Below are 57470 nucleotides of genomic sequence, written 5' to 3'. Positions count from 1 at the left end.
GCTGAAGACGTCCTGGCAATTGGTGCGCCTCGCCACCAAGGCGGCCGCGAGCAAGAGCGCCGCCGACGTCGCCGCCACGCCCTATGCCTGTGTCGTTGACATGGTGCTCGACCGGCTCGACGACAAGCGGCTGGCGCTGCGCGTAGCGCTCCGCCACAACCGCGTGCTGATCGCCCGCGACCTGCTCGCCGAGATCTACGATATCGAATATGCGCTCAAGGTCCGCATCGACGGCCTCGAAACTTGCGAATGGGGCGTCCGCCTCCAGCACTTGATGGACGCGATCGCCGCGCTGGTGTCCGCCGAGGTGAGCCGCTTCCCCTCCAATGTCGGACACATTCTCGGCTCGCGACGGCTGCGCAGTCACGACACGCTCGGCGGCAAGCTCTCCTATCTGGCCTGGAAGGGACGCGATGCGGTGCACGACGGCGCGGCGGCGTTTCGCAAATTGATCGGGCAGACCTGATCTCGCAGCTAAAGCGCGATGCGATTGGGATGCATCGCCGTCGCGTCTTAGCTCTTCGTTTGAGCATGATCTTTTCGGAAAACCGCTGCACACTTTTCCGGATCATGCTTTAGCGCGGCAGGCACAGGAAGCGATCGAGAAATCGCCCTGACAGCACCAATCTGAACCACCAATAGATCATTCGCCGCATCGACATAGCTGTAATCCTCGACAGCCCACCACCGGCTGTGCGGAGCAATAGCGCAGCTGCAGCAATGCGCATGTGACGTGCTTCACATTCTCGCTGCCGCGGCCGGACCGCATTGTCGCAGAATCGTCACGAGCGAAGGCGGAACATGCGCGCATCGCGCGAAAATGAGTTCTTCGATCACGTCTGCCGCTCCTATCCTCCGATGCACCTGGAGAGCAACGGGAAGGAGATTGCGATGAGATCGGCCCGACTGACATTGACGATGACGGCGCTGCTGATGGGAGCGCTGGCGCTCACCTCGACGACGACGGCGCAGACCACCCCGCCGCAAGGCAATGCCGCACCGACCGCCGACAATGCGGTGCTGCTCACCGTGTTCTTCAAGCACGATCAGTCCCGTCCGTTGAACGAGCTCAATGCGCAGCTCGATAAGCAGGGCTTCCACAAGGCATTTCCGCCGTCCGGCGTCGAGGTCGTGAGCTGGTACGTGATGATGGGCATCGGCCAGGTGATCACGTTGCGCCTGCCGGCCTCTCGCTTGCGCGAGGTCAACCGCCTCATCGAGGACACCGCGTGGGGCGCCTACCGCACCGAGTTCTATCCGAACTACGATTACAAGGCGGTCGGCATGGCCCAACACGACAAGGCCACAGCCAATTGAGGGCGGCGTTATTCAATTAGGCGAAGCGCGCGCAGCTTCGTCCAATTGCAGGACAGGGGGAGCGCGCGCTGCCAAACCGGCCTTTGCGAAAATCCCGCATGATTGTCGCAACGCGCCTGCGCAACACGCCGGCAGACGTAAAAACTTCTCGAAGAAGATGCGGACAATTTTAGAAATGATGCAGGCTTTAACGTTACCCAGATAATTCAACAATCGGCTGAAGCCCTCCTTATTTGAAACCGCTCCCGTCGCTAACACCGGTCGCGGAACGGAGTGGTTTGCGATGAACGATGAAATTGTTGAGTTCGCCGGTCGGAGGCCGAGGACCTTCGGACGGCGAAAGGTGATGCCGCGCGCATGCGTCGCCGACGGCAAGCGCCATCTGCGCGCCTTCCTCGCCGAGGTGCTGGAGGATTTCGGCTTCGTCACCAGCCAATGCGCCAGCGCGGACGAGCTGCAGACCGTGCTCGCCGGCGAGCTGCCGGATCTGATCCTGTTCGGCGTCGCCGCCGACGGCATCGAGCCCGGCACGTTCCTGGAGACGCTGGTGCGCGAGGCCTTCGACGGCAAGGTCCTCACCGTCGGCGCCCGCGACTCGATCATCGTCAGGGCGGTGCAGCAGGTCGGCGAGGAATATGGCCTTGCGATGCTGCCGCCGCTGACCACGCCCTTTGCCGCGGAGACGCTGCGCGAGCGCGTCGCGATGCTGCTGCCGGAGGAGCCGGCGCCGAGCCCGGCCGTGCATGTCGGCGAGGCCCTGCACGCCGGCTGGCTCGAGCTCTGGTACCAGCCCAAGATCGACGCGCGCACGCTGATCCGCAGCGGCGCGGAAGCCTTGGTGCGGATGCGGCATCCAACCTGGGGCGTGGTACCGCCCGCCTATTTCATCTCCGAAGAGCACGACCCGCACTTTCGCGACCTCTCGGAATTCGTGATCGAGCGCGCCATGCAGGACTGGCACTATCTGCTGGAGCAGCAGAGCCCGGCCGATCTCTCGATCAACTTGCCGGCGTCCTATCTGAAGGAGCCGCAGGCGGTGCGCGATCTCTGCCGCCGCATGCCGACGCATCCGGCGTTCGGCGGACTGACGATCGGGATCGACGCCGAAGAGGCGATCCGCGACCTCGATCTCCTCGTCGAGGTCGCGCGCGAGGTGCGCCTGCACAATATCGGCCTGTCGATCGACAATCTCGGCGCCAACTGGCCCTCGCTGATGGATCTCGGCAAGATACCCTTCATCAAGCTGAAAGCGGACCCCCACTTCGTCACCGGCAGCGCCAACGACCGCCTCAAGCGCACGGTGTGCCGTCACATCGTCGAGCTCGCGCAGGGCTACGGCGCGCGCACCGTGGCCGAAGGCGTCGAGAGCCGCGCCGACCTCGTCGCCGCCAACGAGCTCGGCTTCGACCTCGTGCAGGGCTTTCTGTTCGGCAAGCCGATGCCGCTGAAGAAGTTTGCCAGGAGCGCGCTGACGCGGACGGTGCTGGAGCAGGTATGAGCGGCCGGGAGCATCGTCGAGTTCGCAGGGCTACGACGTGCGCGCCATTGCCGAAGGCAAGATGCCGCGTCAGGCAAACCGCCGCGCGAAGAACACGCAGGCGACGACGAGCGCGGTCGCGGCGATCATGCTCCAGGCGACCGGCTCGTGCAGCAGCAAGCCTGCGAGCGCGAGGCCGAAGAACGGCTGGAGCTGTTGCAGCTGGCCGACGCGCGCGATGCCTCCGGTTGCAAGGCCGCGGTACCAGAAGAGGAAGCCGATAAACATGCTGAAGATCGAGACGTAGGCAAGCCCGATCCAGGCCGGCACGCTGACGCCGCTCCATGCCGGCGGCGAGGTCAGGGCAGCAACGGGCAGCATCAACGGCAGCGCGAGCAGCAGCGCCCAGGAGATCACCTGCCAGCCGCCGAGGCGGCGCGACAGCGCAGCGCCCTCGGCATAGCCGAGCCCGCACAGCACGATCGCGGCGACCATCAGGAGATCGCCGGTGGTTGATGCCGAGCCGTCGCCGGAGAGGGCGAAGCCGGCCACCGTGGCGCTGCCGAGCACGGCGAACAGCCAGAACAGCGGCTGCGGCCGCTCGCCGCCGCGCAGCACGGCGAAGACCGCGGTCGACAGCGGCAACAGGCCGATGAAGACGATCGAATGCGCCGAGGTGATGTGCTGGAGCGCGAGCGCGGTCAGCAGCGGAAAGCCGATCACGACGCCGATCGACACAATGGTGAGCGAGGCGAGATCCTTCCGCTGCGGCCGCGCCTGATGCAACAGGCCGAGCACGGCGGCGCCGATCAGCGCCGCGATGACCGCACGTGCGGAGGTCAGGAACAGCGCGGAGAAGCCGCCGACCGCCACGCGCGTCGCCGGCAGCGAGCCGCTGAAGATGATGACGCCGAGAAGCCCGTTGCCCCAGCCACTGCCTGCAGATTGCATGTCCGTCCCATTGTTTTGAGACGCGACATTCGGCCCTCTGCGCTGGTGGGACCAGCGACAATCCAGTACAATCCCGCAAAACTGTATGGGTATGGAAGGTCATACACCTTGGGCGACGCGGCGCAAACGAAGGGACGCGGCGGAACGCGGACCCTGGATGTGATGAGCGCGATCCGCGCCAAGATCGCAGGCCGCGCGCTTCTTGCCGGCGACCGCCTGCCCTCGATCCGCAGCCTTGCGACGACGATCGGTGTTTCGCCGTCCACCGTCGTCGAGGCCTATGACCGGCTCGCCGCCGAAGGCCTGATCCGCGCCCGCCGCGGCTCGGGCTTCTACGTTTCACCGCTGGCTGCGCCGCCGCTGGCTCTTGCCGCGGCCGAGCCGCGTCGCGACCGCGCGGTCGACCCGTTCTGGGTCTCCAGGCAATCGCTCGATACGGATGCGGCCGTGCCAAAGCCGGGTTGCGGCTGGCTGCCGCCGGACTGGATGCCGGAACATGCCTTGCGACGCGCCACCCGCGCGCTGGCACGGGCCGAGGTAAGTGCGTTGACCAATTACGGCTCGACCTCGGGCTCTCTCGCCCTGCGCCGCCTGCTGCTCGCGCGCCTCGCCGAAGACGAGATCGAGGCCTCGATCAACCAGTTGATGTTGACCGGTTCGGGCACGCAGGCGACCGACCTGATCTGCCGCTTCCTGCTCCGGCCCGCCGACACCGTGCTGGTCGACGATCCCTGCTACTTCAATTTTCGCGCGCTGCTGCGGGCGCATCAGGTCAGGGTCGTGAGCGTGCCCTACACGCCGTCGGGCCCGGACGTTGCGCACTTCGAGCAGGTCCTCGCCGCCGAAAGGCCACGGCTCTACATCACCAATTCAGCGCTGCACAATCCCACAGGCGCGACGCTCTCGCTGCAGGCCGCGCACCGGCTCCTAACCGCGGCTGCCGCGCACGAGCTCACTATCGTCGAGGACGACATCTTTGGTGATTTCGAGCCGGAGCGCTCGCCGCGCCTGGCTGCGCTGGATGGCTTGAACCGCGTGATCCGCATCGGCAGCTTCTCCAAGACGCTATCGGCCTCGGTGCGCTGCGGCTACATCGCCGCGCGGCCCGACTGGATCGAGCATCTCGTCGATCTCCAGGTCGCAACCAGCTTTGGCGGCCCGAGCCCGGTTGCAACGGAGATCGTCGCCAAGGTGCTGGCCGGCGGCAGCTACCGCAAGCACATGGACGAGCTCAGGCAGCGACTCGCGCGCGCCCGCCGCGATGTGGCGCGCAAGCTTCAGGCTTTGGGACTGGAGCCCTGGCTGATGCCGCGCGGCGGGTTTTTTCTCTGGTGCCGCCTCGCGGGCGGGCAGGACGCCACAGCGGTTGCGCGAGCAGCGCTCGAGGAGGATATCGTGCTCGCGCCTGGCAATGTGTTCAGCGTGGCGCAGACGGCGCAAGACTTCCTGCGCTTCAACGTGGCCCACATGAACGATCCGCGGACGTGGGACGTGCTGCGGCGGGCGCTGAAGACGCGCCCGAATGACCGATAGCCGGGACCCGGCCATCGATAGACCGAGCCGCAGCGGCCACGCAGGCGGAAGACGGAACCGCCCTAATTCGCCTTGATGCCGGCCTCGCTGATGAGCTTGCCCCATTTCGCGCTTTCGTCCTGAATGAACCTGCCGAACTGCTCCGGCGAGGTGGGCGCGGGCTCCGCTCCGAGGGTCCGGATCTTCTCGACCACCGCCGGGTCCTTCAGGGCCTTCACGAAAGCTTCGTTCAACCTGCCGATGATCTCCGCAGGCGTGCCGGCGGGAGCAACGAGGCCGAACCAGCCGACGGATTCGAAACCGGCAATACCGCTCTCGGCAAGCGTCGGCACATCGGGCAAGGAGGGCAGACGGCGCGCCGAGGAGACGCCGATCGCGTTGAGCTTACCTTCCAGGATCAGCTGCCGCGATGCGGGAATGTCCAGCACCGCGAACGGGACATGGCCTGCGAGGACGTCGACCGTCGCCGGTGCGGTGCCGCGATAGGGAACGAGCTCCATGGCGATCCCGGTCTTCTGCATGAACAGCGCGGCGGTCAGATGCATGGCCGTCGAATTGCCGCCGTGCCCGATCGACAGCGCACCCGGCTTTGCCTTGGCGAGCGCGATCGTCTCGGCTGCATTGTGCGCCGGCACGTCTGCGGACGCGACGAGCACGAAGGGAATTTCCGCAAGCAGGGTGATGGGCGCGAGATCCCTGGGGTCGAACGGCATCGACGAATTGAGATGCTCCGGGTGCCCAGCGGCAGCACGGCGAAAATCGCGGTCGTCAGCATGGCCAGGATGCGGCGCCTTGCAACGTGAAACACGTTCTCCCTCCTCGATCCATTCTCGCTTTCGCCAGCGGCAGGCAGGCGGCAGCTCGATCTTCCTTTACACCGCCGCGCCGGTGAGACGCGCCAGCAGGCCTTGCGGATCGTCGGGTGCGGCCGGCCCGCGCCAGGCGATGTGCTGGTCGGGGCGTACCAGCACCAGCTTCTCGGCATAGGCACCGTTCGCCTCATCCGCCGCAATGTCGATCAGGGCAAGCGGCATGCCGCGCGCTTCGGCGGCGGACGTCAGCCGCGACACGTCCATCACAGGATCGAACCGCAGCAGATTGTAGCCCGGTCCGAACGCATCGTAGAGCGATCGGCCGTCGCGCAGGAACAGATGCGGCGCGCGGGCGCCCGGCACCGTGGAGGGCGTAAAGCTTCCCATCGCGTAGGCCGGCGGGGTCTCGCCGTCATAGGCGATGATCGGCGAGGCATCGTAATAGTAGCCGAAGTTGAGGCCGGCGCAGCAATATTGCTGCACGTTGAGATCGTAGGCTGCCCTTGCAAGCGCCGCGCGCGCCGCGTGGCCGCGCGGCGTGTCGTCCTCGATCTCCGCCGAGACGCCGCCGCGCTGCGCCATCATCTTCATGGCGTGGTCCATTGCAAAGCGCGACACCTGCTCGGTAATGGGCTGACGCTCGGCCTCGTAGGCATCGAGGATCGAGGCCGGCGCCCATCCGTTCAGATGCGCCGCCAATTGCCAGCAGAGGTCGACGGCGTCGGCTATGCCCGCATTCATCCCGTAGCCGGCATAGGGCATCCACAGATGCGCGGCGTCGCCGCAGATGAAGACCCTGCGGTCACGGAAGCGATCGGCCACGAGGCGACGCCCGACCCAGTCCTCCTTGCTCAGGACCCGATATTCGAAGCGCTCGTCGACGCCGAGGATGGCGCGGATGGCCCAGTCGCGATCGACCGAGTCGAACTCGGGCTCGTCGGGCTTCAGGTGATTGTGGATCAGCCAGCGGTCTTGGCCGTCGATGGCGACCGTGGTGCCGGAGCGACGCGGATTGAGCGAGAGCACCATCCACGCCGGCTTGTGCGCGCCCATCAGCTCCTTGAGTTGCGGAGCCTCGATATAGGTCGACTGTACGCGCTGGATCACCGGTGTCCCGGACAGGCTTGCACCGATCGATTTGCGGACCAGCGAACGGCTGCCGTCGCACCCGATGACAAAACTGGCTTCGATGCGGAGCGAGCTTCCGCTGTCGAGATCGCGCGCCAGCGCGACCACATCGCCGTCGCCCTGTTCGATCTCGGTGATCTCGGTGCGCGCCAGAATGGTGATCCGCGGCTGGGCCGCCGCATGACTGAACAGGATCGGCTCGAGGTAGATCTGGTTGATCCGGTGCGGTGGCTCGGGCGTCGGCCACCAGGTGTCGGGGCCGCCGGTCGCACTGTAGCGGCGCGCGCGGCAGGGGATGTCGATGCGGCACAGCTCGATGCCGGTCGCCGTGGTGCGATAGGAGCAATCGTTCGGGAAGTCGGCGGGCAGACCGGCCTCGCGCAGCTTCGCGGCGACGCCGAGCCTTCGGAAGATCTCCATCGAGCGCGCCGAGACGTGGTTGCATTTGACGCTCGGCGGATCACCGGCGTGGCGGATCTCCGCGACGACGACGTCGATTCCGCGCGAGGCCAGATCCATCGCCGCGGTCAACCCCACGGGCCCGGCGCCTACCACCAGCACCTGCGTTTTCATGCTCGTTTCCGTCCCTTGCAGCGCTGCGGATTTGCCGTCCGCGCGGGGTGCATTCTATTGCAGGCCCGGTTATGCGATAAGCCGGAAAGAAATCATCAATTCATCAGTTTTACCTATGAATGTCACTTTGCGGCAATTGCGGGCCTTCACCGCCGTGTACCGGACGCGCAGCATCACGCGCGCCGCGGGCGAGCTCGGCATCACGCAATCGGCGGCGAGCCTCCTGATCCAGCAGCTCGAGGACCAGCTCGGCGTCAAGCTATTCGATCGCTCGACCCGGTCGGTGCAGCCGACGCTGGCCGCCGATGAGGCGCTCCACGCCGCCGAACGGATGCTGGGCGATGCGCAGGGCTTGTCGCGGCGCATGCGCGATCTTGCGCAGGCGCGCGCCGGCCGCGTTGCCTTCGTGGCCTCGGCGGGCGCCGCTTCGGCGCTGCTGCCGCCGGTGCTCGCGAAATTCCGCGCAGGCTATCCCGAGATCGAGATCGACATGCGCGATGTTGCCGCCGACGATCTCGTTCCGCGCCTGATCGCAACCGATGCGGAGTTCGCGATCGGCAGCGTCGAGGGTGAATTCGCGGAGATGACGATCGAGACCCTGACACGCGGGCGCTTGAGCGCGATCGGCCGCCGCACCGCCGACTTCGCCGCACGGCGCTCATTGAGTTGGGACGAGCTGGCGCAACTGCCGACGATCGCGATGCGGCGGGAGACGCGGATCCGCATGCAGATCGATCAGGCGCTGGGCACGCAGGGCAAGCACCTCGCCCCGACCTATGAAGTGACGCTGATCAACACCGCGCTCGCGATGACGGCGCAGGGTCTCGGCCTTGCCATCCTTCCCGCGACGATGCTGCCGGCCGAGCAGTTTCCGACGTTGATTGCGAGGCCGCTGGTGCGCCCGGCCATCACCCGCCCGGTGTCGCTGCTGCAGCGACGAGGCCGAACGTTATCGCCGGCCGCGCAGGCGTTTGTGGCGATGGCGCGGATGGTGCTGGCAGGATGATCGGGCAATTATGGCGGAGAGGGAGGGATTCGAACCCCCGATAGGCTTGCACCTATGCCGCATTTCGAGTGCGGTGCATTCAACCACTCTGCCACCTCTCCTGAAGGTGCCGTGAGGGGCAGGAACCCCTGTGGTCGGGCCGTGTAATAGGCGAGGACGGCGGGCCAGACAAGGCGCGAAAGGCGAAAATCCGCAGCCTCGCTTGCCTCCATCCCTTTTTCACCTTCAGGGAACCGCCATGGAGCACCTCACGATCAAGGCCAACGGCGCCAATTTCCACCTGGTCCGCGCGGGCGAGGGAAAACCGCTGCTTTTGCTGCACGGGTGGCCGGAATTCTGGCTGACCTGGGAGCCGGTGATGGCGCGGCTCGCCGACCGATTCATGCTGATCGCGCCCGATCTGCGCGGCTTCGGCGACAGCGACAAGCCGGATGGGCCTTTCGGGCCGGACGGCCACACCGCAGACATGCTGGCGCTGATGGACGGACTCGGCATCGCGCGATTCGGAGTGGTCGGCCACGATGTCGGCGGCGCGGTGATGCAGCCGCTGGCCCGACAGGCGGGCGAGCGGCTCGCAGGGCTTTTCTTCTTCGATTTCGTCTATCCCGGCATCGGGCCGCGCATGGCCGCCCCTGATCGGCTCAACCACATCTGGTATCAGTCCTTCCACCAGATGGAGATGGCGCCGGCGCTGGTCGGCGCGAGCCGCGAGAGCTGCCGGCTCTATATCAGCCATTTCCTCAAAGGCTGGGCGCATCGCAAAGATGCCTTCGACGACGTGCTCGACGCGTTCGGCGACAATTTCTTCAAGGGCGGCAATCTCGCCGGCGGCTTTGCGCATTACCGCGCCTCGCATGCCGGGCGCGTCGCGATGATGAAAGGTGAAGCGAAACCGCTTCCGCCGATCGAGGTGCCGACCTGCGTGCGCTGGGCCGAGCACGATCCGCTGTTTCCCTATGCCTGGACCGACCGGCTGGGCGAGACCTTCAGCAATGTCGATCTTGCGATGTTCACCGGCGTCGGACACTTCCCCCATCGCGAGGATCCGGATCGCGCGGCCGCGGAGATCTCGGCCTTCTTTCAGCGCATCGGCTGGAGCTGAGAATGGGTGGGACCGCCAGACGCGGTAAACACTGGCGGTCCCGGTGCCGCTCATTGAAATACTGGCTGGGAAGGGCGGCTTCGCCGGCCAGAGTGGGCGACGCTTCGACCGTAGCGTGCAACCCGTGCGCCGCAACGCAAAGTGGTCCTTAACCTAACCAGTCAAGGTTACTCCTTGTCGTTCTTGTTGTTTTCCTTGCCCTTCTTCTTGCCGTTCTCCGTGGAATCACGGTCCTTGCCGTTGCCGTTCTTGCGGCGGTTGGTGAAGCGGGCATTGCCGAGCCCGGTGCCGATGGTGAGCACGCCCCAGCGCTCGACATGCTGCATGAACGGCACTTCCGAAAGGCCCTGAACCACGCCGTCATTGTGCATCAGGATCGCGGTGTCGTGCTCGCCGATCGTCGGGATGGCCTCGACGAGGCTCGCCGGCAGGTTGAACTTGCTGCTCTCCCAATTGCCCGGCAGGTTCTGCGCCCCCTTCTCGATCGAGCCGTCCGCGTTGATCACGCCGGGACAGGCGATGCCGATGAAGGGCGCGAGCTTGAAACCTTCGGCTTCGGCGTCCTCGATGAGGCCCTCGAGCATCTTGACCAGCCGCTTCACCGCAGTTTCGCGGCTCGGCTCGTCATCGGCGTGGCGCCACAGATCGGATTTGAAGACGACGGCCTTGGACAGGTCGGACGCCTTTTTCCAGCGGGTCTCGACGATCCCGCAGCGGATGTTGGTGCCGCCGATGTCGACCGCGAGAATGCTGTCATAGGCCTCGAAAATCCAGGTCGGTGCGAGATGCAGCGCGCCGATCAATCCGGCATCGTCCGGATCGAAGCGGATCGGCACCAGATCGACCTTGAAGCCCTCCGACTTGAGAATGATCTCGGCCCGGGCAATGGCAATTTCGCCGAGCCGGCTGGCGCGAAAGCCGCCGCCGACCACGATGCACTCGGTCTTGGCCCAGGCCTTGGTCTTGAGAAACCGGCGCGTGACGTAAGCCAGCTCCTGCGCGAACTCCTCGATCGCGCTGTGCACGACGGCCGTGGCCTCGGTATCGTCGCCGACCAGAACGGCATCGAGGGTCTTCTTGCTGATCTTGTCGGACGGCTCGTCGCCGAACGGATCCTCGCCGCTCTTGCGCAACGGCTTGCGCCACTCCTCGAGGATCTCGCGAAACGCTCCCTTGCTGGCGCGGTCGCCGAGAAAACCGTCCTCGTCCTTGATCTCGACGTTGAAGCTGTCGACGTCGACCGAGGGCAGGCGGCTCGCCCCGTGCTGGGCGATGCCCGTTGTCTTGACCAGTTCGTCCGTTGCCATCGGTGCCCTTGCCCGCTTACCTGTTCCGGCCTTGACAACGGCGCGGGAACTCGTTGGTTGCAAACCGGCCGCAGATTCGGAAAGGCGGCCTTGTTCGATAAGCGAGCTTTGCGGGCCGCCAAATCCTTCAAATCTGGCCGTTTTCGCCGGCTTTTCCTTGACTTGTCGGGACCAGCGGCTATAAGTCCCACAGCCGGCGCGGGGCGTTTCTCGCGCCGCTTGTTTTTGCGTGGGCTTTCAAAGGGATAACTCCCGCCCGCACAAAACGCGCTTAAACCCATAGCGACTGACAAAAAGCCGGCCCGGACGATGTTCGTCCCGAGGCCGGGATTGAACACGGAGAAAAAACGATGTTCGCAGTCATCAAAACCGGCGGCAAGCAATACCGCGTCGTGCCGGATGATGTTCTCGAAGTAGGCAAGATCGAAGGCGAAGTCGGCTCGATCGTGCAGTTGAACGAAGTCCTCGTGGTCGGCGGCGACACGCCGGTCCTCGGCGTTCCGACGGTGGCAGGCGCCTCCGTTGCGGTCGAGGTGCTCGACCACAAGCGGGGGCCGAAGGTCATCGCGTTCAAGAAGCGCCGCCGCAAGAATTCGCGCCGCAAGCGCGGCTACCGCGACGAAATCACGGTGCTGCGCGTCAGCGAGATCCTGACGGACAACGCCAAGCCCACCAAGGGCCCGCGTCCGAAGCGGGAGAAGGTGGCCAAGGAGCCGACAGCGGAAGCCGCCGAATAGATAGCTTTGATCACGCCAATTCACGAATTGATGCGTGAGACATCGTGAAATGATTCCGTCAAGGAATTGACCTAGACATACGCAGGATTTCGGAGACGAGCCATGGCTCACAAAAAGGCAGGCGGTTCATCGCGTAACGGACGCGATTCCAAGGGTAAGCGCCTCGGCATCAAGGCGTTCGGCGGGGAGATCGTCACTCCCGGCAACATCATTGCGCGTCAGCGCGGCACCACCTGGCACCCCGGCCTTAATGTCGGCATGGGCACGGACCACACTCTGTTCGCCAAGGTCGAGGGTCGTGTTGCGTTCCAGGCTAAAGCCAACGGCCGCACCTTCGTATCGGTACTCCCGATCGCAGAGGCGGCTGAATAGACGGTGGATCAAATTGGAGTCCGCCGGTCCTGACTGAACCGGCGGAGTCCCAGAGATCATAGCGATCGAAGGCTCCAGGGGAGGCGGGAAACCGGCCTCCCTTTTCGTTTGAACTGCTCACTTTTGATTTAGTGACTTTGACGGAGCCGGACATGTTGCAGGATTTCTCGGGCGTGACCTTGCGGGAGGCGAGGCCGAGCGTCGTTGCCACCGAGCGGCTGACCTTGCGGCGGCCGACCCTCGCCGATGTCAGGACCATCGCCCAGCTCGCCAACGACCGCCGTATCGCGGAGAACACCCGCCGCCTCCCCCATCCCTATTCGCAGGACGACGCCGTCGAATTCGTCCGCGCCACCGCCGCGCTCGGCAGCGAGACCGTGTTCCTGATCGAGCACGATAGCGGGCCGGTCGGCATGGTCGGCATCGACTGCTCCACGCCCGGCAATGCCGAGCTCGGCTACTGGCTCGGCGTCGAGCATTGGGGCCGGGGCTATGCCACCGAGGCCGCGCGCGGCGCCATCGACTTCTTTTTCGAGGAGTTCGAGGACGATCATCTCTATGCCGGCGCGCGCGTCACCAATCCGGCCTCGCGCAAGGTGCTGGAGAAGTGCGGCTTCCAGTGGAGCGGCGTGCAGTTGCACCGCTTCCTGGCGCTGGGCTCCTCGACGCCGGTCGATTGCTTCCGCCTCTCACGCGGGGTGTGGTCGTCGCTGAAGAGCTGGAGCAGCGCGCGAAGGATGAGGTGATTTACCCTCCCCTGGAGGGGCATGGGCGCTAGGTTATGCGTTTGTGTAGATAGTCGCATTGTTTTCTGCGCCGGCGTGGCGGTTCGCAGAAGTGCCGGCGGGCTCGGGTGAAGAGATTACAGAAAGCCTGCCAGAGAAGTGGTCCACGAATGGCGGCACGAACGGTCGCCAGGGCGATCTTCATGAGGCGCCAACGCGATGGGCTTGCTTGTGGTGGTTCCGAACTCAGAGGGGAAAGAGTCCGGGACTTGCCCGGCGATCTGTTCAGCGATGATGGCGACGATCAGTCTGGCGTAGATCCACGCCCGCGCAAGTTCAGGCTTCTTGGCTGGCAGCATGTCGAGCCCGGCTAAGCTCTTGAACCGCTTGAATGCCAGCTCGATCTGCCAGCGGAAGCGATAGAGGGCGAGGACATCGGCCGGTGGGAAGGTGGCGACTGGCAGCGAGGTAAGGAGAAGAATGTACTTCGCCGCCTCGAGACTGCGTGGATCGGGTTGCTTGCCGCGCTTCTTGGCATCCTTGAGCAGGCGCTTTCGCTCGGTTTCGGCCTGCTCCGGCGGCTTGCGTCGCACGACGAGGCGCAGGATCAGCGGCTCCGGCGGTGGAGTCTTTGTCTGGCCCTCGTGGACGCGAACTTGCAGCTCGCTTTCCTGTTCCGACTGAGCCGCGAGAGCGGCAAACAGATCAAAGGGCTCGCCATTGGCCTGCAACAGGCGCAACGAGTTCCAGCCAGTCCGCACGATGAAGTCTGCACCGGCTTCGATCACCGGCCGCAGATCGCGCGGCCTCGCATAATAGCGGTCGCCCAGCACGATATCGCCGTGTGCGTAGGTGAGGCGCTGAAGATTCTCCGCGCCATGCACGTCGGTTAGCTCAAGCTGATCAACCTGACCCGTTGCCAGATCGTAGCCGACGTGCAGCCGCCACGTCGTACGGTCAGCTCCCGGTTCGCAGATCGAGGTTCCGTCGAGTGCACGCAGGCGATACCCAACCCAGCTCCCCGCCGTCATTTTGGCCTGTTCGGCGATCAGCGCAGCCACAATGTCACCAAGCCAGGGCGCGGCTTTACACAGCCGATCGAGCAGTGATGGATCGGACAAACGGACGATGCCGCCGGCTTCCGCCCACACACACGTCTCACGCAGCGACATGCCCAAGCCGCCATAGGCAAGCGCCAACCGCAACAGCGTCTCGGCGTTCTTAATCTCCCGCGCCCGGGTAAAGGCTCCGCGTAACCGCGCCGTGGCTTCCAGGTCGAAGCCTCCCGGAAGTCGCGCACTCACCTCCGGCCAATGATCCAGAATCTCAGGACGAATCTTCATCCCAAGTTTGAATCATATCGAGATTCTTCGTGTCCAGAGCTAAACCTAGCGCCTATGCCCTGGAGGGGGAGGGTCGATCGCGCGAAGCGCGAGCGGGGTGGGGTGATCTCTCCACTCGGGCAGCGTTCAATGCGGAGAGACGGTCACCCCACCCCGCTGCGCATTGCGCTTCGCTGCATGCGTAGCGACCCTCCCCCTCCAGGGCAGGGTGGGCGTCACACCGGCGGATTCACTTCCGCGCTCTGCCGCCCCAAATCGCGCTCGCGCAAATAGATGTAGAATCCGGCGCCGATGATGATTGCAGCGCCGACGATGGTGGCGACCTCGGGCACGTCGCCGAACACGACGAAGCCGAAGATCACGGCCCAGACGATCATCGAATACTGGTACGGCACCACGACGCTGGCCGGCGCCAGCTTCAGCGAGCGGTTGACGCAGAACAGCGCGGTCACCGAAATGAGCCCGGCCGCAGCGAAAATCACGAGGCTGCCCGGGGTCGGCGGCACCCAGTGGAATGCCGAGAGCACGGCACCGAGCGAAAACGTGCCGATGAATTGCGAGGATGCCATCACGATATCGGGCGTCTTGCGCAGGCTGCGCGTGATCAGCATCAGGGTCGCGAAGGACAGGCTGCCGCCGAGCGCGATCAGCGCCGGCAGGCTCACCGTCTGCGCCGACGGCCGCAGCGCGATCAGCACGCCGCAGAAGCCGATCAGGATCGCCGTCCACCGCCGCCAGCCGACCTTCTCGCCCAGGAAGATCGCCGACATCGCGGTGACGAAGATGGGACCGGCCAGATAATAGGTGATGACGTCCGCGAGCGGCAGATAGACGGTCGCGAGGAAGAAGGCGGCGACTTCCAGCGTCGACAGGATGACGCGGAAGAGCTGCAGCAAAGGCCGCTCGAGCTGCAGGAACTGGTGACGCTGCTTCCAGATCATCGGCGACAACAGCAGCAGCGCCGCGCAGGCGCGCAGGAACAAGAGCTGCCCCACCGAATAGGTCCCGACCAGGAACTTGCCCATGGCATCGCCGAACGAGAACATGAAGATCGACAGCAGCATCAGCGCGATGCCGGCAAGGCGCGCGGAGCGATCGTCATAGGCCGAGAGAGTCTTGAAGAAGGGCATCGCTGCCGTTGTAATCGCGTGAACGCGCGGGACAAGCCCGCCTTGGACGAATTGAACGCATTGTCGCATTGCGCGCCGCGCGGTACGGATCAGGCTCCGAATTCGTCCCGATGGTGCAGCGCATGACCGATTTCGATCCAAGCCAGCATCGCATGATTCCTGGGCAGCGCTGGTTTGAGGATTTCGTGGTCGGCGAACGCTTCGTGCTGCCGAGCCGGACCCAGACCACCGCGGTGTTCGCGGCGTTCCAGACCGCGAGCGGCGACACCCATCCGGTGCACTACGATGTCGAATATTGCCGCAGCCGCGGCATGCCGCATCTCTTGGCGCACGGTTTTCAGACGCTGATCCACACCGCGCCCGGCGCCGGCCTGTTTCCGTTCATGGTTGAGGAGTCGCTGGTCGGCTTCCTCGAACAGTCGAGCCGGTTCCTCAAACCCGTATTCGCCGACGACACCATCTATCCGGCGCTTGAGGTCACCGAGCTCGTGCCAGGACGTTCGACCGGCGTGGTGACGCTTCGGAGCACCGTGTTCAACCAGCGCAAGGAATTGGTGCTGGAGGGGATGCAGAAATTTCTGATCCGCCGCCGGCCCGTTTGACGTCGTCCTGAGGTTAAGCAAAGGCCGGAATTCGCGGAAATTCGGCGGATTTGCGGGTCATGGCGGGTTGCCGCGCGGGACCGGCTGGCCTACCTATGACCCATGAAATTCCTTGACGAAGCAAAGGTCTATATCCGCTCCGGTGACGGCGGCAATGGCTGCGTGGCGTTCCGCCGCGAGAAGTTCATCGAATTCGGCGGTCCCTCCGGCGGCAATGGCGGCCGCGGCGGCAATGTCATCATCGAGGTCGCCGACGGTCTCAACACGCTGATCGACTACCGCTACCAGCAGCACTTCAAGGCCCAGAAGGGCGAGAACGGCTCGGGCTCGGACCGCCACGGCGCCAACGGCAAGAACATCGTTCTGAAGGTCCCCTTGGGCACGCAGATCTTCGACGAGGACCGCGAGACCCTGATCCATGACTTCACCAATGTCGGCGAGAAATTCGTGCTCGCCGAGGGCGGCAATGGCGGCTTCGGCAACGCGCATTTCAAAACCTCGACCAACCGCGCGCCGCGCAACGCCAATCCCGGCCAGCCCGGCGAGGAGCGCTGGATCTGGCTGCGCCTGAAGCTGATCGCGGATGCTGGCCTGGTCGGCATGCCCAACGCCGGCAAGTCGACCTTCCTGTCCAAGGTCAGCGCGGCGCGGCCGAAGATCGCCGACTATCCCTTCACCACGCTGCATCCGCAGCTCGGCGTCGTGAACGCCGACGGCCGCGAATTCGTGCTGGCCGACATTCCCGGCCTGATCGAAGGCGCGCATGAAGGCACCGGCCTCGGCGATCGCTTCCTCGGCCATGTCGAGCGCTGCCGCGTGCTGCTGCATCTGATCGACGCAACCTGTGAGCACGCCGGCAAGGCCTACAAGACGGTGCGGAAGGAGCTCGATGCCTATGGCGGGCTGCTCACCGACAAGATCGAGATCGTCGCGCTGAACAAGATCGACGCGGTCGCGCCGGACGAATTGAAGAAGCAGAAGGACCGCTTGAAGCGCGCCGCCAAGAAGACGCCGCTGCTGCTCTCAGGCATTACCGGCGATGGCGTCAAGGAAGCGCTCCGCGCGCTTGTCGAGGTGATCGGCGAGGCCCCGGTGTCTGCCAAGGCGAAGAGCGCAGCCGAAGCGGAGCCGTGGTCGGCGTAGCAGGGCGGCGCTCTCTCAACACCTCTCCCTTCGGGAGAGGTTTTCTTCGCACTATCAATAGCGCAATGTCCTGCAAACGAAGATGGAGCGATAGGCATGGCGCGCGCGAAGAACGTTCTCTGGATCATGTGCGACCAGCTTCGCTATGATTATCTCGGCTGCACCGGCCATCCGACGCTGAAGACGCCGAACATCGACGCCATGGCCAGGCGCGGCGTGCTCTTCACCAAGGCGTATGTGCAGTCGCCGATCTGCGGGCCGTCGCGGATGTCGTTCTATACCGGACGCTACATGCGCTCGCACGGTTCGCACTGGAATGGCTGGCCGCTGCGCGTCGGCGAGCCCACGCTCGGCGATCACCTGAAGAAGATTGGTGTGCGCAATGTGCTGGTCGGCAAAACCCACATGGCGCCCGATCTGGAAGGCATGAAGGCGCTCGGTATCCCGCCGGAATCGATGATCGGCGTCCACGTCGCCGAATGCGGGTTTGAACCTTACGAGCGCGACGACGGGCTGCATCCGACCGGAAGGCCGCGGCCGAAATACGATGAGTATCTGCGAAAGCAGGGCTTTGACGCGCCGAACCCCTGGGAGCACTGGGCCAATTCAGGGGCCGCGGAGGACGGCAGCTTGCAGAACGGCTGGCTGCTGGTGCACGCCGACAAGGCCGCGCGCGTGCCGGAGGAGCATTCCGAAACGCCCTACATGACGCGGCGCGCGATGGACTTCATCACCGAGGCCGAGACCGACGGCCGCCCGTGGTGCCTGCATCTGTCCTACATCAAGCCGCACTGGCCCTATATCGCGCCAGAGCCTTATGCGAGCATGTATTCAACGGACGACATGATTCCGGTGATCCGCTCCGAGCGCGAGCGCTCGAGCCCGCATCCGGTGTTCGGCGCCTATATGGACATGCGCTACTCCCGCAACATGGCGCGCGACGACGCCCGCGAGAAGGTGATCCCGACCTATATGGGCCTGATCACCCAGATCGACGACCAGATGGGCGTGTTGATGAAATTCCTGGAGGCGCGCGGCCTCACGGACACCACCATGATCGTGTTCACCTCCGATCATGGCGACTATCTCGGCGATCACTGGATGGGCGAGAAGGACCTGTTCCACGAGCAATCCGCGAAGATCCCGCTGATCGTCATCGATCCGTCCAGGGAAGCCGATGCCACGCGCGGCACGCGCTGCGACGCCCTGGTGGAAGGTATCGATCTGGCGCCGACCTTCGTCGATTATTTCGGCGGCAAGGTGCCGGGCCACATCCTCGAAGGGCGCTCGCTGCTGCCGCTGCTGCGGGGACCGACGCCGCCGGACTGGCGCAAGGTGGCGTTCTCCGAATACGACTATGCGATGCAGGACGTGCGGCTGAAGCTGAATCAGCCGATCGAGCGCTGCCGCCTGTTCATGGTGTTCGACGGCCGCTGGAAATACATCCACGCCTCCGGCTTCCGCCCCATGCTGTACGACCTCGAAACCGATCCGCAGGAATATGTCGATCGCGGCGACGACCCCGAGTGCGCCGGCATCATCGCAAAGCTCCAGGCCGAGCTGTTCGACTGGGCGCTGCATCCGAACGACCACATCACCACGCCGCGCGAGAAGATCGCGAACTATGCCGACAACCAGCTGCAGGTGAAGGGTGGGATTTTGATCGGCATCTGGGACGAGAAAGAGCTCGCGGCGATCAAGGACGGCATCGCCCAGCGCGCGAAGATGTGAGTTGCTCTTTGCCTCTCCTCGCCTGCGGGGAGAGGCCGGAATTTGCGAGAGCAATTCCGGGTGAGGGGGGGGGACTCTCCGCGAGTCCAACTGTCAGTGTCTTTGCCGAGCCAGCCCCTCACCCCAACCCTCTCAGCGCGAGCGAAGCTCGTCGCGGCCCCGTAAGAACGGGGAGAGGGAGAACACCTCAATTCTCGATCTTGTATCCCGTCGCCTTCACGATCGGCTGCCAGAATGCCGTGTTGGCGGCGAGTTCCTTCGACAATCCGTCCGCGCTGCTCCCGATCGGGATCAGGCCGATTCCCGTGAGCTTCTCCTTCACCTCGGGCTTGGCGAGCGCAGCGCTCGCGGCGGCGCCCAGCTTGCTCGCGAATTCCGGCGGGCTGCCGGCCGGGAGCCACATCCCGTACCAGGCGTCCGCGACGAGATCGACGCCGCTCTCTTTCAGCGTCGGAACATCAGGGGCGAACGGCGACCGCGCCGCGCTCGCGACCGCGATGATCTTCACGCTCTTGGCGCGATGCTGCGGCAGCGCGTCCGCCAATGTCGTGATGCCGAACGAGGTATGGCCGCCGACGAGATCGTTGAGCATCGGCGCGCTGCCGCGATAAGGCACGCGGGTCAGCGGAATGCCGAGATCCTTCTCGAGCTTGGAGCCCATGAAGTGCGGGATGGTGCCGTTGCTTGGCACCCCGAACGACGTCGTGTCGGGATGCGCCTTCAGCCAGGCGACAAAGCCCTTGAAGTCGGCGGCATCCATCGCCGGTCCGACCACGAGCGCGAATTCGAAGCGCGCCAGCAGCGACACCGGCATGAAATCCTTGGCCGAGTCGAAGCTCGGCGTCGTCTCCACCATCGGCAGCAGATACATCGTCGGCCCGGTCGTCACCAGCACCATGCTGCCGTCGGCACTCGCCCCCTTCACCGCCTTGATGCCGATCAGACCGTCGCCGCCGGTGCGGTTTTCCACTACGATAGTCCGTTGCAGCACCGGGGCCATTTCCTGCGCGATTAGCCGGCACAGCGTGTCGCCGCCCGCTCCGGCCGCGAACGGAAAGATGATTTTTGTCAGCCCAGCCTGCGCTTGTGCTCGACCCGTTTCCGTCAAAAGCGGCAGCCCGAGACATCCGGCGATGAATTCGCGGCGATCCATTCGTTTCCTCCGGCCCATTATCGTGGGCGGCAATTAGAGCCAGGCGGCCGCGCGACACAAGCCGACATTGGTGCCGGTTTACCGTGCGGGCCGCCTTGCGCCGGCCATCGTCCTGCTGCAAAAGCTGCCCTCATCAGCGCCTGCCGCTCCGCCGTCTCCCGAGCAATTCGTCCCCTAGTATCATGGCCAGCCCCGAACTCAGTCAATTCCGCCGCATCGTCGTCAAAGTCGGCTCCGCGCTGCTGGTGGATTCCGACAAGGGCGAGGTGCGCGCGTCCTGGCTCGCCGCGCTCGCCGACGACATGGCCAAACTGCACAAGGAAGGCCGCGACGTCCTCGTCGTCTCCTCCGGCTCGATCGCGCTCGGCCGCAGCCGGCTCAAGCTGCCGCGCGGCCCGCTGAAGCTGGAGGAGAGCCAGGCTGCCGCCGCGGTCGGCCAGATCGCGCTGGCGCGGATCTGGTCGGAGGTGCTGGGCGCTCACGGCATCGGCGCGGGACAGATCCTGGTGACGCTCCAGGACACCGAGGAACGCCGCCGTTATCTCAACGCTCGCTCCACCATCGGCAAGTTGCTGGAATGGCGCGCGATCCCAGTGATCAACGAGAACGACACGGTCGCCACCAACGAGATCCGCTACGGCGACAATGACCGCCTCGCCGCGCGCGTCGCCACCATGGCGAGCGCCGATCTGCTGGTGCTGCTGTCCGACATCGACGGGCTCTACGACGCGCCGCCGAAGAACAACCCGAATGCCAAGCTGATCCCGGTGGTGGAGAGCATCTCGTCGGAGATCGAAGCGGTGGCGGGAGACGCCGAGTCCGAGTTGTCGCGCGGCGGCATGCGCACCAAGGTCGAGGCGGCCAAAATCGCGACGACAGGCGGCACGCATATGCTGATCGCCTCCGGCAAGATCGAGCATCCCTTGCAGGCGATCGCCGACGGCGGCCGCTGCACCTGGTTCCTGACCCCCGCCAATCCCGTCACCTCGCGAAAACGCTGGATCGCCGGCTCGCTGGAACCGAAGGGCACGCTGACGATCGATGCCGGCGCTGTAACGGCACTGCGCGCCGGCGCCAGCTTGCTGCCGGCAGGCGTGATCAAGGTCGAAGGCCAGTTCGCCCGCGGCGATGCGGTGATCGTGCGCGGTCCCGATACCAGCGAGGTCGGCCGCGGCCTGATCGCCTACGACGCGGACGACGCCGAACGGATCAAGGGTCGCTCCTCAAAGGACGTGGTGGCCATCCTCGGCATCAGCGGGCGATCCGAGATGATCCACCGCGACGATCTGGTGGTGGGCGGGTAAGGCTGGGCCGTCATGCCCGGGCTTGTCCCGGGCATCCACGTTCTTTCGACTCCGCGGCGAGGGCGTGGATAGCCGGGACAAGCCCGGCCATGCCCAACGGTCCTGGTGACCCCTATCGCGAAGCCCAGCCATACCCTGCCCGCCCTTCGCAAAAGCGGGATTTCCGTGCTAGGACACCGCCTTAGCAGAAGGTTTTGACCCCCATGGCCGCCCCCCTCAAAGCCGTTGACGGCAATGCCGATCTCCAGGCGCTGATGTCCGATCTCGCCGCCAAAGCCCGCGCGGCCGCGCGCGTGCTGGCGCTGGCGCCGCCGGAGCAGAAGAACCGGGCGCTGGAAGCCATGGAGCGGGCGATCCGCAGCAACGCTGCGGCGATCCTTGCCGCCAATGCCGAGGACGTCGCCGAGGCCCGCGCCTCCGGCAATGCCACCTCCTCCTTCATCGACCGCCTGACCCTGACCCCGGCGCGCGTCGAAGGCATGGCCGAGGGCATCGGCATCGTGCGCGGCATCGCTGATCCCATCGGCGTCGTCATCGAGAGCTGGCAGCGGCCGAACGGCATGACCATCGAGCGCGTGCGCGTGCCGCTCGGCGTGGTCGGCGTGATTTTCGAGAGCCGGCCCAATGTTGCGGCGGATGCCGGCGTGCTGTGCCTGAAGTCGGGCAATGCCGTGATCCTGCGCGGCGGCTCCGACAGTTTCCGGTCGTGCCGCGCCATCCATGAATGTCTCGTCCAGGGCTTGCGCGAAGCGGGCCTGCCCGAAGCGGCCATCACGCTGGTGCCAACGCGCGACCGCGCGGCGGTCGGCATGATGTTGTCCGGATTGAAGGGCGCGATCGACGTGATCGTGCCGCGCGGGGGAAAAAGCCTCGTCGCCCGCGTCGAGCAGGAGGCGCGCGTGCCGGTGTTCGCGCATCTCGAAGGCGTCAACCACGTCTATGTCGATGCAAGCGCCGACCTCGCCATGGCGAAGTCGATCGTGCTCAACGCAAAAATGCGCCGCACCGGCGTCTGCGGCGCGGCCGAGACGCTGCTGATCGATCGCGCCGCTGCCGGCAAGAACCTGAAGCCGCTGGTCGAGATGCTGTTGGATGCCGGCTGCGAGGTGCGCGGCGACGACGCCGTGCAGAACACCGACGCGCGCGTCAAGCCTGCCAGCGACGACGATTGGGACACTGAATATCTCGACGCGATCATCGCGGCGAAGGTCGTCGACGGCGTCGACGGCGCGATCGCGCATATCCAGGCCCACGGCTCGCATCACACCGATGCGATCGTGAGCGCGGATGAGGCGCCGGCAAAAAAGTTCCTCAGCGAGGTCGATTCCGCGATCGTGCTGCACAACGCCTCGACGCAGTTCGCCGATGGCGGCGAGTTCGGTTTCGGCGCCGAGATCGGCATCGCCACCGGCCGCTTCCATGCCCGCGGCCCTGTCGGCGCCGAGCAGTTGACGAGCTTCAAATATCGCGTTCACGGCACCGGGCAGACGCGGCCGTAAAGTCGCAGGGCGGGCATTGAGCAACAATTTCGTCGCGCCGCGCTTCTTAGCGCAAGCGGTCCCGCCCCACACGGAGGGCATGCGCATCGGCCTGCTCGGCGGCTCGTTCAATCCGCCGCATCAGGCGCACCGTGCGATCAGCCAGTTCGCCTTGAGGCGCTTGCAACTCGATCGCGTCTGGTGGCTGGTGACGCCCGGCAATCCGCTGAAGGAGAACGGGACCCTGCATGAACTCGGCGAGCGCATGCAGGCCGCGCGCGACGTTGCTAATGATCCTCGGATCGAGGTGAGCTGTCTCGAATCCGTCATTCGCACCCGCTATACTATCGACACGATCAACACCTTGCGCCGCCGCTTCTCGGGCTTGCGCTTTGTCTGGATTATGGGCGCCGACAATCTCGCTCAATTCCACCGTTGGCAGCACTGGCGGCGCATCGCTGGCCAGGTGCCGATTGCGGTCATCGATCGCCCACCGCAGAGTTTTCGTGCCCTCGCCTCTCCCGCCGCCAGGGCGCTCGCGCGCTATCGCCTGCCGGAGAACAAGGCAGCCCTACTTGCGGATCGGCCGGCCCCGGCCTGGGTTTTCCTCACCGGATTGAAGTTGAACCTCTCCTCGACGGGCCTGCGGAACCCGGACGGGAGCTGGAAAGGTACCAAGTGAGACGGACCTTGCACATGGGGTGTGGGCTCCGGGCTCTCTGGCATATTGAAACCCTTAACCCCACATGATGTAGTGTAACCAGTGGGCGCTGGATTCGGCGTTCGCGATACAGTGAAAGGAATGGTCCCTGACCACATCTGTATTGTCCAAGTCAGCTTCGACAAAGTCTGTTTTACCCAAGGTTGCCAAGCCTACGCGTAAAACATCGACCCAAGCGGCCTTGCAGGCGCAACCCGACGCCGACAAGACGCTGAGCCTGATCCTCTCCCGCCTCGAGGACATGAAGGCGGAAGAGACGGTCACAATCGACCTTCGCGGCAAATCGGCGTACTCCGACTACATGATCGTCACCACCGGCCGGGTGAACCGGCACGTCGGCGCGATCGCGGACAACGTCACGAAGAGCCTCAAGGAAAACGGCATCAAGAACATCCATGTCGAGGGCTTGCCCAATTGCGACTGGGTGCTGATTGATTCCGGCGATGTGATCGTGCACGTGTTCAGACCCGAAGTCCGCGAGTTCTACAACCTCGAGCGGTTGTACACGCAGGGCCCAGGGGCGGCGAAGGCGATCTAGGCTCACTGGAGCCGATTTCGAATCGGCTGACGCGCATGCTAGCGTCGTGCGCGCGCGAACTGCGCGCGGTCTCGAAAACACGACTCTGAACATCATGCGCGTTGCTGTCATTGCGGTGGGCCGGCTGAAGCAGGGCCCCGAACGGGAGCTTGCCGACCGCTATTTCGAGCGGTTCGACGAGGCCGGCCGCAAGCTCGGATTCCGCGAGCTCGCCATCCACGACATTCCCGAAAGCCGGGCGCGCGACGCCGCGACGCGGATGGCCGAGGAGGCTGCGGCGATCTCCGCGCATATTCCGGACAAGTCGATCCTGGTGGCGCTGGACGAGCGCGGGCAAAATCTCGACTCCACCGTATTCGCACGGCATCTCGGGCGCTGGCGCGACGAGGGGGCCGGTCATACTATCTTCGTGATCGGAGGGGCGGACGGACTTTCGCCCGAATTACGCCGTAAGGCCAAGCTCGCGATCGCGTTCGGCTCTGCGACCTGGCCGCACCAAATGGTCCGCGTCATGCTTCTGGAACAGCTTTACCGGGCCGCCACCATTCTGGCCGGCCACCCCTATCACCGCGCGTGATCCGCGCCACAACGAGCACCTTTGCCTAAAGCGATGCGAGCGCCGATTCTCAATTTGTTGCTGATCGCAAGCTGCGCCGGCGCAAGCCTCTTCGCCGAAGAAAGCTTCGCACAAGCCCAGACGGCAACGCCGGCGCCGCAGACCGCGGCGGTCTCGCCGGACGCCATCAAGCAGCGCGAGCAGGAGCTGGAGGCCGCGCGCGCAAGGCAGAAGAGCGCGGAAGAAGCTCAGGCCAAGCTCAAGGCCGAGATCACCTTGCTCGGCCAGGACCGCACCCAGCTCAATCAGCAGCTGATCGACACCGCCGCCAACGTGCGCGCCGTCGAGACCAAGATCGACGAGGCCGAAGCGCGGCTGAAGACGCTGAACGGCCGCGAGCAGCAGATGCGCGCCTCGCTCGATTCGCGCCGCGCCGACATCGTCGAGGTGCTGGCGGCCCTGCAGCGCGCCGGCAGGCGCACGCCGCCGGCGCTGCTGGTGCGGCCCGAGGATGCGCTGCAATCATTGCGCACCGCGATGCTGCTCGGCGCCGTGGTACCGGACTTGCGCGGCCGCGCGGAAAAGATCGCGGGCGAGCTCGGCGAGATCGTCGCCTTGCGCAAGAACATCGCGAGCGAACGTGACCAGCTCGCCTCCGACCGCGACAGAGTCAGGAGCGACCAGGCCCGCCTCACCGCCTTGGTCGACGAGCGGCAGCGCCAGCAGGCCGCGCGCGAAAAGGATCTGGACGCCGAGAGCTCGCGCGCCATCGCGCTCTCGAAACAGGTCGGCGATCTCCAGGGACTGATCACCAGGATGGAGCAGGACCTGCAGAGCGCAGCCAAGGCCGCCGAGAAGGCGGCCGAGGCTGCAAGGCAGGCCGAGGCCAAGGCGGCCGCCAGCGCCAACATCAATTCGGGCCCGGCCGCGTTCAAGGACCGCTCCCGGACCACCCCGGCGATTGCCTTTGCGGCCGCCAAGGGCCTCCTGCCGCTTCCGGTTAACGGTAACAAGATCAGAGACTTTGGCGGTTCCGACGGGGTCGGCGGGGTACAGAAGGGCATTTCCCTGGCCACCAAGCCCGGCTCCCAGGTCACAACGCCGTGTGACGGCTGGGTGGTCTATTCCGGCCCGTTCCGCAGCTATGGACAACTCTTGATCCTCAATGCCGGGGGCGGGTATCATGTCCTGATCGCCGGGATGGAGCGCATTTCGGTCAACATCGGACAGTTTGTGCTCACGGGGGAGCCGGTCGCGACCATGGGGTCGACCTCTCAAGTCGCCTCCATTCTCGCCACGAACGCGAGTCAACCTGTGCTGTATGTCGAGTTCCGCAAAGACGGCACTCCAATCGATCCAGGCCCATGGTGGGCCGCAAATGAAGGCGAGAAGGTTCGCGGATGATGCGCAAGACTTCAGTTATTCTCCTCAGCGCGGCCACCGGTGCGGCGCTGACGCTGTTCGTGACCCAGCCGCGCGCGGTGTTCATGGGCTCCAGCGCGCGAGCCGCGACCGCGGACACCTATCGCCAGCTCAATTTGTTCGGCGACGTCTTCGAGCGCGTGCGTTCCGACTATGTCGAGAAGCCCGACGACACCAAGCTGATCGAATCGGCCATCAGCGGCATGCTCACCGGCCTCGATCCGCATTCGAGCTACATGGACGCCAAGAGCTTCCGCGACATGCAGGTGCAGACCCGCGGTGAGTTCGGCGGTCTCGGCATCGAGGTCACGATGGAAGACGGCCTGATCAAGGTGGTCTCGCCGATCGACGACACCCCCGCCTCGCGCGCCGGCGTCATGGCCAACGACATCATCACCAATCTCGATGACGAGGCGGTGCAGGGCCTGACCCTGAACCAGGCGGTCGAGAAGATGCGCGGCCCGGTCAACACCAAGATCAAGCTCAAGATCATCCGCAAGGGTCAGGACAACCCGATCGATGTCACGCTGGTGCGCGACAACATCCGCGTCCGCTCGGTGCGCGCGCGCGTCGAGGCCGACGACATCGCCTATATCCGCATCACCACCTTCAACGAGCAGACCACCGAAGGCCTGAAGCGCGAGGTCGCCAACCTCTCTGGTCAGATCGGCGACAAGCTCAAGGGCTACATCATCGACCTGCGCAACAATCCGGGCGGCCTGCTCGAGGAAGCTGTGACGGTATCCGACTCGTTCCTGGAGAAGGGCGAGATCGTCTCGACCCGCGGCCGCAATGCCGAGGAGACCCAGCGCCGCACCGCGCATGCGGGCGACCTCACCAAGGGCAAGCCGGTCATCGTTCTGATCAACGGCGGCTCGGCCTCGGCGTCGGAGATCGTCGCCGGCGCGCTGCAGGACCACAAGCGCGCGACCATCGTCGGCACGCGCTCGTTCGGCAAGGGCTCGGTGCAGACCATCATCCCGCTCGGAAGCGGCAACGGCGCGCTGCGTCTAACCACGGCGCGCTACTACACGCCGTCGGGCAAGTCGATCCAGGCCAAGGGCATCGTTCCCGACATCGAAGTGCTGCAGGACGTGCCGGACGAGCTGAAGTCGCGCACCGACACCAAGGGCGAGGCGTCGCTGCGCGGTCACCTGAAGAACGACGGCGACGAGAAGACCGGCTCGCAGTCCTACGTTCCACCGGACGCCAAGGACGACAAGGCGCTCAAGCTCGCCGACGACCTGCTCCACGGCATCAAGAACAGCGCCTCCGCGGCACCGACGCCGGGCAACGACAACAAGGCGACCGCCGACAAGCCCAAAGCGGCGAACTAAGTCGGCGCATCAAGCGATCTAGTGAAGATCTAAAGAAAAGGGCGGCTCTTCGGGCCGCCCTTTTTGCTTGGAACTCGTCAGTCCCCGGCCTATCCCGGCCTGCCGCCACTTGACCCCGGCGTGGTATCGTCGGGGTGAGTGATTCGGGATCTCGCATGACAGAAACGGCCGATGATCTGAGCGCCCCGCTCGGACAGGACAAGCCGCGCCGGAAACGGCGGCTGCGGCTGCCGTTCACGGCCATGCAGCTGCTGGCCGTCATGCTCGGCCTGTTCCTCGTCACCTTTGCCGGCTTCGCCATCTTCAACAAAGATCCGCTCGGCGGCGAGCCGATGACGCGGATCGCGATCCGCCAGCCCAAGGACACCGTCAAGACGACAGACGAGAAGCCGGCCGCCTCCGGCCAGGAGCAGGGGCAGCCGAGCAAGCACGAGACCCAGGAGGCGCCGAAGCAGCCGGGCGAACAGAAAACCGTCACCATGATCGACGGCTCCACCGGCGCGCGCCACGACGTCGTGATCGGCGGCGGCGAGGCGGCAGGCAAGAGCGAGGCGGCCGCCGCGTCCGCACCGCCGCCCGTCATGGCCGGGATCGACCCCAAGCTGCTGGAGAAGTCGCGCTACGGCATGATCCCCGTGGCCGCCGGCGACCTAAAGCCCTTCAACGTCTACGCGGCGGAGGCCGACCGCGCCAAGGCCGCCAAGATGCCGGTGGTTGCGATCGTGATCGGCGGCCTCGGCGTCGGTGCGGCAAAAACCACCGACGCCATCATGAAGCTGCCGCCCGCGGTGACGCTGGCCTTCACGCCTTATGGCGCCGATCCCGGCAAGCTCGCCGAACGCGCCCGCGCCCAGCGCCACGAGATCTTCCTCCAGATCCCGATGGAGCCCTACGATTTCCCGGACAACGATCCCGGGCCGCAGACGCTGCTGACCTCGCTCACCATCGACCAGAACATGGACCGCCTGTACTGGCACCTCAGCCGGATGCAGGGCTATGCCGGCATCACCAATTTCATGGGTGCGCGATTCGTCGCAACCGAGCCGGCGATGCAGCCGATCATCCGCGAAGCCGCCAAGCGCGGCCTCGGCTTCTTCGACGACGGTTCCTCGCCGCGCAGCATCGCGCCCCAGGCCGCCGCGAGTCAGGCGATGCCGTTCGGCAAGGGCGACATCGCGATCGACGTGGTGCCGACCCCGACCGAGATCGACCGCGCCCTCAACAAGCTGGAAGCGACGGCGCGGGAGCGCGGCGCCGCAATCGGCACCGCCTCGGCCCTGCCCGTCTCGATCGAGCGCGTCAGTGCCTGGACCAGGACGTTGGGCGACCGGGGTATCCTTTTGGTGCCATTGACAACCGCGATGCTGAAATCAAAATCCAGCTAAATCAACGAATTGGTACGGCGCGAGTCCTGTGGGGGCCCGCTCAAGCCGGACCGACAGCATGCGAGAGGTCTGGCGGAATGGCGCGTTACGAGGATCTGCCCTACCGGACCTGCGTCGGCGTGATGCTGATCAACCCAAAGGGACTGGTGTTCATCGGCCGCCGCGCCGGCGGCATCGAGCATGTCGACGACAGCCATGTCTGGCAGATGCCACAAGGCGGCGTCGATCCCGGCGAGGACACCTGGCAAGCCGCCAAGCGCGAGCTCTATGAGGAAACCAGCGTGCGCTCGGTCGAGCGGCTCGGCGAAGTCGAGGACTGGCTGATCTACGACATCCCGCGCACGGTGGCGGGGCGCGCTTGGAAGGGCCGCTATCGCGGCCAGCGCCAGAAATGGTTCGCGGTGCGTTTCACCGGCAAGGACAGCGAGATCAATGTCGAGAAGCCCGGCGGCGGCGGCCACAAGGCCGAATTCGTCAGCTGGCGCTGGGAGCCGATGAAGAACCTGCCCGAGCTGATCATCCCGTTCAAGCGCCCGGTCTACGAGCGCGTGGTGCAGGAATTTTCCGCGCTGGCGGGATAGTAATCCCATTTCCTTCTTGTCGTCCCGGGACGATGCGCAGCATCAAACCCGGGACCTCGAGATTCCAGGTTCGATGCTTCGCATCGCCCCGGAATGACGACGTGAGACATTTGCAAGTGACTGACCACAAACCCTACCGTCCCAACGTCGGGATCGCCCTCTTCAATGCCGACGGCCGCGTGCTGATCGGCCACCGCTTCAAGGGCGACGGGCCCGAGATCATCCTGCCGGGCCTCGACTGGCAGATGCCGCAGGGCGGCGTCGACGCGGGCGAGAACCTGCGCGACGCAGCGATGCGCGAGCTCTGGGAGGAGACCAACGTCGTCAGTGCCGACTATCTCGGCGAGACCGACTGGTTCACCTACGAATTTCCGCCCTATGACGGACCGCAGACGCATCGCCTCGCAAAATTCCGCGGCCAGCGCCAAAAGTGGTTCGCGCTGCGCTTCACCGGCCGCGACGACGAGATCGATCCGCTGACGCCGCAAAATGGTCAGCCCGCGGAATTCGATGCCTGGCGCTGGGAGCGGCTCGATCGCGTCGACGACCTCGTGGTGCCGTTCCGCCGCGAGGTCTATCGCGCGGTGGCGCGAGAGTTTGCGGCGTTCGGAAATTAAACTCGCGAAAACAACCCCATGCACAGTAGAGCGGGGCTTGAAATCATTAGAAGATTTTCGGGCGGTGATTTACGCGTGAGAGGCGCACCGCTCTCTCATTCCCTCCCCCCTTGTGGGGGAGGGGCAGGAAGGGGGGTGCCACACGGGGATTCTATCCGAGCCCTCGCGCCTCAATCGACGGCCAATAGCCGGCGGTCTTTGCTGGGCTACCCCTCTCCCTAGCCCTCATAGGCGCTAGGTTAGTCGAGCGCGGAGATCGTCGTGTTGTTTTCGGCGCCGCCGCGGAGGCTCACAGAGGTGGCGGCGGGTTCGGCTGAAGAGATTACGAATGGCCTGCCACAGAAGTGGTCCACGGATGGCGGCGTGAATGCTCGCCAGGGCAATCTTCATAAGGCGCCAGCGCGAAGGGCTTGCCGGTGGTGTCGTCGCGTCCAGAGGGGGAAGAGTCCGGGACTTGCCCGGCGATCTGTTCAGCGATGATGGCCACGATCAGTCTGGCGTAAATCCATGCCCGTGCAAGTTCAGGCTTCTTGGCCGGCAGCATGTCGAGGCCGGCCAGGCTCTTGAACCGCTTGAACGCCAGCTCGATCTGCCAGCGGAAGCGATAGAGGGCGAGGATGTCGGCCGGCGGGAAGCTGCCGGCTGGCAGCGAGGTCAGAAGAAGGATGTACTTCGCAGCCTCCAGACTGCGCGGATCGGGCTGCTTGCCGCGCTTCTTGGCGTCCTTGAGCAGGCGCTTGCGCTCGGCTTCCGCCTGTTCCGGATCCTTGCGTCGGACAACCAGTCGCAAGATCAGCGGCTCTGGCGGCGGGCTCTCTGTCGTACCTTCATAGACACGGACTTGCAGTTCGCCTTCCTGTTCAGCCTGAGCCGCGAGCGCGGCAAACAGATCGAGGGGCTCGCCGTTGGCCTGCAACAGGCGCAACGAGTCCCAGCCGGTTCGCACGATGAAGTCTGCACCGGCTTCGATCACCGGCCGCAGATCGCGCGGCCTCGCATAATAGCGGTCGCCCAGTACGACATCGCCGGATGCGTAAGTAAGGCGCTGAAGATTCTCGGCACCACGCCCGTCGGTCAACTCGAGCTGATCAACCTGACCCGTTGCCAGGTCATAGCCGACATGCAGCCGCCATGTAGTGCGGTCTGCTCCCGGTTCGCAGATCGATGTCCCGTCGAGGGCGCGCAGACGATACCCGGCCCAGCGTCCTGCCGGAACTTTGGCTTGCTCGACAATCAGCGCTGCTACGATCTCGCCGAGCCAGGGGGCCGCTTTGCACAGCCGCTCAAGCAGGGATGGATCGGACAAGCTTGCGATCCCGCCAGCCTTGGCCCACGCACAGGTCTCGCGCAGCGACATGCCGAGACCGCCATAGGCAAGTGCCAGCCGCAACAGCGTCTCGGCGCTCTTGATCTCCCGTACCCGCGTGAGCGCCCCGCGCGACCGCGCGGTTGCTTCCAAGTCAAAGCCCACCGGAAGCTGCGCACTCACCTCCGGCCAATGATCCAAAATCTCTGGACGAATCTTCATCCCAACCTTGAATCATATCGAGATTCTTCGTGTCTAGAGCTAAACCTAGCGCAAATGTCCCTAGCCCTCCCCCACAAGGGGGGAGGGAACGCACTTTTGTCGGCGCGCTAGTCGGGCTCGATTCGGAGCAAAGGCTTAATTCGTCGGTCCCACCGTGAACGGGCCAATCGCGATGACGTGGCAGTCGCTGTCGCGTTTGGCGCACTCGGCGAGCGCGGAGTTGACCGCGGTCTGCTCGTCGGCGGCCTTGAGGCCGAGGCCCGGGCGGCCTGCGGCGCCGACGGCGACGGCGTTCCAGCCCATGGCATCGCCGAGCCTGCGCACGACCTCGTCGCGCGCATCGGCCACGATCGAGGCATTGCTCGCGGCGTGGAAGAAGCCGGTGATCCTGAGCAGGCTCGGGATCGGCACGACGAAATTGTCGTCGACCGCGACGATCATGCAGGCAACGCCGGCGACGGCGCCGCACGATTCCAGCGAACGCCGCGCCGATTCCTCGGCGGACGATGCGCCCAGCACCATGAAGTATTGTCCGCCCGGGCCGAGGGCGATGGTCCGGGATTTCGCCGCGGGCACGAACATGTTCTCGAGCCGGACCCTTTGCTGCTCGCGCACGATCGGAAAATCCTTCGATGCGAAGGCCCGTTCGGTCATGGGATCGTGCCGGAAATAGGGAGCCTGAGGCATCGGCGGCTTGCCGCGGGTGTAGACGATGGTGTCGCCGAGCGCATAGAGCTCGCAGTGCCGCGGCGATTGCGCGGCATCGGCGCGCTTCTGGCACTGCTCGAGCGCCATGTTGCGCGCGGCTTCCTCGTTCGGCTGATTCAGCGCAGAGCCGGTGAACCCGGCGATGTTGAGCGCGAAAGCCTTGTAGTCGCCGGCCGCGGCGTAGTCGCCGGCGAGGTAATTGCGGACGCGCTCATTGATGAAAGGCACGCTGTCGGCGGCGAGCTTGCCTGTCGCCGGCGCTGCGGATGGTGACGGCATCGGAGCCATCGCGGCATTCGCCGGAGCCATCGGCATCACCGGCATCTTTGCAGATTGCGACGGCCTTGGGCTCGGCGCGGCGGCCACCGCGGTCGGCGCAGCGCTTGGCGCGGCAGCCGGCGTCGCCGCGACGGTTGCGCCCTGCTTGAGCTTGGTGTTGTAGAGGAAGCCGCTGACGCCGATGGCGACGATCGAGACAATGGCAACGACCAGCGGCCACATCCACACCGGCGCGGCAGCGAGCTTGGAGGCCGGTTTCTTCAGCTGCGGCTTGGCGTAGGTGCCGTCCTCGCGCCGCATCGCCACCATGTAGGCGTGCACGGGCGTCGGGATGTTCTTGACCTCCTGCGCGCCGATATCGGCGAATTGCACCGAGAGCTTGTTGGCGACCTGCTCGTGCACGGCCCGGGAGACGCAGATGCCGCCGACCTCGGCCAGCCCTTCGAGCCGCGCCGCGATGTTGACGCCGTCCCCCAACAGATCGCCGTTGCGCTCGACCACATCGCCGATGGTGATGCCGATGCGGAACGACATCTGCCGGCTCGGCGGATAGGCCATGTTGCGGGTCCGCAAGGACTCCTGGATGTCGATCGCGCAGCGCACCGCGTCCACCGCGCTCGGAAATTCCGCGAGCACGGCATCGCCGGCCGTGTTGAAGATGCGCCCGTTCGCTTTCGCGATGAAATCGTCGATGACCTCGCGATAGGAGGCGAGACGCCGCAGCGTCTCCTCTTCGTCCTCCGCGACCAGTCTTGAGTAACCGGCAATATCGGCTGCGAAAATCGCTGCGATCTTGCGCTTCATCTGCGACCTGCCCTGGAACCTCGTTCGCGGCGGCAGAATGCCGCTATCTCCAGCGCGGTGCAACAAAGTTTCAGCGCCCGCCACTTCCGTGACGAGCGCTGAACTTGTTCAGGAATCTAGAGCGTCGGGCCCCGGCGCAGTGCACCGGGGCTTAGTGCATAGCCGTGGAGCTGAGCTGCTGCTGAATGCTCTTGAAGTGGTCGAGCCGCTCGATGGCTTGATCGAGCTCGCTGCCCTCGTGCTCCTTCAGGCCTTCTTCCATCTCCGAGATGGTCTCGGCGAACTGGGCACGGTCGAGTTCGGCCAGCGAGGTCGCGACGTCGGCGAGCACGGTCAGACCGCTTTCGGAGACTTCAGCGAGGCCGCCGAGCACGATGACCTTCTCGTGCCTGCCGGCGGTGGTGATGGTGAGGATGCCCGGGCGGATCGCAGCCACGACCGGTGCATGACCCGCCAGCACGCCGAAATCACCCTCGACGCCGGGAACGTCGACCTGATCGACCTCGCCCGAGAAGGCGAGCTTTTCCGGAGAGACGAGATCGAAATGGAAGGTGGCCATGGTGTACCTGCGAATAGCGAATAGCGAATGGCGAGTAGCGAACCGAGTGGGAGCAGCGCCTCTATTTCGCTACTCCCTATTCGCCATTCGCCCCTCAGGCAGCTTCCGCCGCCAGCTTCTTGCCCTTCTCGACCGCCTCTTCGATGGTGCCGACCATGTAGAAGGCGGCTTCCGGCAGGTGATCGTACTTGCCTTCCACCAGGCCCTTGAAGCCCTTGATGGTGTCGGCGAGGTCGACGAACTTGCCCGGCGAGCCCGTGAAGATTTCGGCGACGTGGAACGGCTGCGACATGAAGCGCTCGACCTTGCGGGCGCGGGCCACGGTCAGCTTGTCCTCTTCCGACAGCTCGTCCATGCCGAGAATGGCGATGATGTCCTGAAGCGCCTTGTAGCGCTGCAGCACCTGCTGGACCTGACGGGCGACGGCGTAATGCTCCTCGCCGACGACCAGCGGGGAGAGCATGCGCGAGGTCGAATCGAGCGGGTCCACCGCCGGATAGATGCCCTTTTCGGCGATCGAACGCGACAGCGTGGTAGTCGCGTCAAGATGCGCGAACGAGGTCGCGGGCGCCGGGTCGGTCAAGTCGTCGGCCGGAACGTAGATGGCCTGCACCGAGGTGATCGAGCCCTTCTGCGTGGTGGTGATGCGTTCCTGCAGCGCGCCCATGTCGGTGGCGAGCGTCGGCTGATAACCCACCGCCGAAGGAATACGACCCAAGAGCGCCGACACTTCCGAGCCGGCCTGGGTGAAGCGGAAGATGTTGTCGACGAAGAACAGCACGTCCTGGCCCTTGTCGCGGAAGTCTTCCGCGATGGTGAGACCAGTGAGCGCAACGCGGGCGCGGGCGCCGGGCGGCTCGTTCATCTGGCCGAACACCAGCGCGCACTTCGACTTCACGCTCGGATCCGGATTCTTCGGATCGGCATTGACCTTGGACTCGATGAACTCGTGATAGAGGTCGTTGCCCTCGCGGGTCCGCTCGCCGACGCCGGCGAACACGGAGTAACCGCCGTGCGCCTTCGCGACGTTGTTGATCAGCTCCTGGATCAGCACGGTCTTGCCGACGCCGGCGCCGCCGAACAGGCCGATCTTGCCGCCCTTGGCATAGGGCGCGAGCAGATCCACGACCTTGATGCCGGTGACGAGAATTTCGGCCTCGGTCGACTGGTCGGTGTAGGTCGGGGCTTCCTGGTGGATCGCGCGCAGGCCATCGGTCTTGACCGGACCGGCTTCGTCGATCGGCTCGCCGATGACGTTGATGATGCGGCCGAGCGTGCCTTCGCCGACGGGAACGCGGATCGGAGCGCCGGTGTCGGTGACTTCCTGGCCGCGGACCAGACCTTCGGTGGTGTCCATCGCGATGGTGCGGACGGTGGACTCGCCGAGATGCTGGGCGACTTCGAGCACCAGGCGGTTGCCGCCGTTCTTGGTCTCGAGCGAATTGAGAATGGCCGGGAGGTGGCCTTCGAACTGCACGTCGACGACGGCGCCGATGACCTGGGTGACGCGACCGACCTGGGCTGCCATTGAATGTCTCCTTCGATCCGAACTTCTAAACCACGGTCAGCGTGACCGGGATGTTGGGTGAGATGGGTACCGATGCGTCTTTGCTAGACGGCCTCGGCGCCCGAGATGATTTCGATCAGTTCCTTGGTGATCTGCGCCTGACGCGTGCGGTTGTAGACCAGCGTCTGCTTGCGGATCATTTCGCCGGCGTTGCGCGTCGCATTGTCCATCGCGCTCATCTGCGCGCCGTAGAACGAAGCGTTGTTCTCGAGCAGCGCGCGGAAGATCTGGACCGCGAGATTGCGCGGCAGAAGACGCGTGAGAATCTCGTCCTCTTCCGGCTCGTATTCGTAGGAGGTCGTGCTGGCGGCAGCGCCTTCCTCGACCACCAGCGGGATGACCTGCTGGGCGGTCGGGATCTGCGCGATGACCGACTTGAAGCGCGAGAAGAACAGCGTGCAGACGTCGAACTCGCCGGCATCGAAGCGCGCCAGAACCTTCTTGGCGATGTCCTCGGCGTTGACGAAACCGAGCTGGCGGACGCTGCGCAAATCGAGATGCTCGACGATCTGCTTGTCGAACTGGCGGCGGAGCTGCTCGTAGCCCTTGCGGCCGACGCAGAAGAATTTCACTTCCTTGCCCTGCGCGATCAGCGCCAGGGCGCGCTCGCGGGCCAGGCGCACGATCGAGGAGTTGAAGGCGCCTGATAGGCCGCGCTCGCCGGTGCAGACCAGCAGCAGGTGAACCTGATCGCGGCCGGTGCCGGCCAGCAGCGTCGGCGCGCCGGGCGAGCCCGCAGCGGCGCTGGCGATGTTGGAGATCACCGCGCTCATCTTGTCGGCATAGGGACGCGCAGCTTCCGCCGCGGTCTGCGCGCGGCGCAGCTTGGAGGCTGCGACCATCTGCATGGCCTTGGTGATCTTTTGCGTCGCCTTGGTGGAGGCGATGCGGACGCGCATGTCTTTAAGTGACGCCATTCTTCGTTCACCCCGGCGGTTCGACTGGTGCGTCGGACCGCTAGCCTGTCCCTATCGTCATGCCCGGGCTCGTCCCGGGCATCCACGTCTTTACCTTCCACGCAGCGATGCGTGGATGGCCGGGACATCAAATGCGAAGACGCGCTTCGCGCTTTAGCCCGGCCATGACGGCTCTTTCTTACGCGAAGCTCTTCGCGAAACCTTCGACCACCGACTTCAGCTTGGCGGCGGTGTCATCCGAGAGGTCACGGCTGTCGCGGATCGTGTTGAGGATGTCGACATGCTTGCCGCGCAGCAGCGACAGCAGGCCGTCCTCGAACCCACGCACCTTGTTGACCGGGAGCGGATCGAGATAGCCGTTGGTGCCGGCCCAGATCACGCAGACCTGCTCTTCCATCTTCAGCGGCGAGAACTGCGGCTGCTTCAGGAGCTCGGTCAGGCGCGAACCGCGGTTGAGCAGGCGCTGGGTCGAGGCGTCCAAGTCGGAGCCGAACTGCGCGAACGCCGCCATTTCGCGGTACTGCGCGAGCTCGCCCTTGATCTTGCCGGCGACCTTCTTGGTGGCCTTGGTCTGCGCCGAGGAGCCGACGCGCGACACCGACAGACCGACGTTCACCGCGGGACGGATGCCCTGGAAGAACAGGTCGGTTTCCAGGAAGATCTGACCGTCGGTAATCGAGATGACGTTGGTCGGGATGTAGGCCGACACGTCGTTGGCCTGGGTTTCGATAACAGGCAGCGCCGTCAGCGAGCCCGAGCCGTGGTCCTTGCTGAGCTTCGCCGCGCGCTCGAGCAGGCGGGAATGCAGATAGAACACGTCACCGGGATAGGCTTCGCGGCCCGGCGGGCGGCGCAGCAGCAGCGACATCTGGCGGTAGGCGACGGCCTGCTTGGACAGATCGTCATAGATGATGACGGCATGCATGCCGTTGTCGCGGAAAAATTCGCCCATGGTGCAGGCGGTGAACGGCGCGATGTACTGCATCGGCGCCGGATCCGACGCGGTGGCGGCGACGACGATCGAGTATTCGAGCGCGCCCTGCTCTTCCAGCACCTTCACGAACTGGGCGACGGTGGAGCGCTTCTGGCCGACCGCGACGTAGACGCAGTACAGCTTGATGTTCTCATCGGGCTGCGCGTTGAGCGGCTTCTGGTTCAGGATGGTGTCGAGCGCGATCGCGGTCTTGCCGGTCTGGCGGTCGCCGATGATCAACTCGCGCTGGCCGCGGCCGATCGGGATCAGGGCGTCGATCGCCTTGAGGCCGGTCGCCATCGGCTCGCTCACCGACTTGCGCGGAATGATGCCGGGTGCCTTGACGTCGACGCGCATGCGCTTGTCGGCCTGGATCGGGCCTTTGCCGTCGATCGGGTTGCCGAGCGCGTCGACGACGCGGCCGAGCAGGCCCTTGCCGACCGGCGCGTCCACGATGGCGCGGGTGCGCTTGACGGTCTGGCCTTCCTTGATCTCGCGGTCGGCACCGAAAATAACGACACCGACATTGTCGGTCTCGAGGTTCAGCGCCATGCCGCGGGTGCCGTTCTCGAACTCGACCATTTCACCGGCCTGGACGTTGTCCAGACCGTAGACGCGGGCGATGCCGTCGCCGACGGACAGCACCTGTCCGACTTCGGAGACTTCAGCTTCCTGGCCGAAATTCTTGATCTGGTCCTTGAGGATCGCGGAAATTTCCGCGGCGCGGATGTCCATCAGCCTGCCTCTTTCATCGCGTGCTTGATCGAATTGAGTTTGGTGCGAAGCGAACCATCGACCATGCGGCTGCCCAGCTTGACGACGAGGCCACCGATGATCGCGGGATCGACTTTCACGTTCAGCGCGACGTCCTTGCCGGTCACCGACTTCAGGGCAACCTTGAGGGCGTCGAGATTCTTGTCGGAGAGTGCTTCCGCCACCGTGACGTCGGCCGTCGTCTCGCCCTTGAACCTGGCGACGAGGGCGCGATAGGCGCGGAGGACGTCGGACACCGCGAAGAGGCGGCGGTTGGCGGTCAGCACTTTGAGAAAATTGGCGGAGATGCCGGCAATGCCGGCCTTGTCCAGCACCGCCGACAGGGCCCTGGACTGGGCGTCGGCCGCGAACACCGGGCTGCGGACGAGGCGCTTGAGATCGGCGCTCTCGTTCAGCAGGGCCTCGAATTTATCGAGATCGGCTTTGACCTCGTCGACCACTTTCTGGTCGCGGGCCAGTTCAAACAAGGCCGTTGCATAACGGCCCGACACACCGGAAACGGACGTATCTTCTGCAGCCACAGACGCGCTCTTTTTGCTGTCAAACTCGCAAGGGAAAAACCGTCGCCACGAAGCGGCGCCTAGCGATCCAAGCCCTTGGAATTCAAGCGGGACTTCGATTTTCGGCCGGCACGGGAGGCGCCGGGTCCGTAAAAATCGCGGCTTTGCTAACATAGCAGGCGCGCAGGTGCAACATGACGCCAAATTAAAGGCACGTGGTTCGCTCGCCAGTTCGTCGCAGCCAGATCGCGCATGAGAAGGCTTGCCAGACGACCGGCCAACGACCTCCCATGACACGGAATTGCCGCGAGCCTTACGGCGGCATCTCGCCCGTTCGTTCCTGCTCCCAGCGCATAGCGGCCATGAACACGGATCGCTGAGCCGTGAATCCTGGCTCGCTCGCCTCCACCACCGAATACTTATCGAATTCTAAACAATGGGAACGACAACTTCGTTCTACAGTATTCGCAAGTAATATGACGGTAAACGAATCGTTAAAAATCAAGGTTACGGAGCATCGGCTGCAATATCGATGCCAGTCACAAGATATTACAGCACGACATAGAACAGATTTACTGCCCAATTCATGCCTCATTGGGAATCGAAACGCCGTCCCGCTCACAAACTGATGGGGGCTCCACTTGCCACATTTGTGGCAATACTAGCTTAGGGACCACTAAATGCTATCTTTGAAGACGCTGGGCTCTGTGACCCGGCCGCGCACGGCGATTGCCTTTGTTGCCGCAACTCTCATCGTCGGTGGAACTGCCACCGAAGCTTCCGCGAAATCCCGGCCTCACCGCCACTCTCACCATCACCGCCACCACGCCCAGGCCGACACCAATTCCGGCCCGGATTGGCGCAACGCCAATGCGGCGATGACGCCGTCCTCCGGCACCGGCCGCAGCTTCTCGGGCATGGCTTCCTACTACGGCAACGAGTCCGGCAGCCGGACCGCGTCGGGCCAGCGCTTCAACCAGAACGCCTTGACCGCGGCGCACCGTTCGCTGCCGTTCGGCACCAAGCTGCGCGTCACCCATGGCGGCCAGAGCGTCATCGTTACCGTCAACGACCGTGGCCCGTTCGTGCGCGGCCGTGTCCTCGACCTCTCCACGGGCGCCGCGCGTGCCATCGGCCTCACCGGTGCTGGTGTCGGCCGCGTCACCGCGGAAGTCGTCTCCTAAGGCGTTCGACGCGCCTTACATCACACGCGCAGTTTTCATCAGTTTGATGCACGCGTGAAACAAGCCCGCGGTCTTGGGGGACCGCGGGCTTTTTGTTCTTCCGTTATTGCAATGAAGTGAGTGAAGCACACGGCTGCGTTCCCTCCCCCCTTGTGGGGGAGGGTTAGGGAGGTGTCCAGACCGGATAGATAGGTAACAGAGTAGACCGGATGGATGGGTGACAGTTCTCTGTCGGCTGGGAGGATCAGCCGATGCCTTGGCGGGAGAGCTGTACAATGGACGAACGAGTTCGCTTCATCTCGGATCAGCGAACCGGCTTGTGGACGATGACGGAGCTTTGCGAGCGCTACGAGATTAGCCGCAAGACCGGTTATAAGTGGCTGGAGCGCTACCGGTTGGAAGGACCTGCCGGGCTGGCGGATCGCTCCCATGCCGCGCGGGTTCATGGACGGGCGACACCACAGCACATCGTGGATGCGATTGTGGGGCTGCGGCTTGAGCGGCCGAGCTGGGGACCGCGCAAGATCGTCAGCAAACTTGAGGCTCGCCAAGGGGACGTCGATTGGCCGTCGGCCTCGACGGCGGGCGGGATTCTCAAACGGGCGGGACTGGTGAGCAACCGTCGGACCCGGCGGCGTGCGCCGCCGCGCATGGGGCAACTGACGGTGCCTCAGCATGCCAACCATGTATGGGCGCTCGATCACAAGGGCTGGATCCGCCTGGGCGACGGATCTCGCGTTGAACCGTTCACGGTGACCGATGGCTTCAGCCGCTATTTGATTAGCCTGGCGGCGACGGGCAGCACGCAACATGCCGAGTGCCAACCGCTGCTGGAGCGGGCGTTTCGCGAGTACGGCTTGCCGCAGATCATCCGCTCCGACAACGGCTCGCCGTTCGCCTCGACCGGAACCACGGGCCTGACGGCACTGTCGGTATGGTGGATCAAGCTTGGCATCCGCCATGAACGGATTGATCCCGGCCATCCACAGCAGAACGGCCGCCACGAGCGTTTTCACCTCACGCTTCTGGAGGCCATGCAGCCGCCGCCGCCGACCCAGGCCGCGCAGGCTCGTCGCTTCGCGGCATTCGTGCGCGACTACAACGAAGAACGACCGCACGAGTCACTTGGCCAGCGCCCACCTGCCAGCGTCTATCAGCCTTCGTCTCGTGCGATGCCGAGGCGGCTTCCGGAGCCGGATTATCCAGCCGAAGCCGCGGTGCGCCAGGTCCGCTCCAACGGCGAGATCAAGTGGCGCGGCGAACTCATTCACATCTCCAGCGCTCTCATTGGTGAGGCCGTTGCCGTCGAGGAGGCCGCCGATGGGCAATGGCAAGTGCGCTTCTTCCACATACCGATCGGCATCATCGACCAGAAAACACGCAGGCTGCGGCGCTGCGCTAGCGCAGCGCCGCAGCCGACCAAACCATGAACGATTGTTACCTATCCATCCGGTCTGTTTTGTTACCCATCCATCCGCTGGACAGAGGGGGGTGCCACACGGGGATTCCCTCGATTGCCTAAAAGCATCTTGTGGCTCTCACTCACACCTTTTCCGGGGCTACCCCCTCCCCTGCCCTCCCCCACAAGGGGGGAGGGAGCGCAGGGTGCCTCGCGGCGGCAGTCCTTACAAAAAGCTCTGCGGGTCGACGTCCACCTCTAGCTTTTGATTGCCAGTCGGCTTCGGGCAGACCGCGAGCCAGTTGCGCAAATAGTCCGAGAGATCGAAGCCGCGCGCCGATTTCACCAGGATGCGGAAGCGGTAGCGGCCCTTGATGACGGCGAGCGGGGCTTCCGCCGGGCCCAGCACCACCACGCGCTCGTCGCGCGGCGCGAGCGTCACGAGGCGGCGGCCAAAACCTTCGGCACTCGGGCGGTCGCCGGCGGAGATGATCAGGCTCGCGAGGCGTCCGAACGGCGGATAGAGCGTCTTCTCGCGCAGATCGATCTCGCTGTCGTAAAAGGCCTCGCGGTCGCAGGCGATCAGCGCTTTCATCACGGGATGATTGGGCTGGTGGGTCTGGAGATAGCCGACGCCGCGGCCCTGCTCGCGGCCGGCGCGGCCGATCACCTGGTTGAGCAATTGCCAGGTGCGTTCCGCCGCGCGCGGATCGCCGTTGGAGAGGCCGAGATCGGCGTCGACCACGCCGACCAGATTCAACCGCGGAAAATTGTGGCCCTTGGCCACGAGCTGCGTGCCGATGATGATGTCGACGCGGCCCTGCGCGATCTCGGCGAGCTCGCTCCGCATGGTCTCGATCGAGGTGATGAGATCGCTCGACAGCACCATGGTGCGCGCTTCGGGGAACAGCGCGGCGGCCTCTTCTTGCAAACGCTCGACGCCGGGACCGACTGCGACCAGCGATTCCTCGGCCGAGCAGTTCGGACAGATATGCGGGCGCGGCACCGAGAAGCCACAATGATGACAGACGAGGCGCTGGCGGAATCTGTGATCGACCAGCCAGGCATCGCAGATGGTGCAGGCGAAGCGATGGCCGCAGGCGCGGCACAGCGTCAGCGGTGCGTAGCCGCGGCGGTTGAGGAACAAGAGCGCCTGCTCGCGCCGCTCGATCGCGGTCCTGATTTCGCCAGCAAGCCGCGGCGAGATATAGCGGCCGCGCGCGGGCGGCTCGCGGCGCATGTCGATGGCTTCGATATGCGGCATGTGCTGGCCGCCGAAACGCGAGGGCAACGCAATGCGCTGATAGCGGTTCTTGCGCGCATTGACCTCGGATTCGACCGAGGGCGTCGCCGAGGCCAGCACGACCGGGATCTTTGCGATATGCGCGCGCACCACCGCCATGTCGCGGGCGTGGTAATGCACGCCCTCATCCTGCTTGTAGGCCTGATCGTGCTCCTCATCGACCACGATGAGACCGAGGTTGGCATAAGGCAGAAACAGCGCCGAGCGCGCGCCGACCACGACCGGCGCTGAGCCCTCGGAGATTGCTGCCCAATTGCGCGCGCGGGTGCGCGGCGTCAGCTCGGAGTGCCATTCGATCGGGCGCACGCCGAAGCGCTGCGCAAAGCGGTCGAGGAACTGGCCGGTGAGCGCGATCTCCGGCATCAGGATCAGCGACTGTTTTCCGCGGCGGATCGCTTCAGCGACCGCTTCGAAATAGACCTCGGTCTTGCCGGAGCCGGTGACGCCATCGAGCAGCGCGACGTGGAAGGTGCCGTTGGCCGCAAGGGCGCGCATCGTATCGACCGCGGCGCGCTGCAGCTGTGTGAAATCCGGCCGGCCAAAATCCGGATCGGGGCTAGGTGGCGGCGGAGGCGGCGGCATCGGCTCGACCGTCAGCGTGCCTTCGTCGACGAGGCCGTCGATCACGCCGGCGGAAACGCCGGCCTCCTTGACGACTTCCGACTTGCCGTGCAGCAGCCGGTCCGACAACAGCTCGATCACGCGCTGCCGCGCCGGCGTCAGCCGTTTTGGCGGATCACCAGTCAAGCGTACGCCGGCGCGGACCCGCTCGGGGCCGAGGTTCTCGCCCATGCGCAGGCACATGCGCAGCACCATCCCGCGCGGGCTCAGCGTGTAATTCGCGACCCAGTCGACGACCTGGCGCAGCTCTGGCTTGAGCGGCGGGACGTCGAGCTTCTCGCTGACCTCCTTGAGGCGGTTGTGCAGGCGCGGATCCGGATTGGCGTTTTCGGCCCAGACCACGGCGAGCACCTCGCGCGGCCCGAGCGGCACGCCGACGAGATCGCCGGCCTTCAGCTCCATCCCGCGCGGCACCTTGTAGGAATAGGTCTGGTCGAGCGCGACCGGCACCAGCACGTCGACCATGCGGGTCGCGGTGGCGGGGGCGGCGTTGCTGCGCGACGAATGATCCATCAATGGGCTTTGGAGGGAGAATCGGAACCTTGGGCGTTCAGGCTAGCGGCCCGAGGCGGCCTTAGCGAACGATAAACGGGTGTGATGCGATATACTGTGCGGAATCATTCCGTCCAGAGCGCATGAGCAAAGCGGCCGCCCCCCAAATCGAGCTCGCCAGCGCCGATCCCTCGATCGCGCAGGAGATGACGCGCTGGCTGGCGCATCTCGGCGCCGAGCGGCGGCTGTCGCCGAAGACGCTCGAGGCCTATGGCCGCGACTTGCGGCAGTGCCTGGATTTCCTTTGCAGCCATTGGGGCGAGCGCGTGACGCTGGCGCGCTTCGCCGCGCTCGAAGCCACCGACATCCGTGCCTTCATGGCGATGCGCCGCGCCGACGACATCGCCGGCCGCTCGCTGATGCGCGCGCTGGCGGGCCTGCGCTCGTTCGGCCGCTTCCTCGAGCGCGAGGGCAAGGGCAAGGTCGGCGCACTCACGGCCATCCGCGCGCCGAAGGTCGCCAAGAGCCTGCCAAAGCCGCTGCCGATGGCATCGGCCAAGCGCCTTGCCGATGCCGACGAGCGCGCCGGCGAGGACCGCGAGACCTGGATCCTGCTGCGCGACGCCGCCGTGATGGCGCTGCTCTATGGATCGGGCCTGCGCATCTCCGAGGCGCTGGGCCTGAAGCGCCGCGAGGTGCCGCGGCCCGGCGAAGGCGACGTGCTGATCGTGACGGGCAAGGGCAACAAGACCCGCATGGTGCCGGTGCTGCAAAACGTGCTGGCGCTGGTGCAGGACTACGTTGCGATGTGCCCGTATCCACTGCCCGCCGAGGGCCCGATCTTTGTCGGCGCGCGCGGCGGCCCCTTGAGCCCGCGCATCATCCAGCTCGCGATGGAGCGGCTGCGCGGCGCGCTCGGCCTGCCCGACAGCGCGACGCCGCACGCGCTGCGCCATTCCTTTGCCACGCATCTACTGTCACGCGGCGGCGATCTGCGCGCCATCCAGGAATTGCTCGGCCACTCCTCGCTCTCGACGACGCAGGTCTATACCGGCATCGATTCCGAGCGGCTGCTGGAAGTCTATGCCAGCGCGCATCCGCGGCGGTGAACGGACGCTGAACCGGCGCGCAATTGCCGCCGAATCCTGACATGAAGCTGTCACAGCCTGCGTGCCTCTTGCGCCGGTCGCACGGTTCGGTCAATCGTTGATAAACAGGCAGGAGGGATTGATGAGCGCACATGAAAGCATGGAGCATGCCGAGCACGCCGAACACGCGTCCGGCTCGAACAAGAAGATCGCCCTTCTGATTGCCGTGCTGGCGCTGTTCCTGGCGATCTCGGAGACGCTCGGCAAGGGCGCGCAGACCGAATCGATCAGCAAGAACGTCGAGGCCGCCAATCTCTGGGCGTTCTTCCAGGCCAAGAGCATCCGCCGCACCGTGGTCGCGACCGCGGCCGAACAGGGCAAGCTCACGCTGGCTGGTACGGCCGACGACGCCCAGAAGGCGGCACTGCAGAAGCAGATCGACGACTGGACCAAGACCGCGCAGCGCTACCGTTCCGAGCCCGAGACCGGCGAAGGCACCGAGCAGCTCGCCGAGAAGGCCAAGCACGCCGAGCACGAGCGCGACGAGGCGACCGCGAAATACCATCACTTCGAGCTGGCGTCCGCCGCTTTCCAGATCGGCATCGTGCTGGCCTCGGCCACCATCATCACCAGCATGATCGCGCTCGCCTATGTCAGCGGCGTCCTGACGCTCGCCGGCCTCGTCATGACCGCGCTTGGCCTGTGGTGGCCGCATCTGCTGCATTTGCATTGAGGGTTGAGGCGGTACACGCGCCGCCACACAAACAGTGTCATGCCCCGCGAAGGCGGGGCATCCAGGACGCCGCGGCCTATCGGCTCCATCACTGCCGTCACGGCGTACTGGGCGGATTCAATCGCTCGTCGCAACACGCTGTGTATCGCTCACTCGGAGCAATTGGTCGAGAGTTTCCGCTGGTGTTTTCCAGCCTAGGGTTTTCCTAGGCCTGGTATTGAGAGCAAGAGCGACGCCCTCAAGGTCATCGGCGTTGTGCATGCTGAGATCGGTCCCTTTGGGAAAGTACTGGCGCAGCAACCCATTGGTGTTCTCGTTGGTGCCGCGCTGCCATGGGCTATGAGGGTCGCAGAAGTAGACCTGCACGCCTGCGTCAATTCTCAGACGTGCATGCTGAGCCAACTCAGCTCCTTGATCCCAGGTCAGCGACCGGCGCAGTTGCTCGGGCATGGTGAAGATTGCGCGGGTGATGGCGTCGCGCACGGCTTCAGCGCCATGTCCGGCGAGTGCAGATCCTTTCACCCCAGCTTCCCGTTCCTGGTCCGTCATACGCGGCAGATGCAACAGGATGGTAAAACGGGTCGTACGCTCCACCAGGGTGCCGATCGCGGAGCTTCCCAGACCCATAATGAGGTCACCTTCCCAGTGGCCCGGCACCGCGCGATCAGCGGCCTCCGCCGGACGCTGACTGATCATGATCTCGGAAGGAATGAAGCTTCGGCCTTTACGGACGCGCGCTCTCGGCATCCGCAATGCCCGCCCGGTGCGCAAGCAGGCCGTCAGTTCGCGGCGCAAAGCTCCTCGACCCTGCACATAAAGCGCCTGATAGATCGCCTCGTGACTGATGCGCATCGCCTCATCCTCGGGAAAGTCGAGCCGAAGTCGCCGAGAAATCTGTTCGGGGCTCCATGCCCTCGCCCAGCGTCGGTTTTGCCGATGCACAGCCCGGCGTCCCTTCCACACGACCTTCGGGCCAACGAGGAGTTCCCCGTCCGGCTTGGCGATCATACCGGCAAGCCTGTCCTGCACATAATCCCGCAGGGCCGGATTGACGGCCAACTTCGCCAACTTGGGCCGTCGGGCAGACCGATCAGCGTGCCATTGTGCTGTGGTCGCTCGGTACTCTGGAGCACCGTGGCGGCGCGCCACATTGCGCCGGAGTTCACGAGAGATCGTGCATGGAGGCCGATCGAGCCGACGAGCGATCGCTCGCACCCCATGACCCTGTGCACGCAAGATGGCAATCTCCTCACGTTCCGCGAACGAGAGGTAGCGCTCCGATGCAGGCTTGGACGACCGCGATAAATGTGTTGGCGGCATACCGCCTGCCCTCCGGAACCAGCGTACTCCGATCGCCGGCGACACCCCGGCCTCAACCGCAGCATCCTCGCTCGATCGTCCCGAAGCAATCGCAGCCCAGAACGGTCTGTAATGCCTTCGTAGCGCCTCTCGGGGCCGACCTGATCGCACATAGTTCTCCATCGCAACCTCCTTTGCTGAAGTGTTGCGACGAGCGGTTGAAGCCGCCCTGGATCGCCCGGTCAAGCCGGGCGATGACGGCGAGTGTGTGGCGAAAGCGAGTCTGCGGCGGACGCTCAGCGCGCCTCGTGCACGCTCTTTCTGAAACGCTGGATCAAGCGCAGCGTGCGGGCGGACCAGCCTTCGCCATTACCGCTGATCAGCTCCCTGATCCGCTGCTTGACCGGGTCGACCAGCAGGTGCGCCTTTGCACGCAGCTTCAAGACGAGCTCATACAGCCGCTCGAACCAGCGCATCTCCAAGAGCTTGTCGCGGGTGACGTCGAACACGAAGGCGGTGACGCCGACGCCGAGCAGCTTTGCGAACAGGAACGTGGATACGCCGGTCAGCCAGTATTCATGGGTGAGCAAATACAGCCCGATCAGCTTGAGCGGAAACAGCGGGATGATCGGCACCACGAACACGATCAGCGTCATGGCCGGAGGCAGCGCATCGACGCGCTCCGTGAGCCATTGCTTGAAGCGCGCGAGCGGAATGGCTGCGACGACCTTTGCAACGATCGGCTCGAGATGGTCCCACAGCCAGGCTTCGATCAGGAAGATGATCGCCAGCAGGACCCAGACCGGTTGAAGAAGGCGGCGCAGCATATGTTTCCCGCCCGATTCGGCGCTGGGCGCGTAGCTACATATGGATGGCCCGCTTGCCCACCGCAAGCGCGGCTTCCTTAATGGCCTCGGAGCGGGTCGGATGCGCGTGGCAGGTGCGGGCGAGATCTTCTGCACTGCCGCCGAATTCCATGAGGACGCAGGCTTCGTGGATCATTTCGCCGGCCTCGATGCCGACAATGTGCACGCCGAGCACGCGATCGGTCTTCGCATCTGCGAGAATCTTCACAAAGCCATCAGTGGTCTGGTTGACCTTGGAACGGCCGTTGGCGGTAAAGGGAAACTTGCCGACGGTGTAGGCGACGCCCGCCTGCTTCAGCTCCTCCTCGGTCTTGCCGACGGAGGACACTTCCGGCGTGGTATACACGACGCCTGGGATAACGTCGTAGTTCACGTGGCCGGCCTGGCCCGCGATGATCTCCGCAACGGCCACGCCTTCATCCTCGGCCTTGTGCGCGAGCATGGGACCGGCGACGACGTCGCCGATGGCATAGACGCCCCTAAGGCTGGTGGCGAAATGCGGATCGATCTGGACGCGGCCGCGATTGTCGAGCGCGACACCGGCTTCCTTGAGGCCAAGACCGTCGGTGTACGGCACGCGGCCGATGCAGACGAGCACGACGTCGGCTTCCAGCGTCTCGGCAGTGCCACCGGCGGCAGGCTCGACCGTCGCCTTCAGCGTCTTGCCTGAGGTATCGACGGCCGTGACCTTGGCGCCGAGCTTGAACGAAAAGCCCTGCTTTTCCAGAATACGCTGGAACTGCCTGGCGATCTCGCCATCCATGCCGGGCAGGATACGGTCCAAAAATTCGACAACGACGACGTCGGCGCCCAAGCGATGCCAGACCGAGCCGAGCTCGAGGCCGATCACGCCGGCGCCGACGATGAGGAGCTTGCCGGGCACCTTGTCCAGCGACAGCGCGCCGGTCGAGGAGACGATGCGCTTTTCGTCGATCTCGATGCCCTTGAGACGCGCGATGTCCGAGCCCGTCGCGATCACGATGTTCCTGGTCTCGACGACCTGCGACTTGCCATCGGCGGAGACTTCGACCTTGCCGGTGCCCAAAATCTTGCCGGTACCCTTGAGCACGTCGATCTTGTTCTTCTTCATCAGGAACTCGACGCCCTTGACGTTGCCGTCGATGCCCTGCTGCTTGAAGTTCATCATCGCCGGCAGATCGAGCTTCGGCGCGGAAACGGAGACGCCCATCTTGGCGAACGAGTGCCCGGCTTCCTCGAACATCTCGGAGGCGTGCAGCAGCGCCTTGGACGGCATGCAGCCGACATTGAGGCAGGTGCCGCCGAGCGTGGCGTTCTTTTCGATCACGGCGACCTTCATGCCGAGCTGGCTGGCGCGCACCGCGCAGACATAACCGCCCGGTCCGGTGCCGATGACGACGAGATCGTAGGTAGCCATGAGAGAAGGTCCCGTGAGTTTAGCGTGATGAGGATGTGTCAGCGTCCGCGCGGCGCGTCAGCGTCCGCCGGACACATCGAGAATGGCTGCGGTGACATAGGACGCCTCGTCCGAGATCAGCCAGACGATGGCGTTGGCGATTTCATCTGCGCTACCGACGCGCTTCATCGGCACCAGATGGGCCAGACGATGGGCGCGGTCGGGCTCGCCACCGGCGGCGTGGATTTCGGTGTCGATCAGTCCGGGGCGAATGCCGGCGACGCGAATGCCTTCGCTGGCGACCTCGTAACCGAGGCCGATGGTGAAGGAATCGATCGCGCCCTTGGAGGCGGCATAATCGACATAGGTATTGGGCGCGCCGAGCTTGGCAGCGACCGATGACAAATTGACGATGACGCCACCCTTGCCGCCGTGCTTGGTCGACATGCGTTTGACGGCTTCGCGCGCGCACAGGATCGAGCCGGTGACGTTGACCGCCATCACGCGTTGGATGCGCTCGGCCGACATCTCGTCGACGCGCACGCCGCTCTTGCCGACGATGCCGCCATTGTTGACGAGGGCCGCTAACGTGCCGAACTTGTCGGCTTGCTTGAACAGCTCGAGGATGTCGCCTTCCTCGGCGACATCGCATTTCACCGCGATGGCCTTGCCGTTGCTGGCCTCGATCTGTGCGACCACTTCGTCGGCAGCCTGCTTGCTGCTGGCATAGCCCACGACGACCCGGTAGCCGCGCGCGGTCGCCGCAAGCGCGGTCGCACGGCCAATGCCGCGGCTGCCGCCGGTGATGACAACGACTTTATCCGTCACGCGCGCCTCCATGGTTCGACACGCGCCGCCGCGTCAGTCGCGACGGCGCTCGCAGAGCATCAGGAATCAGAGATCGAGCACCAGGCGCGCCGGATCTTCCAGGCTCTCCTTGACGCGAACCAGGAAGGTGACGGCTTCCTTGCCGTCGATGACGCGGTGATCGTAGGACAGCGCCAGATACATCATCGGGCGGACCTCGATCTTGCCGCCGACGACCATCGGGCGCTCCTGGATCTTGTGCATGCCGAGAATGCCGGACTGCGGCGCGTTCAGGATCGGGGTCGACATCAGCGAGCCGTAGATGCCGCCGTTGGTGATGGTGAAGGTGCCGCCCTGCATCTCGTCGATCTTGAGCTGGCCGTCACGGGCGCGGCGGCCGAAATCGGCGATGCCCTTCTCGATGTCGGCGATCGACTTGTGGTCGCAGTCGCGCACCACGGGCACGACGAGACCCTTGTCGGTGCCCACGGCGACGCCGATGTGATAATAATTCTTGTAGATCAGGTCGGTGCCGTCGATCTCGGCATTGACGGCCGGGATATCCTTCAGCGCCTGCACGACGGCCTTGGTGAAGAAGCCCATGAAGCCGAGCTTGGAGCCGTGCTTCTTCTCGAACGCGTCCTTGTAGTGCGCACGCAGCGCCATGACGTTGGTCATGTCGACCTCGTTGAAGGTCGTCAGCATGGCCGCGGTGTTCTGCACGTCCTTGAGGCGGCGCGCGATGGTCTGGCGCAGCCGTGTCATCTTGACGCGCTCCTCGCGGGCGGCGTCATCGGCCGGTGACGGCGCACGAACCTGCACGGCGGCGGCGGGCTGGTTGACCGGGGTCGGCGCCGAGGCCGCACGCTCGATCGCGGCGAGCATGTCGCCCTTGGTGACGCGGCCGTCCTTGCCCGAGCCCGGAACGGTCGAGGCATCGACGCCGCTCTCCGCGGAGAGCTTGCGGACGGACGGGGCGAGCGGCGCATCGGCCGGCGGTGCCTTCGGCACGGCGGGCGCAGCAGCCGGCGCCGCGGGCGCCGCAGCAGCAGCGGCAGGCTTGGCGGGAGCGGCCGCGGGCTTGGCAGCGCCGGCGCCTTCGGTGATCTGGCCGAGCAGCGCGCCCACAGCAACGGTTGTGCCATCGGCGGCGATGATCTCGCTCAGCGTGCCGGCGGAGGGTGCCGGGACCTCGATAGTGACCTTGTCGGTCTCGAGCTCCACCAGGGGCTCGTCGACGGCGACCGGGTCGCCGGCCTTCTTGAACCAGCGGCCGATGGTAGCCTCGGTGACGGATTCGCCGAGCGTCGGCACACGAATTTCAGTCATGGTCTTTTCCTCGATCGTTTTTGGCCGTCATCGTCCGCGCAGGCGGACGATCCAGTACTCCGTGACGATCTTGGATCGAACGAACGCCACGGCGTACTGGATGCCTCGCCTTCGCGGGGCATGACAATTGGAATTTCGATTAGCTCAGTGCTTCGTCCAGGAACGCCTTCAGCTGCGCCTGATGCTTGGACATCAGACCAGTCGCGGTCGCGGCGGAAGCGGCGCGGCCGACATAACGCGGACGCCGGCTCGCGCCGTTCACCTGGTTCAGCACCCATTCCAGATAGGGCTCGATGAAGTGCCAGGCGCCCATGTTGCGGGGCTCTTCCTGGCACCAGATCACTTCCGCCTTCTTGAAGCGGGACAGCTCGGCCACCAGCGCCTTCAGCGGCACCGGATAGAGCTGCTCGACCCGCATCAAATAGATGTCGTCGATGCCGCGCTTCTCGCGCTCCTCGTAGAGGTCGTAATAGACCTTGCCGGAGCACAGCACGATGCGGCGGATCTTCTCGTCAGGAACGAGCTTGACCGCCTCGTTCGGCAGCATCTGGGCGTCATCATAGAGGATGCGGTGGAAGGTCGTGCCCTTGGCGAGTTCTTCGAGCCGCGAGACCGCCCGCTTGTGACGCAGCAGCGACTTCGGCGTCATCACGATCAGCGGCTTGCGGATCTCGCGATGCAGCTGGCGGCGCAGCACGTGGAAGTAATTTGCCGGCGTGGTCGGATAGACCACCTGCATGTTGTCTTCCGCGCACATCTGCAAATAGCGCTCCAGGCGCGCCGAGGAGTGCTCCGGTCCCTGGCCCTCATAGCCGTGCGGCAACAGGCAGACGAGACCGGACATGCGCAGCCATTTGCGCTCGCCCGAGGAGATGAACTGGTCGAACACGACCTGTGCGCCGTTGGCGAAGTCGCCGAACTGGGCTTCCCACAGGGTCAGCGTGTTCGGCTCGGCAAGCGAATAGCCGTATTCGAAGCCGAGCACCGCCTCTTCCGACAGCAGCGAGTTGATGACCTCGTAATGGCCCTGCTCGTGGCCGAGATGGTTGAACGGCGTGTAGCGGCTCTCGTCTTCCTGGTCGATCAGGACCGAGTGGCGCTGCGAGAAGGTGCCGCGCTCCGAATCCTGTCCGGACAGGCGGACGTGATGGTTTTCGTTGAGCAGCGTGCAGAACGCCAGCGCCTCGCCAGTCGCCCAGTCGATGCCGGCACCGGTGTCGATCGCCTTGGCGCGGTTCTCGAGGAAACGCTGGATGGTGCGGTGGACGCGGAAACCGTCCGGCACCTTGGTGATCTTGCGGCCGATCTCCTTCAGCGCGGCGATGTCGACGCCGGTAACGCCGCGTCGCGCATCCTCTTCCTGGTCGGCGATCTTGAAGCCCGCCCACTTGCCGTCGAGCCAGTCGGCCTTGTTCGGCTTGTAGGAGGTGCCGGCCTCGAACTCGGCATCGAGCCGCGCGCGCCAGTCGGCCTTGGCCTTGTCGACCTCGCCTTGTGTCATCACGCCTTCGCTGATGAGGCGGCGGGCGTAGAGCTCGAGCGTCGATGGATGCGCCGCGATCCGCTTGTACATCACCGGCTGGGTGAACGCCGGCTCGTCGCCCTCGTTGTGGCCATGCCTGCGGTAGCAGAACATGTCGATGACGACGGGCTTGTGGAATTTCTGCCGGAATTCGGTGGCGACCTTCGCCGCGAACACCACGGCTTCCGGATCGTCGCCGTTGACGTGGAAGATCGGCGCGTCGATCATCTTCGCCACGTCAGACGGGTAGGGCGAGGAGCGCGAGTAGCGCGGATAGGTGGTGAAGCCGATCTGGTTGTTGACGATGAAGTGCACGGAGCCGCCGGTGCGGTAGCCCTTCAGGTCCGACAGGCTGAAGCATTCCGCAACCACGCCCTGGCCGGCGAACGCGGCGTCGCCGTGCATCAAGAGCGGCATCACGGAGATGCGCATGTCAGGGGGATCGCCGTGCTGGTCCTGCTTGGCGCGGACCTTGCCGAGCACCACGGGATCGACGATCTCGAGATGCGAGGGGTTGGCGGTCAGCGACAGATGGATGCGGTTGCCGTCGAATTCGCGGTCCGAGGAGGCGCCGAGGTGATATTTGACGTCGCCCGAGCCTTCGACCGCATCAGGGTTGGCCGAGCCGCCCTTGAACTCGTGGAACAGGGCGCGATGCGGCTTGCCCATCACCTGCGTCAGCACGTTGAGGCGGCCGCGATGCGGCATGCCCAGCACGACTTCCTTCACACCGAGATTGCCGCCGCGCTTGATGATCTGCTCGAGCGCGGGGATCAGCGATTCGCCGCCATCGAGACCGAAGCGCTTGGTGCCGGTGAACTTGGTGTCGCAGAATTTTTCGAAGCCTTCGGCTTCGACCAGCTTCATCAGGATGGCTCTGCGGCCTTCGCGGGTGAACGAGATCTCCTTGTCCGGCCCCTCGATGCGCTCCTGGATCCAGGCCTTCTGCGCGGCATTGCTGATATGCATGAACTCGACGCCGAGCGTCTGGCAGTAGGTGCGCTCGCAGATCGCGGTGATCTCGCGCAAGGTGGCGTATTCGAGACCGAGCACGTGATCGAGGAAGATCTTGCGGTCGAAATCGGCCTCAACGAAGCCATAGGTGCGCGGATCGAGCTCTTCGCGGTTTTTCGGTGCTTCGATGCCGAGCGGATCGAGCTTGGCGTGGAAGTGGCCGCGCATGCGGTACGCGCGGATCAGCATCAGGGCGCGGACCGAATCGCGCGTCGCCTGGAGCACGTCCGCGGAGGAGAGCGCAGCCCCCTTATCGCCTCCCTTGGCCTGCGCCTTGGCGGCGATCTTGGCGCCGACCGCCTTCTCGACCTCCGCCCAGTTGCCGTCGAGGGCGGAGGTGAGGTCGTCCTGCGGGGTCAGCGGCCAGTTGTCGCGCTCCCAGGACGGCCCTTCCGCATTCTTACGGACGTCGGCGGGCTGGTCGTGGAGGCTCTTGAAGAACTCCTGCCACTCGGCGTCGACCGAGGAGGGGTCCTTCTCGTAGCGGGCGTAGATTTCGTCGATGTAGGTGGCGTTGGTGCCCTGCAAAAAGGATGAGAGGGCAAAGGCTGCGTTCGCGTCCTGGCGAGACATACTTGAGTTCCTGGCGATTTTGGTTCGCGCATAACAAACGGCGCTGGCGCTGAGCTCCCCGGCAGAGGCTCAGCGCGACAGGCACCATTTACCCTATTTGCTGCGAAACTTCGCCCGGAAAAGTACGAAGAAGTGAATTAGCCTTTCAACTTTTCGGCAAGCGTATGGCCAAGACGGGCGGGAGACGGGGACACTGTAATCCCTGCGGATTTCATCGCATCCGTCTTGGAACCGGCATCGCCCTTGCCGCCCGAGATGATCGCGCCGGCATGACCCATGCGGCGGCCGGGAGGTGCGGTGACTCCGGCGATGAAGCCGACCATCGGCTTCTTGCGGCCGCGCTTCGCCTCGTCCTTGAGGAACTGGGCGGCGTCTTCCTCGGCGGAACCGCCGATCTCGCCGATCATGATGATCGATTCGGTCTTGGGGTCGGCGAGCAGCATCTCCAGCACGTCGATGAATTCGGTGCCCTTGACCGGATCGCCACCGATGCCGACCGCGGTGGTCTGGCCGAGGCCCTCCTGCGAGGTCTGGAACACGGCCTCATAGGTGAGCGTGCCGGAGCGGGAGACGATGCCGACAGAGCCGGTCTTGAAGATGTTGGCGGGCATGATGCCGATCTTGCACTCGCCGGCGGTCATGACGCCGGGGCAGTTCGGCCCGATCAGGCGCGACTTGGAGCCGGCCAGCGAGCGCTTCACGCGGACCATGTCGATAACAGGAATGCCTTCGGTGATGCAGACGATCAGCGGGATCTCGGCGTCGATGGCTTCGCAGATCGCATCGGCCGCGCCCGGCGGCGGCACGTAGATCACCGAGGCATCGGCGCCGGTCTTCTCGCGCGCCTCCCGGACGGTGTCGAACACCGGCAGGCCCAGATGGGTCGCGCCGCCTTTGCCCGGCGAGGTGCCGCCGACCATCTTGGTGCCATAGGCGATCGCGGCCTCCGAGTGGAAGGTGCCGTTCTTGCCGGTGAAACCCTGGCAGATGACCTTGGTGTTCTTGTCGATCAGGATGGACATGAGGTCTGCTTTCGCGAACTAACGAGTGAATGGTCAGTGGATGCGGCGGTAGACGCCGGTGAGCACGTCGGCCCAGCCTTCCGCATCCGGCGAGAACTGGATCTTCAACGAGTAGGAATCCTCATTGATGATCTCGTAGACGTGGCGCGCGTTGCCGCGGAGCGAGCCGCGCACCAGCGTCAGGGTCTTGCCGACCCAGCCGCCGGACGCGGGCGAGGGCGGCGTGTAGCCGAGCGAATCGTACCAGAACAATTTGTAGGTCCGGTCGTCGCGGTCGTAAGTGAAGATGCCATGGGTGGCGAAGACCTGCTTGCCGTCGCGCATCTGCACCGAGTCCTGGATCAGGTAGAACCCGTTGAGATCCATGCGCGCGACAGTGCGCGAGGTCGCCGGCCCGCCTTCGGTCCAGCGCGACGGGAAGACCATCTCTTCGCCATCCCATTCGCCGGCGAACGCGGCGAGACGCGCGTGCTCTGCAAGCGGAGATGATGCGGCGAGATGGTCTTGGGCCATGGCCTTAGCCTCCCTTGACGGCCTTCACGATCTTCTGCGCGGCGTCGTCGAGATTGTCGGCCGGCACCACGTTGAGGCCGGATTCACGGATGATCTTCTTGCCGAGCTCGACATTGGTGCCTTCGAGGCGGACCACCAGCGGCACGCTGAGGCCGACTTCACGAACCGCAGCCGTGACGCCTTCGGCGATCACGTCGCACTTCATGATGCCGCCGAAGATGTTGACCAAAATGCCCTTCACGTTGGGATCGGCGGTGATGATCTTGAAGGCGGCCGCGACTTTCTCCTTGCTGGCGCTGCCACCGACATCGAGGAAGTTGGCAGGCGCCATGCCGTAGAGCTTGATGATGTCCATCGTCGCCATGGCAAGACCGGCGCCGTTGACCATGCAGCCGATGTTGCCGTCGAGCGTGACGTAGTTGAGGTCGTACTTGGACGCTTCGATTTCCTTGGCGTCTTCCTCGGTCTCGTCGCGCAGCGCGAGCACCTCGGGATGACGGAACAGCGCGTTATCGTCGAACGACACTTTTGCGTCGAGCACGCGGAGCTGGCCCTGCTTGGTCACGACCAGCGGGTTGATCTCCAGCATCGACATGTCCTTGGCGACGAACGCCGCGTAGAGCTGGGCCGTGAGCTTCTCGGCCTGCTTGGCGAGATCGCCCGAGAGCTTCAGCGCGTTGGCGACGGTGCGGCCGTGATGACCCATGATGCCGGTCGCCGGATCAACCGAGAAGGTGACGATCTTCTCGGGGCTGTTGTGCGCGACGTCCTCGATGTTGACGCCGCCTTCGGTCGAGACCACGAAGGAGACGCGCGAGGTCTCGCGGTCGACCAGGATGGAGAGATAGAATTCCTTGTCGATGTCGGAGCCGTCCTCGATGTAGAGGCGGTTGACCTGCTTGCCGGCGGGGCCGGTCTGCACCGTCACGAGCGTTGCGCCCAGCATCTGCTTGGCGAACTCGGCGACCTCGGCGGCCGACTTGGCGATGCGGACGCCGCCCTTGTCACCGGCCGAGGCTTCCTTGAACTTGCCCTTTCCGCGGCCGCCGGCGTGGATCTGGCTCTTCACCACCCAGACCGGACCGGGCAGGGCCATGGCCGCCGCGTCTGCATCAGTGGCACTCAGGACTGGAACGCCCTTGGAGATCGGGACGCCGAACTCGTTCAGCAGCGCTTTGGCCTGGTACTCATGGATATTCATATGGTCGCTCCCTGAACCCGCGGGCGGTGACCTCAAGGGCCCACCTCAGTCTTGTGGCTGGCATACCATATACCACAGGAACTGCAACCCGGATTCTTTGACTTCGAGGATCTCTGGACTGCCGAACCGGGACCCCCCGGTCAGAGGGTGCCGGAAACGAAACCGCCGAAGACCGGCCTGCGAGCTTCGGCGGGATTGTTTGCGCCTTAGCGGCCGAGAAGATCGGGGGCGATCTTCTTGCAGGCATCCACCAGGCCCTGCACCGCGCCAACCGACTTGTCGAAGGCCTCGCGGTCCTTGCCGGCGAGCTCGATCTCGACGACGCGCTCGACGCCCTTCGCGCCGATCACGACGGGAACGCCGACATACATGTCCTTCACGCCGTATTCACCGTTGAGGTACGCGGCCGAAGGCAGCACGCGCTTCTTGTCACGCAGAT

General features: G+C 64.9%; 51 protein-coding genes and 1 tRNA gene (2 of these 52 running past the window's edge). 26 read left to right on the top strand and 26 right to left on the bottom strand.

Features of this window, described 5'->3' with window-relative positions:
* From JJB99_RS02670 to JJB99_RS02660, 3 genes are all read left to right on the top strand, one after another.
* Positions 1-466, top strand: partial view of a hypothetical protein gene (locus tag JJB99_RS02670; RefSeq protein ID WP_200497268.1) — the 3' portion only. 698 nt of this gene lie to the left of the window's left edge; the window shows 466 of its 1164 coding nt (coding positions 699-1164); its start codon lies beyond the left edge, outside the window; its stop codon occupies positions 464-466.
* 425 nt (positions 467-891) lie between these two features.
* On the top strand, positions 892-1317 hold the full coding sequence (locus tag JJB99_RS02665; protein WP_200497267.1) for a hypothetical protein: 426 nt from the start codon (positions 892-894) through the stop codon (positions 1315-1317).
* Positions 1318-1600: 283 nt separating this feature from the next.
* A complete protein-coding gene (locus JJB99_RS02660) occupies positions 1601-2815 on the top strand; it encodes an EAL domain-containing response regulator (RefSeq protein ID WP_200497266.1) in 1215 nt (404 codons plus the stop codon).
* A 69-nt stretch (positions 2816-2884) separates the two neighbouring features.
* Here the strand turns inward: JJB99_RS02660 and JJB99_RS02655 are convergent, their stop codons facing one another.
* The gene (locus tag JJB99_RS02655; RefSeq protein ID WP_200497265.1) at positions 2885-3745 is read right to left on the bottom strand and encodes a DMT family transporter; all 861 of its coding nucleotides are present in this window, start codon (positions 3743-3745) and stop codon (positions 2885-2887) included.
* Between the two features lie 162 nt (positions 3746-3907).
* Here JJB99_RS02655 and JJB99_RS02650 point away from each other — a divergent pair, with 162 nt between their 5' ends.
* Complete coding sequence (locus tag JJB99_RS02650) at positions 3908-5278, top strand: PLP-dependent aminotransferase family protein (protein ID WP_200497264.1); 1371 nt, start codon at positions 3908-3910, stop codon at positions 5276-5278.
* 62 nt (positions 5279-5340) lie between these two features.
* On the opposite strand, the gene JJB99_RS02645 is transcribed toward JJB99_RS02650, so the two are convergent.
* Both JJB99_RS02645 and JJB99_RS02640 read right to left on the bottom strand, forming a co-directional pair.
* Entirely contained in the window at positions 5341-5991 is a 651-nt protein-coding gene (locus JJB99_RS02645) for a Bug family tripartite tricarboxylate transporter substrate binding protein (RefSeq protein ID WP_246775125.1), read from the bottom strand.
* Positions 5992-6150: 159 nt separating this feature from the next.
* Complete coding sequence (locus JJB99_RS02640; RefSeq protein ID WP_200497263.1) at positions 6151-7791, bottom strand: FAD-dependent oxidoreductase; 1641 nt, start codon at positions 7789-7791, stop codon at positions 6151-6153.
* A 115-nt stretch (positions 7792-7906) separates the two neighbouring features.
* On the opposite strand from JJB99_RS02640, the gene JJB99_RS02635 reads away from it, so the two are divergent.
* Positions 7907-8797: a LysR family transcriptional regulator gene (locus tag JJB99_RS02635; protein WP_200497262.1), complete on the top strand. Its 891-nt coding sequence runs from the start codon at positions 7907-7909 to the stop codon at positions 8795-8797.
* Between the two features lie 11 nt (positions 8798-8808).
* Here JJB99_RS02635 and JJB99_RS02630 read toward each other — a convergent pair.
* Positions 8809-8898, bottom strand: a tRNA-Ser gene (locus JJB99_RS02630).
* A 137-nt stretch (positions 8899-9035) separates the two neighbouring features.
* On the opposite strand from JJB99_RS02630, the gene JJB99_RS02625 reads away from it, so the two are divergent.
* Positions 9036-9899, top strand: coding sequence for an alpha/beta fold hydrolase (locus JJB99_RS02625; protein WP_200497261.1), 864 nt, complete (start codon positions 9036-9038; stop codon positions 9897-9899).
* Positions 9900-10066: 167 nt separating this feature from the next.
* Here JJB99_RS02625 and JJB99_RS02620 read toward each other — a convergent pair whose 3' ends face one another.
* Positions 10067-11206 carry an ROK family protein gene (locus JJB99_RS02620; protein ID WP_200497260.1) on the bottom strand — a complete coding sequence of 380 codons (1140 nt, stop codon included), beginning with the start codon at positions 11204-11206 and terminating at the stop codon, positions 10067-10069.
* Between the two features lie 350 nt (positions 11207-11556).
* On the opposite strand from JJB99_RS02620, the gene rplU reads away from it, so the two are divergent.
* From rplU to JJB99_RS02605, 3 genes are all read left to right on the top strand, one after another.
* Positions 11557-11943, top strand: coding sequence for a 50S ribosomal protein L21 (rplU, locus tag JJB99_RS02615; RefSeq protein ID WP_200497259.1), 387 nt, complete (start codon positions 11557-11559; stop codon positions 11941-11943).
* A 102-nt stretch (positions 11944-12045) separates the two neighbouring features.
* Positions 12046-12315, top strand: coding sequence for a 50S ribosomal protein L27 (gene rpmA, locus JJB99_RS02610; RefSeq protein ID WP_018643862.1), 270 nt, complete (start codon positions 12046-12048; stop codon positions 12313-12315).
* Between the two features lie 152 nt (positions 12316-12467).
* Positions 12468-13061: a GNAT family N-acetyltransferase gene (locus JJB99_RS02605; protein ID WP_200497258.1), complete on the top strand. Its 594-nt coding sequence runs from the start codon at positions 12468-12470 to the stop codon at positions 13059-13061.
* A gap of 116 nt (positions 13062-13177) precedes the next feature.
* On the opposite strand, the gene JJB99_RS02600 is transcribed toward JJB99_RS02605, so the two are convergent.
* Both JJB99_RS02600 and JJB99_RS02595 read right to left on the bottom strand, forming a co-directional pair.
* Positions 13178-14383, bottom strand: coding sequence for an IS4 family transposase (locus tag JJB99_RS02600; RefSeq protein WP_200495226.1), 1206 nt, complete (start codon positions 14381-14383; stop codon positions 13178-13180).
* A 215-nt stretch (positions 14384-14598) separates the two neighbouring features.
* Entirely contained in the window at positions 14599-15513 is a 915-nt protein-coding gene (locus JJB99_RS02595) for a DMT family transporter (protein ID WP_200497257.1), read from the bottom strand.
* A gap of 122 nt (positions 15514-15635) precedes the next feature.
* Between JJB99_RS02595 and JJB99_RS02590 the strand changes: the two genes are divergently transcribed.
* The 3 genes from JJB99_RS02590 (at position 15636) to JJB99_RS02580 (ending at position 18989) form a co-directional block, all read left to right on the top strand.
* A complete protein-coding gene (locus JJB99_RS02590; protein WP_200497256.1) occupies positions 15636-16115 on the top strand; it encodes a MaoC family dehydratase in 480 nt (159 codons plus the stop codon).
* A gap of 102 nt (positions 16116-16217) precedes the next feature.
* The gene (gene obgE / locus JJB99_RS02585; protein ID WP_200497255.1) at positions 16218-17258 is read left to right on the top strand and encodes a GTPase ObgE; all 1041 of its coding nucleotides are present in this window, start codon (positions 16218-16220) and stop codon (positions 17256-17258) included.
* A 96-nt stretch (positions 17259-17354) separates the two neighbouring features.
* Positions 17355-18989 carry an alkaline phosphatase family protein gene (locus JJB99_RS02580; RefSeq protein WP_200497254.1) on the top strand — a complete coding sequence of 545 codons (1635 nt, stop codon included), beginning with the start codon at positions 17355-17357 and terminating at the stop codon, positions 18987-18989.
* A 187-nt stretch (positions 18990-19176) separates the two neighbouring features.
* Here the strand turns inward: JJB99_RS02580 and JJB99_RS02575 are convergent, their stop codons facing one another.
* Positions 19177-20142: a Bug family tripartite tricarboxylate transporter substrate binding protein gene (locus JJB99_RS02575; RefSeq protein ID WP_200497253.1), complete on the bottom strand. Its 966-nt coding sequence runs from the start codon at positions 20140-20142 to the stop codon at positions 19177-19179.
* A 182-nt stretch (positions 20143-20324) separates the two neighbouring features.
* On the opposite strand from JJB99_RS02575, the gene proB reads away from it, so the two are divergent.
* The 10 genes from proB (at position 20325) to JJB99_RS02525 (ending at position 30081) form a co-directional block, all read left to right on the top strand.
* Complete coding sequence (proB, locus tag JJB99_RS02570; protein ID WP_200497252.1) at positions 20325-21446, top strand: glutamate 5-kinase; 1122 nt, start codon at positions 20325-20327, stop codon at positions 21444-21446.
* Between the two features lie 203 nt (positions 21447-21649).
* On the top strand, positions 21650-22945 hold the full coding sequence (locus JJB99_RS02565; RefSeq protein ID WP_200497251.1) for a glutamate-5-semialdehyde dehydrogenase: 1296 nt from the start codon (positions 21650-21652) through the stop codon (positions 22943-22945).
* A 16-nt stretch (positions 22946-22961) separates the two neighbouring features.
* The gene (locus JJB99_RS02560; RefSeq protein ID WP_200497250.1) at positions 22962-23606 is read left to right on the top strand and encodes a nicotinate-nucleotide adenylyltransferase; all 645 of its coding nucleotides are present in this window, start codon (positions 22962-22964) and stop codon (positions 23604-23606) included.
* 220 nt (positions 23607-23826) lie between these two features.
* Positions 23827-24183: a ribosome silencing factor gene (rsfS, locus tag JJB99_RS02555; protein WP_200497249.1), complete on the top strand. Its 357-nt coding sequence runs from the start codon at positions 23827-23829 to the stop codon at positions 24181-24183.
* 94 nt (positions 24184-24277) lie between these two features.
* Positions 24278-24760, top strand: a complete 483-nt coding sequence (rlmH, locus tag JJB99_RS02550) for a 23S rRNA (pseudouridine(1915)-N(3))-methyltransferase RlmH (protein ID WP_200497248.1) — start codon at positions 24278-24280, stop codon at positions 24758-24760.
* 33 nt (positions 24761-24793) lie between these two features.
* The gene (locus tag JJB99_RS02545) at positions 24794-26143 is read left to right on the top strand and encodes a murein hydrolase activator EnvC family protein (RefSeq protein ID WP_200497247.1); all 1350 of its coding nucleotides are present in this window, start codon (positions 24794-24796) and stop codon (positions 26141-26143) included.
* Positions 26140-27498 carry a S41 family peptidase gene (locus JJB99_RS02540; protein WP_200497246.1) on the top strand — a complete coding sequence of 453 codons (1359 nt, stop codon included), beginning with the start codon at positions 26140-26142 and terminating at the stop codon, positions 27496-27498. The genes JJB99_RS02545 and JJB99_RS02540 overlap by 4 nt, the downstream gene beginning before the upstream one ends.
* Positions 27499-27653: 155 nt before the next feature.
* Entirely contained in the window at positions 27654-28883 is a 1230-nt protein-coding gene (locus JJB99_RS02535; protein WP_200497245.1) for a divergent polysaccharide deacetylase family protein, read from the top strand.
* Between the two features lie 77 nt (positions 28884-28960).
* Positions 28961-29464, top strand: a complete 504-nt coding sequence (locus JJB99_RS02530; RefSeq protein ID WP_200497244.1) for an RNA pyrophosphohydrolase — start codon at positions 28961-28963, stop codon at positions 29462-29464.
* Positions 29465-29580: 116 nt separating this feature from the next.
* Positions 29581-30081: an RNA pyrophosphohydrolase gene (locus JJB99_RS02525; RefSeq protein WP_200497243.1), complete on the top strand. Its 501-nt coding sequence runs from the start codon at positions 29581-29583 to the stop codon at positions 30079-30081.
* 322 nt (positions 30082-30403) lie between these two features.
* On the opposite strand, the gene JJB99_RS02520 is transcribed toward JJB99_RS02525, so the two are convergent.
* The 7 genes from JJB99_RS02520 to JJB99_RS02490 form a co-directional block, all read right to left on the bottom strand.
* Positions 30404-31609 (bottom strand): IS4 family transposase, encoded by a 1206-nt coding sequence (locus tag JJB99_RS02520; protein ID WP_200497242.1) that lies wholly within the window; start codon positions 31607-31609, stop codon positions 30404-30406.
* A 135-nt stretch (positions 31610-31744) separates the two neighbouring features.
* Positions 31745-33400, bottom strand: coding sequence for an adenylate/guanylate cyclase domain-containing protein (locus tag JJB99_RS02515; RefSeq protein WP_200497241.1), 1656 nt, complete (start codon positions 33398-33400; stop codon positions 31745-31747).
* A 151-nt stretch (positions 33401-33551) separates the two neighbouring features.
* Positions 33552-33959 (bottom strand): F0F1 ATP synthase subunit epsilon, encoded by a 408-nt coding sequence (locus JJB99_RS02510; RefSeq protein WP_200497240.1) that lies wholly within the window; start codon positions 33957-33959, stop codon positions 33552-33554.
* A 94-nt stretch (positions 33960-34053) separates the two neighbouring features.
* Positions 34054-35487, bottom strand: coding sequence for a F0F1 ATP synthase subunit beta (gene atpD, locus JJB99_RS02505; protein WP_200497239.1), 1434 nt, complete (start codon positions 35485-35487; stop codon positions 34054-34056).
* An 83-nt stretch (positions 35488-35570) separates the two neighbouring features.
* On the bottom strand, positions 35571-36443 hold the full coding sequence (locus JJB99_RS02500) for a F0F1 ATP synthase subunit gamma (protein WP_200497238.1): 873 nt from the start codon (positions 36441-36443) through the stop codon (positions 35571-35573).
* A gap of 178 nt (positions 36444-36621) precedes the next feature.
* Positions 36622-38151: a F0F1 ATP synthase subunit alpha gene (gene atpA, locus JJB99_RS02495; RefSeq protein WP_200497237.1), complete on the bottom strand. Its 1530-nt coding sequence runs from the start codon at positions 38149-38151 to the stop codon at positions 36622-36624.
* A complete protein-coding gene (locus JJB99_RS02490; protein WP_200500020.1) occupies positions 38151-38711 on the bottom strand; it encodes a F0F1 ATP synthase subunit delta in 561 nt (186 codons plus the stop codon). Before JJB99_RS02490 ends, atpA begins: the two co-directional genes overlap by 1 nt.
* A gap of 659 nt (positions 38712-39370) precedes the next feature.
* On the opposite strand from JJB99_RS02490, the gene JJB99_RS02485 reads away from it, so the two are divergent.
* Positions 39371-39874 carry a septal ring lytic transglycosylase RlpA family protein gene (locus JJB99_RS02485; RefSeq protein ID WP_200497236.1) on the top strand — a complete coding sequence of 168 codons (504 nt, stop codon included), beginning with the start codon at positions 39371-39373 and terminating at the stop codon, positions 39872-39874.
* Positions 39875-40149: 275 nt separating this feature from the next.
* The gene (locus tag JJB99_RS02480) at positions 40150-41304 is read left to right on the top strand and encodes an IS481 family transposase (RefSeq protein WP_200493737.1); all 1155 of its coding nucleotides are present in this window, start codon (positions 40150-40152) and stop codon (positions 41302-41304) included.
* Positions 41305-41499: 195 nt separating this feature from the next.
* Here JJB99_RS02480 and JJB99_RS02475 read toward each other — a convergent pair whose 3' ends face one another.
* Positions 41500-43710 (bottom strand): primosomal protein N', encoded by a 2211-nt coding sequence (locus JJB99_RS02475; protein ID WP_200497235.1) that lies wholly within the window; start codon positions 43708-43710, stop codon positions 41500-41502.
* A gap of 122 nt (positions 43711-43832) precedes the next feature.
* Here JJB99_RS02475 and JJB99_RS02470 point away from each other — a divergent pair, with 122 nt between their 5' ends.
* Positions 43833-44798 carry a tyrosine recombinase XerC gene (locus JJB99_RS02470; protein ID WP_200497234.1) on the top strand — a complete coding sequence of 322 codons (966 nt, stop codon included), beginning with the start codon at positions 43833-43835 and terminating at the stop codon, positions 44796-44798.
* Positions 44799-44919: 121 nt separating this feature from the next.
* Positions 44920-45510, top strand: coding sequence for a DUF4337 domain-containing protein (locus tag JJB99_RS02465; RefSeq protein WP_200497233.1), 591 nt, complete (start codon positions 44920-44922; stop codon positions 45508-45510).
* A 117-nt stretch (positions 45511-45627) separates the two neighbouring features.
* Here the strand turns inward: JJB99_RS02465 and JJB99_RS02460 are convergent, their stop codons facing one another.
* From JJB99_RS02460 to mdh, 10 genes are all read right to left on the bottom strand, one after another.
* Entirely contained in the window at positions 45628-46992 is a 1365-nt protein-coding gene (locus JJB99_RS02460) for an IS30 family transposase (protein ID WP_210347628.1), read from the bottom strand.
* A gap of 113 nt (positions 46993-47105) precedes the next feature.
* Positions 47106-47636 (bottom strand): hypothetical protein, encoded by a 531-nt coding sequence (locus JJB99_RS02455; RefSeq protein WP_200497232.1) that lies wholly within the window; start codon positions 47634-47636, stop codon positions 47106-47108.
* 34 nt (positions 47637-47670) lie between these two features.
* On the bottom strand, positions 47671-49071 hold the full coding sequence (lpdA, locus tag JJB99_RS02450; protein WP_200497231.1) for a dihydrolipoyl dehydrogenase: 1401 nt from the start codon (positions 49069-49071) through the stop codon (positions 47671-47673).
* Between the two features lie 57 nt (positions 49072-49128).
* Entirely contained in the window at positions 49129-49890 is a 762-nt protein-coding gene (locus tag JJB99_RS02445; protein ID WP_200497230.1) for an SDR family oxidoreductase, read from the bottom strand.
* A gap of 54 nt (positions 49891-49944) precedes the next feature.
* Positions 49945-51186, bottom strand: a complete 1242-nt coding sequence (gene odhB, locus JJB99_RS02440) for a 2-oxoglutarate dehydrogenase complex dihydrolipoyllysine-residue succinyltransferase (protein ID WP_200497229.1) — start codon at positions 51184-51186, stop codon at positions 49945-49947.
* A 139-nt stretch (positions 51187-51325) separates the two neighbouring features.
* Positions 51326-54295 carry a 2-oxoglutarate dehydrogenase E1 component gene (locus tag JJB99_RS02435; protein ID WP_200497228.1) on the bottom strand — a complete coding sequence of 990 codons (2970 nt, stop codon included), beginning with the start codon at positions 54293-54295 and terminating at the stop codon, positions 51326-51328.
* 137 nt (positions 54296-54432) lie between these two features.
* Positions 54433-55317: a succinate--CoA ligase subunit alpha gene (gene sucD, locus JJB99_RS02430; protein ID WP_148755124.1), complete on the bottom strand. Its 885-nt coding sequence runs from the start codon at positions 55315-55317 to the stop codon at positions 54433-54435.
* A 33-nt stretch (positions 55318-55350) separates the two neighbouring features.
* A complete protein-coding gene (locus JJB99_RS02425; protein WP_200497227.1) occupies positions 55351-55830 on the bottom strand; it encodes a DUF1579 family protein in 480 nt (159 codons plus the stop codon).
* A 4-nt stretch (positions 55831-55834) separates the two neighbouring features.
* The gene (gene sucC, locus JJB99_RS02420; protein ID WP_200497226.1) at positions 55835-57031 is read right to left on the bottom strand and encodes an ADP-forming succinate--CoA ligase subunit beta; all 1197 of its coding nucleotides are present in this window, start codon (positions 57029-57031) and stop codon (positions 55835-55837) included.
* A gap of 206 nt (positions 57032-57237) precedes the next feature.
* On the bottom strand, positions 57238-57470 hold the final stretch of the coding sequence (gene mdh / locus JJB99_RS02415; protein ID WP_014490623.1) for a malate dehydrogenase. It continues 736 nt past the right edge of the window; the window shows 233 of its 969 coding nt (coding positions 737-969); its start codon lies off the right edge, out of view — the gene reads right to left on this strand; the stop codon is at positions 57238-57240.

This window comes from Bradyrhizobium diazoefficiens, from assembly GCF_016616235.1.
Lineage (GTDB): Bacteria > Pseudomonadota > Alphaproteobacteria > Rhizobiales > Xanthobacteraceae > Bradyrhizobium > Bradyrhizobium diazoefficiens_H.
The sequence above is the reverse complement of the archived record's forward strand: the minus strand, read 5'-3'. Positions and strand labels throughout refer to the sequence as shown.

Coding starts and splice junctions, on each gene's coding strand:
- atpD (WP_200497239.1), bottom strand. CDS start 35,487: ATGGCAGCCCAGGTCGGTCGCGTCACCCAGGTCATCGGCGCCGTCGTC.
- lpdA (WP_200497231.1), bottom strand. CDS start 49,071: ATGGCTACCTACGATCTCGTCGTCATCGGCACCGGACCGGGCGGTTAT.
- sucD (WP_148755124.1), bottom strand. CDS start 55,317: ATGTCCATCCTGATCGACAAGAACACCAAGGTCATCTGCCAGGGTTTC.
- JJB99_RS02580 (WP_200497254.1), top strand. CDS start 17,355: ATGGCGCGCGCGAAGAACGTTCTCTGGATCATGTGCGACCAGCTTCGC.
- JJB99_RS02625 (WP_200497261.1), top strand. CDS start 9,036: ATGGAGCACCTCACGATCAAGGCCAACGGCGCCAATTTCCACCTGGTC.
- atpA (WP_200497237.1), bottom strand. CDS start 38,151: ATGGACATCCGCGCCGCGGAAATTTCCGCGATCCTCAAGGACCAGATC.
- JJB99_RS02590 (WP_200497256.1), top strand. CDS start 15,636: ATGACCGATTTCGATCCAAGCCAGCATCGCATGATTCCTGGGCAGCGC.
- JJB99_RS02575 (WP_200497253.1), bottom strand. CDS start 20,142: ATGGATCGCCGCGAATTCATCGCCGGATGTCTCGGGCTGCCGCTTTTG.
- JJB99_RS02635 (WP_200497262.1), top strand. CDS start 7,907: ATGAATGTCACTTTGCGGCAATTGCGGGCCTTCACCGCCGTGTACCGG.
- rpmA (WP_018643862.1), top strand. CDS start 12,046: ATGGCTCACAAAAAGGCAGGCGGTTCATCGCGTAACGGACGCGATTCC.
- JJB99_RS02595 (WP_200497257.1), bottom strand. CDS start 15,513: ATGCCCTTCTTCAAGACTCTCTCGGCCTATGACGATCGCTCCGCGCGC.
- JJB99_RS02515 (WP_200497241.1), bottom strand. CDS start 33,400: ATGAAGCGCAAGATCGCAGCGATTTTCGCAGCCGATATTGCCGGTTAC.
- sucC (WP_200497226.1), bottom strand. CDS start 57,031: ATGAATATCCATGAGTACCAGGCCAAAGCGCTGCTGAACGAGTTCGGC.
- JJB99_RS02565 (WP_200497251.1), top strand. CDS start 21,650: ATGGCCGCCCCCCTCAAAGCCGTTGACGGCAATGCCGATCTCCAGGCG.
- JJB99_RS02475 (WP_200497235.1), bottom strand. CDS start 43,710: ATGGATCATTCGTCGCGCAGCAACGCCGCCCCCGCCACCGCGACCCGC.
- JJB99_RS02645 (WP_246775125.1), bottom strand. CDS start 5,991: ATGCCGTTCGACCCCAGGGATCTCGCGCCCATCACCCTGCTTGCGGAA.
- JJB99_RS02605 (WP_200497258.1), top strand. CDS start 12,468: ATGTTGCAGGATTTCTCGGGCGTGACCTTGCGGGAGGCGAGGCCGAGC.
- rplU (WP_200497259.1), top strand. CDS start 11,557: ATGTTCGCAGTCATCAAAACCGGCGGCAAGCAATACCGCGTCGTGCCG.
- JJB99_RS02465 (WP_200497233.1), top strand. CDS start 44,920: ATGAGCGCACATGAAAGCATGGAGCATGCCGAGCACGCCGAACACGCG.
- rlmH (WP_200497248.1), top strand. CDS start 24,278: ATGCGCGTTGCTGTCATTGCGGTGGGCCGGCTGAAGCAGGGCCCCGAA.
- proB (WP_200497252.1), top strand. CDS start 20,325: ATGGCCAGCCCCGAACTCAGTCAATTCCGCCGCATCGTCGTCAAAGTC.
- JJB99_RS02435 (WP_200497228.1), bottom strand. CDS start 54,295: ATGTCTCGCCAGGACGCGAACGCAGCCTTTGCCCTCTCATCCTTTTTG.
- JJB99_RS02425 (WP_200497227.1), bottom strand. CDS start 55,830: ATGGCCCAAGACCATCTCGCCGCATCATCTCCGCTTGCAGAGCACGCG.
- JJB99_RS02480 (WP_200493737.1), top strand. CDS start 40,150: ATGGACGAACGAGTTCGCTTCATCTCGGATCAGCGAACCGGCTTGTGG.
- JJB99_RS02510 (WP_200497240.1), bottom strand. CDS start 33,959: ATGGCCACCTTCCATTTCGATCTCGTCTCTCCGGAAAAGCTCGCCTTC.
- JJB99_RS02455 (WP_200497232.1), bottom strand. CDS start 47,636: ATGCTGCGCCGCCTTCTTCAACCGGTCTGGGTCCTGCTGGCGATCATC.
- JJB99_RS02520 (WP_200497242.1), bottom strand. CDS start 31,609: ATGAAGATTCGTCCAGAGATTTTGGATCATTGGCCGGAGGTGAGTGCG.
- JJB99_RS02600 (WP_200495226.1), bottom strand. CDS start 14,383: ATGAAGATTCGTCCTGAGATTCTGGATCATTGGCCGGAGGTGAGTGCG.
- obgE (WP_200497255.1), top strand. CDS start 16,218: ATGAAATTCCTTGACGAAGCAAAGGTCTATATCCGCTCCGGTGACGGC.
- JJB99_RS02545 (WP_200497247.1), top strand. CDS start 24,794: ATGCGAGCGCCGATTCTCAATTTGTTGCTGATCGCAAGCTGCGCCGGC.
- odhB (WP_200497229.1), bottom strand. CDS start 51,186: ATGACTGAAATTCGTGTGCCGACGCTCGGCGAATCCGTCACCGAGGCT.
- JJB99_RS02500 (WP_200497238.1), bottom strand. CDS start 36,443: ATGGCGTCACTTAAAGACATGCGCGTCCGCATCGCCTCCACCAAGGCG.
- JJB99_RS02540 (WP_200497246.1), top strand. CDS start 26,140: ATGATGCGCAAGACTTCAGTTATTCTCCTCAGCGCGGCCACCGGTGCG.
- JJB99_RS02485 (WP_200497236.1), top strand. CDS start 39,371: ATGCTATCTTTGAAGACGCTGGGCTCTGTGACCCGGCCGCGCACGGCG.
- JJB99_RS02535 (WP_200497245.1), top strand. CDS start 27,654: ATGACAGAAACGGCCGATGATCTGAGCGCCCCGCTCGGACAGGACAAG.
- JJB99_RS02660 (WP_200497266.1), top strand. CDS start 1,601: ATGAACGATGAAATTGTTGAGTTCGCCGGTCGGAGGCCGAGGACCTTC.
- JJB99_RS02650 (WP_200497264.1), top strand. CDS start 3,908: ATGAGCGCGATCCGCGCCAAGATCGCAGGCCGCGCGCTTCTTGCCGGC.
- JJB99_RS02655 (WP_200497265.1), bottom strand. CDS start 3,745: ATGCAATCTGCAGGCAGTGGCTGGGGCAACGGGCTTCTCGGCGTCATC.
- JJB99_RS02470 (WP_200497234.1), top strand. CDS start 43,833: ATGAGCAAAGCGGCCGCCCCCCAAATCGAGCTCGCCAGCGCCGATCCC.
- JJB99_RS02620 (WP_200497260.1), bottom strand. CDS start 11,206: ATGGCAACGGACGAACTGGTCAAGACAACGGGCATCGCCCAGCACGGG.
- JJB99_RS02530 (WP_200497244.1), top strand. CDS start 28,961: ATGGCGCGTTACGAGGATCTGCCCTACCGGACCTGCGTCGGCGTGATG.
- JJB99_RS02640 (WP_200497263.1), bottom strand. CDS start 7,791: ATGAAAACGCAGGTGCTGGTGGTAGGCGCCGGGCCCGTGGGGTTGACC.
- JJB99_RS02445 (WP_200497230.1), bottom strand. CDS start 49,890: ATGGAGGCGCGCGTGACGGATAAAGTCGTTGTCATCACCGGCGGCAGC.
- JJB99_RS02665 (WP_200497267.1), top strand. CDS start 892: ATGAGATCGGCCCGACTGACATTGACGATGACGGCGCTGCTGATGGGA.
- JJB99_RS02460 (WP_210347628.1), bottom strand. CDS start 46,992: ATGGAGAACTATGTGCGATCAGGTCGGCCCCGAGAGGCGCTACGAAGG.